We start from the raw sequence: 55,749 nt of genomic DNA, 5'->3' as shown, positions 1-55,749 counted from the left end.
GTCAGCGTCCACCACAAACGGGCGACCGTGCTGCGCGCCTGCCCCCTCCCGTGGCGCATCCACGCAACGGCGTGAACGCGCAGCCGCGACCCCGGTCCCGGGGCTCCGCTCCTCTGCCACGCTGAAACGGACCGGCCGCCGGAACGCCGTGACCGCCGGAATGACGTATCCGTGGGGAGAGCAGGGACAGATGACATTCGAGAATCTGCGGGTCGTCGTGACCGGCGCGTCCCGCTCCTTCGGCCGGGCGCTCGCCGTCGGATTCGCCCATCTCGGCGCCGAGGTCTATGTGTCGGCGCGGACGGTGGAGGCGGCGGAGCGGACCCGGGCCGAGGTGCTGGGCTCGGCCAGGGACCGTATCCACGCCTTCGGCTGCGACCTCAGCCGGCCCGCCGAGATCCGCGAGTTCGCGGCCCGGGTCGGCGAACACACCGACCGGGTCGACCTGTTGGTGAACAACGGCGCCCGCTGGCTCGACGCCATGGACCTGGAGGCGACGAGCGACGCCGAGATCGTGGAGACCATCGAGTCCACGGCCGGCGGCACGGTCCTCATGGTCAAGCACTTCCTGCCGCTGCTGCGGGGCTCACTGCGGCCCGACATCGTGAACATGGTGGCCGTGCGGGACGCCGAGGGCGCCTCCGCGACCGCCGCCGGCGGGGCGCACGAGGCCTTCTGGGCGGCGAAGAGCGCGCAGGCCGGGTTCGCGGACATCCTGGCCCGCCGGCTCCGGCCGTCCGGGGTGCGGGTCTTCTCCCTCTTCCCGCCCGACTTCTCGACCGCCGACCCGCGCTTCACGGAGTGGGACGGCATCGACCCGACCGGGGCCGCCGCCGACGAGAAGCTCACCACCCAGGCCCTCTTCGAGTGCATCGTCTACGCGGTGGAGCAGCCCCGCGACTGCTTCATCCGCTCCTTCCACTTCGAGCCCCGCTGAACGCACCCGCGCACCCGCGCGCCCCGACCCCGCGCACCCGCGTGCCCCGACCCCGCGCACCCGCGCATCCCGGCCCCGCGCACCCGCGCGCCCCGAGCCGCCGCCCCTCCGAACCACCCCTTCGTGCCTACGCTCAGGAGGCTTCCATGAGCACCCCCGTCTGGATCACCGCGACCCCGCCCGCCACCCACGGCGAGCTCCACATCGGCCACCTCGCGGGCCCGTACGTGGCCGCCGACGTCCTGACCAGATACCTGCGGGCCGAGGGCGAGCCCGTCCGCTTCACCACCGGCACCGCCGACCACGCGAGCTCCGTCGAGGTGCGGGCGCGGCAGCTCGGCCGCAAGCCCGAGGAGGTGGCGGAGGGGTACCGGGCCGCGATCACCGCCGACTGGCTGCGCTCGGGCGTCGAGTTCGACCACATCGTCCGGCCCCGCCGCGACCGGGGGTACGGGCGCTGGGTGCGGGAACTCTTCGCGAAGCTGTACGCGGACGGCGTGATCGCCCCGCGGACCCGCCTCCTGCCGTACTGCGAGCCGTGCGAGCGGTGGCTGTACGGGGCGCACGCCACGGGTTCCTGCCCGCACTGCGGGGCGGCGAGCGACGGCGGCATGTGCCACGAGTGCGCCCGGCCCAACGACGGCGGCGACCTCATCGGCGCCCGCTGCGCGGTCTGCGCCACCCCGGCGGTGGCCCGCCGCTGCCGGCGCCTGTACATCCCGCTGGAGCCCTTCAGGGAGACCCTCGCCGACTACTGGGCGGCCGCCGGGCTGCCGCCGAGGCTCGCGGCCCTGTGCGAGTCGCTGGTGGAGGACGGCCTGCCGGACATCGCGGTCGGGCACCCGGCGGAGTGGGGGCTCGACGTGCCGGTGGAGGGCTTCCCCGAGCACCGCATCGACGGCTGCTTCGAGGCGGCGGCGATGCACCTGTTCGGCCACGACGCCAAGGGGCCGCTGCCGGCCCGCGCGATCCACTTCTGCGGCTTCGGGCACTCCTTCTGCCACGCGGTGCTGCTGCCGGTGCTCCTCCTCGCGCAGGGCGTGAAGCTGCCGCAGGACTTCAACGTGAACGAGTCCTTCGTGATCGAGGAGGGGGTGCGGGAGGGGAACGTGTGGGCGCTCGACCTGCTCACCGAGTACGGCTCCGACACGCTGCGCCGGCACGTCCTCCAGGCCCGTCCGCTGGGACGCAGGACCGTCTTCCGCCGGGACCGGCTGGCGGCGGCCCGCCGGGAGCTGGACGAGAACTGGAACAGCTGGCTGTCCCGGCTCTTCACGGCGGTCCGCGAGGAGTGCGACGGGCTCGCCCCGCAGGCGCTGCCGGGCGGCACCGGCTGGGAGGTCCTGGAGCGGCGGCTGCACCGGGCGGTCGACGACCTGCGGGAGGCGTACGGCCCCGACGCCTTCGACCCGCGCCGGGCGGTCGCCGTCCTGGACGAGATGGTCCGCTCGGCGGCGGACTTCGGGCACGTCAACGCGCACGAACGGTGCCGGCCCACCACGGCCTGCCGTCATCTGCCCGCCCTGGCAGCGCAGTTGGCGGTGGCGTCGGCCCTGACGGCGTGGGCGCGGCCGGTGATGCCGGAGGGCGCGGACCGGCTGGCGGCGGCGCTGCGGGTGGAGACCGGGCGGGCGGTGGACTGGCACGCGCTGATCCCGCCGCTGCCGGGCACCCGGCTCGCCCCGCCCTCGGGCCCGGTCTTCGGCTTCTGAGCCCTCGCACCGCACCCGGACCCGTACTTCTCAGCAACTAAGAACTCGGACAGATCCCCGAACCACCCCCCTCCCGCCGCGTGCTCCCGGCGCGCCACGCGCGGGGGCACGCGGCTCCCCCACCTCCCAGGAGCCCCTCGTGTCCCTGCGCGTCGCCATGCTCAGCGTCCACACCTCCCCGCTCCACCAGCCCGGGACGGGGGACGCCGGAGGCATGAACGTCTACATGGCCGAACTCTCCCGCGCCCTCGCCGAACAGGGCGTGGAAGTCGACCTGTTCACCCGCTGCGAGGGCGGCGACGAGCCCCGGACCACCGGTCTCGCGCCCGGGGTGCGGGTCCGGCGGGTGGTGGCGGGCCCGCGCCGGGCGGTGGCGAAGGAGGCGGTCCCCGATCTGGTGCTGCCCTTCGCGCTCGGCCTGCTCCGGGCGGAGCGGGGGTACGACGTGGTCCACTCGCACTACTGGCTGTCCGGGCAGGCCGGCCGGATCGCGGCCTTCGGCTGGGGCGCCCCGCTGGTGCACACCGCGCACACCCTGGCGCTGGTGAAGAACGCCCACCTGGGCGAGGGCGACACCCCCGAGCCGCCGGCCCGGATCCTCGGCGAGCGACGGCTCGCGGCGGAGGCCGAGCGGCTGATCGCCAACACGGCGGACGAGGCCGCGGCGCTGCGCGGCCTGTACGGGGCGGACCCGGCCCGCACCGACATCGTCCGCCCCGGGGTGGACCTGCGGACCTTCGCCCCGGGGCCGGGTCACGACGCGGGGCGGGCGGCGGCGCGGGCCCGGCTCGGGCTGCCGGCGGACGCGTTCGTGCCGCTGTACGCGGGACGGATACAGCCGCTGAAGGGGCCGGACGTGCTGGTGCGGGCGGTGGCGGAGCTGCTGCGGATGGCGCCGGGGCTGCGGGAGCGGCTGCTCGTGCCGGTGATCGGCGGGCACTCGGGCGCGGGGGAGCAGGGGGCGGTGGGGCGGCTGGCGGCGGAGCTGGGCGTGGCGGACGTGCTGCGGCCCGGGCCTCCGGTGCCGCAGGAGCGGCTCGCGGAGTGGTTCCGGGCGGCGGACGTGGTGGTGGTGCCGTCCCGGAGCGAGTCCTTCGGGCTGGTGGCGGTGGAGGCGCAGGCGTGCGGGACGCCGGTGCTGGCCTCGGCGGTGGGCGGGCTGCCGACGGCGGTGTGGGAGGGGGTGACGGGGCTCCTGGTGCGGGGGCACGACCCGGTGGAGTACGCCCGCCGGCTGCTGTGGCTCGCGGCCGAACCGCGGGCACTGGCCACGATGGGGGTGGCGGCGGCCGGACACGCGCGCGGGATGAGCTGGCGGGGGTCGGCGGCGCGCACGATCGAGGTGTACGAGCGGGCGCTGGCGGTGCGGGAGCCGGCCGGGCCGCGGCGGGCGGAGGGGGCACGGGTGGGGCAAGGGCGGCGGCACGCCCCTGCCCCGGCGGCCCCTCTCTCCTGGAGGAACGAGAAGGCCGTAGCACGAGTTTAGCATCTCTTTTGGTTCGACCAAAGATTAGGAACGCTACGGACCGGCCAATTCCGTTGAATCGGCGGCCGATTGACGCACTCGCGCCATGGCGGGTCCACGCACGGGAGAACGGTGGATTCGCCAACGGGCCCCGGACAGAATGGAGTTGTTCTCAGGGAAGGCCCGGCGGCACGGGCCCCCGGAGACGGAATCAGCACCTTCGCGCTGTGACGAATCCTGGAGGAATCATGTCCGTCGAGCAGAACTCCGGAATACGGAAGACCGTCCGTCAGCTCCTGGTCGCCCTCACGGCCTGTCTCGCCGTCGCCGGCGGCGCGGCCTACGCGGTCTCCCCCGACGCCGCCCCGGAAAGCCCGGTCCAGCACGCCGGCGTCACCGTCGACTGGCCGCACAGCACGGCCACCGCGACCCCCGCCCCGCCGGTGAACTGAACCACCGGTACGGAATTCCGGAAGCCCCGTGATCGCCCTGCCACGATCACGGGGCTTTCGCGTGTCCGGAGAAATGCGGAAGGGAATCAGTCGAGCCAGCCGAGCCGCACCGCGCGCACTCCCGCCTCGAATCGACTCGACGCCCCCAATTCCTGCATGAGTTCGGAGAGCATGCGGCTCACCGTGCGCAGCGACACCCCGAGATTCCGGGCGATCTTCTCGTCCTTCATGCCGTCCGCGAGCATCTGGAGCGCCGCCCGCTGCTGCTCCGAGAGGCCGTCGCCGCCCCGCTCGGGCGCCACGTCGTCGCCGTACGGGGTGGCCGTGTGCCAGCAGTGCTCGTACAGGCTCAGGCAGGAGCCGACGAGGAGCGGGCCGCGGGCCAGGATCGCGCCCCGGCCGGGCTCCTCCGGGTGCAGCGGCACCATCGCGTACTGCTGGTCCACCAGCACCATGGTCATGGGGAGTTCGGGGGCGATCCGTACCTCGACGCCGAGCTCGGCGCGGCGCTTGAGCACGGCCGCGGCCTCCGGCCGGACGGCGTCCTGGGTGCGGTAGATCGCGCGGATCCGGACGCCCTGTGCGAGCTTGCGCGCGTCCCGCTCGAAGATCCGCTCGGGGACCTGGCGGGCCGGTCCCGTGGGGTACATCGAGCAGGACGCCTCCTGGGTGACGTCGACGATGTCCTCCAGGGCCTGCTGGATCCGCCGGTAGTCGGTGATGGCCTCGACGGCGATCTCGGAGCCGGCCAGGGTGCCGGGCCGCAGGAAGGTTCCGGCCAGCGTCTCCAGCGTGCCGTACGCGAGGTCCGCCTCGGCGAGGTGTTCGCGGAGCCGGGCCCGCTCCCGGTCCAGGATGCGCAGCAGGGCGATCTCCGGGTCCACCGAGGCGACCGCGTCCTCCTCGGGGCGCCAGTCGGCGTCGCGCAGGTCGGCGGCGGTGGCGTGCCGGCTGGTGGTGGGGACGATCAGGCCGAGGGAGAGCAGTTCGGCCCGACATCGCTCGTACTCGGCGGGCGCGAGACCTAAGCCGGCGGCGACCTCCGTGTAGTTCGACACCCCGCGACGGCGCAGCTCCTGATAGAGCGTCACCAGCAGCCCGGTCCCGCCGTCCCCCGTGCCGCCGTCCGTCGTGACCATGGCGGACCACCCCCTCGTCGTCGCGAAATCGACCGTCCCGGACCGTCAGGCTACGCGCTGCGCCCCGCCCCTCCGAGGTCGTCGGGACCGTTCTCACCGTCCAGCAGACCGAGCCGGGCGGCCTTCACGCCCGCCTCGAAGCGGCTGGCCGCGCCGAGTTCGTGCATGACCTCGGAGATGAGCCGGCTGACCGTGCGCAGCGACACCCCGAGGTTCCGGGCCACCTGCTCGTCCTTGATGCCCGAGGCGAGCATCCGCAGCGCGGCCCGCTGCTGTTCGGTCAGTCCGTCGCCGCCGTGGGTGTCGGGCTCCTGGTGGCCGTAAGGGGTGGCGGCACGCCAGCAGTACGCGTACAGGGCGCGGTAGGCGCGGACGAGGCCGGGGCCGCGGGCGAGGATCGCGGGGGAGGCGGGGTCGCGGGGGTCGGTCGGGAGGAGGGCGAAGTGCTCGTCGGCGAGGACCATGTTCATGGGGACGACGGGAGAGAGCCGGATCTCGGTGCCGAGCGCGGTGCGGGCGGCGAGGTGCTGGTCCATCTCCGGGACCTGGCCGACCCGGTGGCTGTACATGGCCTGGACGCGGACCCCGCGCGCGGCCCGTTCCCGGTCGCGGTCGAGCTCCAGGGCCATCTCCTCGCGGCGGACCGAGCCGGTGGCCATGGTGTGGACGGAGCCGCGGGCGGTCTTCGTCAGGTCGGCGAGCTCGCGGGCGATCCGTGCCGGATCGTCGACGATCTCCACCTCGACCTCGGAGCCGGGCTCGGTCCGGGCCCGCAGGAACGGTCCGGCGAGGGTCTCCAGGGCGGTGTGCGCGCGGCTGGTCTCGGCGAGCCGGCTCTCCAGCCGGTCCCGCTCGTGCCGCAGCAGTCCGAGCAGGGCGACGTCCGGGGCGATGACCTGGGGCGCGGGCGAGACGGCGTCGACTAGTCCGAGCTCGGTCAACTCGGCGCGGGCGCGCTCCCGTTCGGCGTCGGTGAGCTGGAGCTCGCGGGCCGCGTCGGCGAGCGGGGTGCCCGGGGCGGCGCGGAGCGCCTGGTAGAGGGCGAGTGCCTGCTCGCCTCCTGTACGTACTCCGGCGGCGTTCTTGGACACGGCGGCAGCAGACTCCCCTCGGATCGCGCGGATCCCGTTGAAAAACGCCCCGGCAGACCCTGCCACACATTCGAACGTTCCGCACGAGGTTCAGGGGCGGAGCGACCCGGGCGTGATCAGGCGGATTCTTCCGCTTCCTCCGCGCAGTCGGGGCACAGCCCCTTGAAGACCAGCTCGGTCTCCGCGGTCCGCCACCCGGGCAGGCTGCCGCGCGGCGGCGCGGGCGCGGGCGCCGCCACGTTCTCCACCCGTCCGCAGCGCACGCACAGGGCGTGCTGGTGGCGGGGGCCGGAGATCTCGAAGACGGCCGGCAGGCCGGGCCGGTCGAACTTGCCGACCAGGCCGGTCTCCTGGAAGTGCCGCAGCATCTCGTAGACCGCCTGGCTGGTGAGCGTGCCCAGCCGCTCGCGGGCGGTCGCGGTGATCGCCTCGACGTCGAGGTGACCGCCGGCGGCGAGCACCGAGAGGACCTCCAGGCGCGGTCCGGTGACCCGCAGGCCCACGTCCCGCAGGCGCTGGATCACCGCCTCGCGACCGGTCAGCTCTTCCACGACCGCCCTCTCGCCCATCTGGTCCGCTCAAACGTTTGTGGGCATCGTACCTCTTGCCCGTCCGCCCCGACAGGCGGCCGACCGGCCGCAGGGGCCGGGGCCGGCCGCCGGGGACGGCCGGTGGGCGGTCCGGTGGGCCGCCCGGTCGAGGTCAGTCGTCGGGGCGGCACACCAGCAGCACGGATTCCGTGCGGTCGTCGATACGCTGCCGCCGCCGGCCCTCGATGTGCAGCCCCGCCGCGTGCAGTTCGGTCGCCAGCCGGTCCTGGTCCACGATCCACTTGTCGGTGGTCAGCACCGCCCGCTCCGCGGAGAGCTTCCCGGTCCTGGTCGTGCAGTAGGTGACCCGCTCGCTCATCGACCCCAGGTCGAAGTCCTGCCGGGCCACCACCCACTCGTCGATCCCGTCGAACCGCGGCACCTGGAACGCCCAGGTCCTGCGCGGCTCCGCCACCAGACCGGGCCACAGATGCGCGGTGTAGTCCAGGGCCAGAGCCCCGCCCGTCTCCAGATGGTCCGCGACCTCCCGCAGCAGCCCCGGGCGCCGGGCCGGCGGGAGCGCCGACACCATCGCGCCCGCGAGCAGCGCCAGCCGGTAACTCCCGCGCAGCCGCAGCTCGGTGAGGTCCGCGCGGTGCGTCGCCACCAGGCCGGCCACCTGCGGGCCGATCCGGCGGGCCCAGGCGTCGAGGCGCTCCAGTGCGGAGGCGTCCCGGTCCACGGCCTCCACGGCGAAGCCGTGCCGGGCGAAGGGGACGGTGAGCCGCCCCGCGCCGGAGCCGAGGTCCAGGACGGGTCCGCCGGTGGAGCGGGCGAGGCCGAGGTACCGGACGATGTCCGCGCTGTGCGGGCCGAGCAGGGCGTCGTGCAGCCAGACGGACCCCTCGTCCATCGCGGCGACGGACTCCAGGCCGGGCAGGGCGTCGGAGGCGATCCGCACCCCCGCCCCGGCGGCGGGTGTCCGCTCCCGCTCGTATCGGGACGGCAGGACCGGCGCGAGCGCTGCGGGCACGGCGGGCAGGGAAGTGCCGCTCGGGGTGTGCATCGCTCCTCCAGGGGCTCGCTCGGTCCATGCCGTCCTGGGCGAGGCGCCCGTGCCGCCGGGACCGCGCCGCTGCGACCATCGTGACCTGCGGGGGAGCCCCGATCCACCGGATCGGGCTGCGTGAACACGCGATGGCGTGGATCTGCCACGGCCTCCAGGGGGAGGGGCGTCGGGGCCGTGGGTCCGCCACGGCCTCCAGGGGGAGGGGCGTCGGGGCCGTGGGTCCGCCACGGCCTCCAGGGGGAGGGCCGCCGGAGCGCCGTCGGCCCCCCACGACCTCCCGGGGGTGGCCTCAGAGCGCGCGGCCCCAGCGCGTCGGGCCGAGCGAGGCGAAGCCCCGCTCCCGGTAGAACGGCAGCGCCGGGTCCGCCTCCACCGGCAGCTGCACCCGCTGTTCCCGCGCCTCGTAGTCGCGCGTCCGGTCGGTGGCCGCCGCCAGCAGGGCCGTACCGATCCCTCGGCGGCGCGCGCCCTCCTCGACGGCCAGCGCGTACAGCTCGCCCTCGCCCGGCACCGGGACCCCGCACGCGGCGGCGCCGACGAGCCGGCCCTCGCCGTTCTCCGCGACCAGCCAGCCGAGCCAGCCGGGCGCGCCTCCCGGAATTTCTATTTCCGCGCGTATCCGCGGCAGCGCGCATTGTGTCGAGATCAGCCGGCGTAGCGGGATTTCCTCCAGCATTCCGGCGTAGCTGCTCCGGATCGCGTCGGCGAGCAGCCTGGATATCGTCGTCGCGTCGCCGGCGGCTGCCGTACGGACGCCAGCGAGCTGCATTGGATCTGTACCCTTCGCCGTGCCGAGCGCCGTGGTGAGCCGGAGCTCCAACGTACCCACAATAGCGAGCGGTTCCGGGGCGCGTGACCGATGCGAAATCTACGAATTCGCTTAGTAAATAACGGAGTTGGTCCGGACATTAGACCGGGAAGGAACAACAGGCGACGACGAGCGGAGCCATCGCGAGAGCGGCCGCGCCGATCGTCAGGAGCGCGCGCAGCACGGGGTGTCCCGCGCTGTACGGGGTGAGGATCCGGCGCATCCGGAGGGCGGCCGAGGGTCCGCCGGCGGCGAAGGCGGCGCGCGGCGCGCGGCCCGCCGCGAGGGCGTAGAGCGCGGTGGCGAGCGCGTCGCGGGTGCAGCGGCGCAGCGCCCGGTCGTCGGCGGTCATCTCCAGGAGCAGCGGGACCGCCGTGGAGCCGTGCCGGGCGAGCGGCAGTCGCCGGAAGACCGCGCCGAAGGCCTCGGCGGCGGCGACCAGCAGGTGGTGCCGGCCCGCGATGTGGGCCCGTTCGTGGGCGAGGGCGGCGGCGAGCTGCGCGGGGGTGAGCGTGGCGACGGCCCCGGAGGAGACGACGACCCGCCGGCTGCGGCCGGGCAGGCAGTAGACGGCGGGTCGTTCGTGGTCGAGGACGGTGGCGCGCAGCTCGGGGTCGTACCGGCCGATCAGCCGCAGGACGTCCCCGTGCGCCCGGCGGGCCCTGCGGGCCCTCAGCAGTCCGCGGGCGAAGGCGGCCGTCGGTACGGCGAGGACGGCGGCGGCCACGAGGAGTGCGGCGGCCTCCCGGCCGCGCAGGGCGAGCAGGGTGCCGGGGGCCGGGAGGTGGAGCGTCAGGACCATGTCGGTGAGGCGGTGGCTGGACGCGTTCGGCAGCAGCAGCTGCGCCGGGAGGAGGGCGCTCGCCACCGCGAAGACGGCGCCGCAGGCGGCCCAGACGGTGACCGCGAGCCGGGGCACCTGCTGGGCCCAGCGGGCCCGGACGAGCAGCCAGGGCACGCCCGCTCCGGAGAGCAGCGCGAGCCCGAGGGGCACGAGGGCGTGGTGGTTCACGGGTGGCCTCCCGGTGCGGTCCCGGTCCCGGCGTCGAGGTCGCCGCGGGCGGTGCGGAGGGCGGCGTCGAGGGCTTCGACGTCCTCGTCGGAGATGGCCTCGACGAAGCGGAGGAGGGCGGCGGGGCGGTCCAGGCTGTCGCCGAGGGCGTCGCTCATGAGCCCGGCGGTGTACTCCTCGCGGCTGCGGACCGGTTCGTAGAGCCAGGCCCGGCCGGCCTTCTCGCGGCGGAGCCAGCCCTTGCGGTGCAGGATGTCGGCCACCGTCATGACGGTGGTGTAGGCGACCCGGCGGCCGCGGTTGATGTCGTCGACGATCTCGCGGACGGTGGCGGGCCGCTGCCAGGCCCACAGCCGGTCCATGATCTCGGCCTCCAGCTCTCCCAGCCGGCGCACGTGCATCCCCTCCCCTCGCGGGCGGCTGTCATCGTACGGGTCGCACACCCGCCCGAGGTATACCCCCCAGGGGTAAGATGGCGGGTTCGTGACGGCCCCGGACACGGCCACCGCCCCCGTGCGGCGGCCCGCGGTCGCGGGCCCCTCGCGCGGGGGCGGTGGTGGACTCCGTCAGGTCCGGATCAGCCGGGCGATCGCCTTGGACGCCTCGCCGACCTTGACCTTCGCCTGGTCCCCGCCGGCCGCGATGGCCTCGGTGACGCAGCAGCTCAGGTGCTCGTCGAGGAGGGCGACCGCGCAGGACTGGAGGGCCGCGTTGATCGCCGAGACCTGGGTCAGGACGTCGATGCAGTAGACGTCCTCGTCGACCATCCGCTGCACCCCCCGGACCTGCCCCTCGATCCGCCGGAGCCTTCTGATGATGTCTTCCTTGTGCTGCACGTAACCGGCCACGGCGGGCTCCCGTCAGGTCAGGGTTTCCGGGTCACTTGTCCGCGGCCTGGAAGCCGCGCAGCCGCAGGCTGTTGCCGACCACGAAGACCGAGGAGAAGGCCATCGCGGCGCCGGCGATCATCGGGTTGAGCAGACCGGCGGCGGCGAGCGGCAGGGCGGCCACGTTGTAGGCGAAGGCCCAGAAGAGGTTGGACCGGATGGTGCCGAGCGTCTTGCGGGAGAGCCGGATGGCGTCCGCCGCGGCCCGCAGGTCCCCCCGTACGAGGGTGAGGTCGCCGGCCTCGATGGCGGCGTCCGTGCCGGTGCCCATCGCCAGACCGAGGTCGGCCTGGGCGAGCGCGGCGGCGTCGTTGACGCCGTCGCCGACCATGGCGACCGAACGGCCCTCGGCCTGGAGCTTCTTGACGACGTCGACCTTGTCCTGCGGCATGACCTCGGCGATGACCTCGCCGATGCCGACCTCGGCGGCGACGGCCTCCGCGACCGCCTTGTTGTCGCCGGTCAGCAGGATCGGGGTGAGGCCGAGGCCCCGGAGCCGGCGGATCGCCTCCGCGCTGGTCTCCTTGATCGCGTCGGCGACCTCCAGGACCGCGCGGGCCTCTCCGTCCCAGGCGACCGCGATGGCCGTCTTCCCGGCCTTCTCCGCCGCGTCCTTCGCGGCCTTGAGGCTCGCGGGCAGGGACATCGCCCACTCCTCCAGGAGCTTCTCCCTGCCGACCAGGACGGCGTGCCCGTCGACGACGCCCTGGACGCCGAGACCGGGGATGTTGGCGAAGTCCTCGGGGGTGGGCAGGGTGCCGACCTTCGCGGCGGCGCCGGTGGCGACGGCCTGGGCGATCGGGTGCTCGGAGGAGTGCTCCAGGGCGCCCGCCAGACGCAGCACGTCGGTCTCGTCCGTACCGGCGGCGGTGTGGACCTTCAGGAGCGTCATCCGGCCGGTGGTGACGGTGCCGGTCTTGTCCAGGACGATGGTGTCGACCTTGCGGGTGGTCTCCAGGACCTCGGGGCCCTTGATCAGGATGCCGAGCTGCGCGCCGCGGCCGGTGCCGACCATGAGGGCGGTCGGGGTGGCCAGGCCCAGGGCGCACGGGCAGGCGATGATCAGGACGGCGACGGCGGCGGTGAAGGCGGCGGTCAGGCCCTGGCCGGTGCCGAGCCAGAAGCCGAGGGTGCCGAGCGCGAGCGCGATGACGATCGGGACGAAGACGGCGGAGATCCGGTCGGCGAGCCGCTGGGCGGCGGCCTTGCCGTTCTGCGCGTCCTCGACGAGCTTCGCCATCCGGGCGAGCTGGGTGTCGGCGCCGACGCGGGTGGCCTCGACGACGAGCCGGCCGCCGGCGTTCAGGGTGGCGCCGGTGACGGAGTCGCCGGCGGAGACCTCGACCGGCACGGACTCGCCGGTGAGCATGGAGGCGTCGACGGCGGACGAGCCCTCGACGACGGTGCCGTCGGTGGCGATCTTCTCGCCCGGGCGGACCAGGAAGCGGTCCCCGACCTGGAGTTCGGCGGTGGGCACGGTGATCTCGCGCCCGTTCCTGATCACCGTGACTTCCTTGGCGCCCAGCTGCATCAGCGCCTTGAGCGCGGCTCCGGCCTTCCGCTTCGAGCGGGCCTCGAAGTAGCGGCCGGCCAGGATGAAGGCGGTGACGCCGGCGGCGGCCTCCAGGTAGATGTTCCCGGCGCCGTCGGTGCGGGCGATGGTGAACTCGAAGGGGTGCGTCATCCCCGGCGTACCGGCGGTGCCGAAGAACAGCGCCCACAGCGACCAGGCGAAGGCGGCGATCGTGCCGACCGAGATCAGCGTGTCCATGGTGGCCGCGCCGTGCCTGGCGTTGGTCCAGGCGGCCTTGTGGAAGGGCCAGGCGGCGTAGACGACGACCGGCGCGGCGAGCGTGAGGCTCAGCCACTGCCAGTACTCGATCTGGAGCGCCGGGATCATCGCCATCGCGATGACGGGGACGGCGAGCGAGACCGCGGTGATCAGCCGCTGCTTCAGCGGGCGCAGCTCCTCGTCGGCCTTCTCCTCGTCGGAGGGGCCGCCGTCGCCGGGGCCGGCGTCGGACTTCGGCGGCGCGGGCTCCTCGGCGGTGTAGCCGGTCGCCTCGACGGTGGCGATCAGCTCGGCGACCGGGATGTCGGCGGCGAAGGTGACCTTCGCCTTCTCGGTCGCGTAGTTGACGGTGGCCTCGACCCCGTCCATGCGGTTGAGCTTCTTCTCGATCCGGGCCGCGCACGAGGCGCAGGTCATGCCGCCGATGGCGAGCTCGACCTGGGCGGTGCCGGGGGTCGTCGTGGTCATGAAACTGCTCCCTCATTCTTCCTGTGCGCGGGGGCCGGGGCCCGGGCGGGGGTACGGGGCGGGCCCCGGCGGCCGGATCGGTCAGGTGCCGCCGGTCAGGCGCGGCCGGTCAGCTCGTAGCCCGCGTCGTCCACCGCCGCGGCGATGGCGGCGTCGTCGGGCGCGCCGTCCGTGGTGACGGTCACCCGGCCGCCGTCGACGTCGACGTCCACGGAGAGGACGCCCTCCAGCGCGCTCACGGAGGTGGTGATCGCGGTCCTGCAGTGGCCGCAGGTCATGCCGGAGACGGCGTAGACGGTGCTGGTGGCGTCGGCGACGGCGACCGCGGTGGTGGTGCCGGTCGAGCAGCTGTTGTCGGGGGTGCAGCAGGAACCCATGTCGTCCTCCATCGTGTGGCGGGTGGACCGGATACCCTCGGGGGGTATCGGCGGTGTGGGTTCATGTATACCCCCCAGTGGTATCCGGCGCAAGTGTCGGACCGGCTTGACTTGATACCCCCCAGGGGTATGGTGAAGTGCAGAGCAAGAGGAACGCCGAGCATGGGAGACAGCCATGAACACCGGAGTGAAGATCACCGCCTTCGCCGCCGCGCTCGCCGCGACCTTCGGCACCGCCTACGGCGTCGGGAAGGGCGTCGGACCGGTGGACGAACCGAAGAGGGCCGACCACGGCGAGCACGCCGCCGCGACCCCCGCGCCCAGTGCCTCCGCCGACGGCCACGAGGGCCACGACGAGGCTCCCGCGCCCAGCGCCTCCGCCGGTGAGCACGCCACCGCCACCCCCGCCCCCACGGCCGGCGGCCACGAGGGCCACGACGAGGCTCCCGCCCGGGCCGGCGCCGCGCTCCCCGGCGGCCTCCAGGTCTCCGACGGCGGCTACACCCTCGCCCTGGAGACCCCCACCCCGCCCGCGGGCCGCAGCACCCTGAAGTTCTCCGTCAAGGACGCCGCAGGGAAGAAGGTCACCGCCTTCACCACCGAGCACGGCAAGGAGCTCCACTTCATCGTCGCCTCGCGCGACCTGACGGTCTTCCGCCACCTCCACCCCGAGAAGGCGCCCGACGGCACCTGGACCGTCGAGGCCGACCTCCCCGCCGCCGGCGCCTACAAGGCCTTCGCCGACTTCAAGCCCGCGGCGGAGGGGGCGAAGGCCCTCACCCTCGGCGTCGACCTCGGCGTCCCCGGCGCCTACGCCCCGAAGCCGCTCCCCGCCGCCGCGCCCACCGCCGCCGTCGACGGCTACCAGGTCCGCCTCGGCGGCACGCTCGACCCCGGCAAGGCCGGTGAGCTGCGCCTCACCGTCACCAAGGACGGCAAGCCGGTCACCGACCTGGAGCCCTACCTCGGCGCGTACGGCCACCTGGTCGCCCTCCGCCAGGGCGACCTCGCCTACCTCCACGTCCACCCCAACGAGGGCGGCCCCGGCCCCGACGTCTCCTTCACCGCGACCGCCCCGAGCACCGGCACGTACCGCCTCTTCCTCGACTTCCAGCACGAGGGCAAGGTCCGCACGGCCGCCTTCACGGTGAAGGCCGGGGCGCCGGGCACCGCCCCCGCGCCCGCGGCGACGCCGTCAGGCACCGCCTCGAAGACGGCCGAGCACGATGCGGGAGGTCACTCGCACGGCTAGTCTGGTCATTGGACTAGACCTGTAGTCGTCATTCATGGAGGAATGGGCGCAATGAGCAACCGTGCTGTCCTGGAGGTGATCGCCCTCGACGAGCAGGACGCGGTCGCCGCCCAGACCGGGGGCGCCGACCGCCTCGAACTCGTCACCGACATGGCGGCGGACGGCCTCACTCCGTCGACGGCCACCTTCACCGCCATCCGCCGCGCCGTCGACATCCCGCTCCGCGTGATGCTCCGCCTCACCGACGGCTTCTCGGCCGGAGGCCCCGAGGCGATCGACGCCCTGGCCCACCGGGCGGCGGAGCTGCGGGCGGCCGGCGCGGACGAGTTCGTCCTCGGCTTCCTCACCCCCGACGGCGAGCCCGACCTCGTCGCCGTCGAACGGCTCATCGCGGTCCTCGACGGCGCCCGCTGGACCTTCCACCGCGCCATCGACCGGGCCGCCGACCGCGACGGCCTCCGCAAGCGCCTCGCCGACCTCCCCGGCCTCGACACCTACCTCACCGCGGGCTCCGCCGAGGGCGTGGACGCCGGCCTCCCGGTCCTCGAGACCGAGGCCACCCGCACCGGCGAGCCCGGCTACGAACCCCAGATCCTGGTCGGCGGCGGCCTCCGCCTCGACCACCTCCCGCGCCTGCGCGCCGCCGGCCTCACCGCCTTCCACATCGGCGGCGCCGCCCGCCCCCAGGGCTGGACGGCCCCCGTCTCCCCGGACGCCGTCCGCACCTGGCGGGAGGCGGTCGACGCGTAGCCGCCCCCGGGCCGCCCACCTGCACCGGGCGGCCGCTCGCCCTCCCCGCACGGCGGACGTGATCGACGCGGCACCCGTACGGCGGCCGATCGCCACCCGGCTCCCCCGGTGGGCCGGGCTCGACGTGCCGGAGGTGGCCCCGGCCGGGACCGACGACACGGTGTCCCGGCTCGGGGCGACCCCGTCGCCCGGCCGCCGACGGCGGAGTGGGCCGGCGGGCGGGCCGACAGCGAGCGGTGGTGGCCGCCCCGGCTCCCGCCCGCGCTCCCGCTGCCCCTGCCCCGCGAGGGCTGTCGTAGCGCCGTGATACCCCTGTCCCCATGACCCGGTTCCACGACTTCAACCTCAAGCTGCTCGTCATCGAGGAGCTCATGTACACGGCGGGGACGCTGCTCCCGGTGTACGACGTGCACGCGCGGCTGGCCGAGAAGGGCATCGGCGACGCCGCCTCCCACGTCCTGGAGAACGGCCTCGACGAGGAGGTGCTGCCGGAGTCCCGGGAGTACTTCGAGGCGCTGGAGATCCCGGCCGAGCTGCTCGCCACCGTCGAGGAGCTGTGCTTCGACGCCGGGACGGACGTCTTCCACCACTGCGCCCCGGCGTGGGACGGCGAGGACGACCTCTTCGACGTGCGGTCGCTCGACGACCTCGACCTGCTGCCCAACCTCCGCGAGGTCACCTTCGTGGAGGACGGCGTGCTCGCGGTGCCCGGCGCGGCGGAGATCTTCGCCGCGCGGGGCATCGCCACCGACTGAGCCACCGACTGAGCCACCGACTGCGTCGCCGGCCGGAGCGGGGCAGGTGTCAGGCGGGTGCCGTCGCCAACTGCGCGGGCAGCGGGGCCGCGTGGACGACGGTGAGGCCGGAGACGGCTCGGGTGAGGGCCACGTACAGGCGGCGCAGGCCGGTGCGCTCGTCCGGTTCGCCGTCGACGACCGCGGCCGGCTCGTCGAGGACCACGTAGTCGTACTCCAGGCCTTTCGCCAGGGACGCCGGCACGAGCGTGAGGCGCGACTCCGCGGTCGTCTCCTCGCCGGGGGAGAGGTACGGCATCCCCGCCGCCTCCAGCGCCTCCGCCAGCGGCGCGATCCGCGCGTCGGCGGCGATCAGGCCGATCGAGCCCTCGTGCCGGAGCGCGTCCGCGCAGGCGGCCACCACCGCGGCCTCGGAGGGTCCGGCCGCCTCCCGGATCTCGAAGGCGCCCGGGTTCTCCCGGACCGACTCCACCGGCGCGAGCCCCGGCGCCATGTGCGGCAGCAGCCGGGACGCGTACGCGATGACCTCGCTCGGCACGCGGAAACCGGCGGTCAGCTCCTCCACCCGTGCCTCGGGCTTGCCGAGGTGCGCGAGCGCGCTCTCCCAGCTCCGGGTGGCCCACGGCGTGGTGCCCTGCGCCAGGTCGCCGAGGACCGTCGCCGAACCGGTCGTGCACCGGCGGCCCACCGCCCGGTACTGCATGGGGGAGAGGTCCTGCGCCTCGTCGAGGACGACGTGGCCGAGCGAGTGGGTGCGCTCCACCAGGTCCGTCGCCTCGTCGATCAGCACCGCGTCCGCCGCCGACCACTTCGCGGTCTTCACGCTCCGCGCCGGCTTCGCCCACAGCAGCAGCTTCTGCTCCTCGTCGCTCAGTACGCCGTCGGCGTGCTCCGCCAGGAACTCCGGGTCGCTCAGCAGCCGCAGCACCAGCTTCGGCGGATCGATCTGCGGCCAGCACTCCTTCACGACCGCCTTCACCGCCGTGTTCCGGGCCACCGCGTCCTGCACCCGGTCGTCGGGTGCCTCGCCCGCCTGCTCCATCCGCACCAGGACGGCGTGCGCGATCCGCTGCGGCAGCGCCTCGCGGGCCGCCCCGTACCGGATGTCACGTGCCGTCAGTTCGCGGACGATCTCCTCCAGTTCGTACGCGGGGACCCGCCAGCGCCGGGAGCCGCGGACCACCATCAGCGGCTCCGTCGGCAGCTTCACGTGCGAGCGGACGGCCCGCCGCAGCACCTCCGCCATCCGGGCGTCGCCCTTCACGACCGCCGTCGGCGCCCCGTCCGCCCCGCGCACCTCCACGTGCGCCACGAGGTCGTCGACGGTCGCCTGCTTCACCTCCAGCTCGCCGAGGGCGGGCAGCACCTGCTCGATGTAGTGGAGGAAGGACCGGTTCGGGCCGATCACGAGCGTCCCGGTCCGGGCCAGCCGCTCCCGGTGGGCGTACAGCAGGTAGGCGACACGGTGCAGGCCGACGGCGGTCTTTCCGGTGCCCGGGCCGCCCTGCACGCACACCGTGCCGGAGAGGCCGGCGCGGACGATCTCGTCCTGCTCGGGCTGGATCGTCGCCACGATGTCCCGCATGGGGCCCACGCGCGGCCGCTCGATCTCGGTCTGGAGCAGCTTGCTGGTCCGCGACCCCTCGGCGGAGCCGGAAAATGTCTCAGCGGACGGGTCGGACAGGTGCTCGTCCTCGTACGCGGTGAGCTCGCCGCCCGTGTAGCCGAAGCGGCGGCGCAGTCCCACGTCCCGCGGGTCCTTCTTCGACGCCTGGTAGTACGGCTGCGAGACCGGCGCGCGCCAGTCGATGACCATGGGGTCGCCGTGCGCGTCGTGGACGTGCCGGCGGCCGATGTAGAAGCGCTGCCCCTGCTGGGTGGGCGGCAGGTAGTCGAGCCGGCCGAAGAAGAGCGGGGTGTGCGCGAGGTCCGCGAGCGCCTTGACGCGGTCCTCGATCTGGCGCTCCAGGACGATCGAGTTGACCCAGTTCGCCGTGACGTCCTTGATGTCCAGGGCTTCCACCTCCTCGCGCATCGCGCGCAGGGCGGCACGGGAGGCGGAGAGGTGGGACCGTTCGCGTACGAGCGGGTCGTCGGTGGGCACAGCTGCGGACACGGTGAAGCCTCCGGTCGGGCATGCGGACGGACACACGGGCAGGGCGATGTGGCCGCCGGTTTCCGACCGGACGGCGGCGCGCTCCTCGTGCGCGCGGGCGCGTCCGGGAGGCGGGGAAGCCGGTGATTGTAGCTCCGGCCCGTGGGCGGGTGCGAATCGTTTTCCCGTAGGGGGAGGGATCCGCCGTAAGGGGGACGCGGGTTCCATCCCCAGGCCGATGTGTTCGGAATGTCCGGATTCCAGAATGGAACCATGACCGCGACGACCTTCACCCTCGTGACCACCGTCCCCCGCCCCCGTCCCCGCCACCTCATGGCAGCCCTGCGGGCCTTCGGCTCGGCAGCCGTCGAGGTCGCCCTGCTGGGCCACTACGGCGACGCCCCCGGCCCCGGCCCCGGCGGCGCGACCGCCGCCGGCGCGGGCGTCAGGAACCCCCGCCCGTCCCACGTCCCCGCCCCGCCTCCGCCCCCGTCCTGCGCCCGCGCCTCGAACCCGGCCCCCACCACCACCCCCGCCCCGCCCCCGGACTGAGTACCCGCCCGCCGCCCGACTGAGTACGCGCACCCCTGACGGCGCCCCCGGCGCGCTGCTGGGATGGGGGCATGACGACGCCCCCGCACCCCGCCCCCGCACCCGACCCCTACGGGCCGGGCCCCCTCGCGCTCCGTGCCTTCGCGGGCTTCGGTCTGCTGCTCGTCGCGGTGTGTGTGATGGCCACCATGGCGGTCACCCTGACCGACGCGATCTCCGGGGACGGCGTCGGACGGGGCTTCGTCACGGCCGCGTTCTGGGCGGAGGGCCTCGCCGCCCTGGCGGGCGCGGCGGCCCTCGCCGTACCCCGCCGCGCCCTCGTCGTCGCCCAGTACTCCCTGGCGCTCGCGGGCCCGCTCCTGGCCCTGATGGACTGAGCCCCGCCACCGCCTACCCCGCCACCCCCTACCCCGCCGCCCCTAAGGCGCCAGGAGCTCGTCCGCGTCGACGATGCGGTACGCGTACCCCTGCTCGGCGAGGAAGCGCTGCCGGTGGGCGGCGAAGTCCTGGTCGATGGTGTCGCGGGCCACGACCGAGTAGAAGTGCGCCTGGTGGCCGTCGGCCTTCGGGCGCAGCACGCGGCCGAGGCGCTGGGCCTCCTCCTGGCGGGAGCCGAAGGTGCCGGAGACCTGGATGGCGACGGTCGCCTCCGGCAGGTCGATGGAGAAGTTGGCGACCTTGGAGACGACGAGGACGTTGATCTCGCCGTTGCGGAACGCGTCGAAGAGCCGCTCCCGCTCCTTGTTCGACGTCTCGCCCTTGATGACCGGCGCGTCGAGGTGCGCGCCCAGTTCGTCGAGCTGGTCGATGTACTGGCCGATGACGAGGATCTGCTGCCCGGCGAACCGCCGCACCAGCGCCTCGGTCACCCGCCGCTTCGTCGCCGTCGTCGCGCAGAAGCGGTACTTCTCCTCCGCCTCGGCCGTCGCGTAGGCGAGCCGCTCCGACTCGGTGAGGTTCACCCGCACCTCGACGCAGTCGGCGGGCGCGATGTACCCCTGCGCCTCGATCTCCTTCCACGGCGCGTCGAACCGCTTGGGCCCGATCAGCGAGAAGACGTCCGCCTCCTTGCCGTCCTCGCGCACCAGCGTCGCGGTCAGACCGAGCCGGCGGCGGGCCTGGAGGTCGGCGGTGAACTTGAAGACCGGCGCGGGCAGCAGGTGCACCTCGTCGTAGACGATCAGGCCCCAGTCGCGGGAGTCGAAGAGCTCCAGGTGCGGGTAGACGCCCTTCCGCTTGGTGGTGAGGACCTGGTACGTGGCGATGGTGACGGGCCGGATCTCCTTCTTCGTCCCGCTGTACTCGCCGATCTCGTCCTCCGTCAGCGAGGTCCGTCTGACCAGCTCGTTCTTCCACTGCCGGGCGGAGACGGTGTTGGTGACGAGGATCAGCGTCGTCGCCTTCGCCTTGGCCATCGCCCCCGCGCCGACCAGTGTCTTCCCCGCGCCGCAGGGCAGCACGACGACTCCGGAGCCGCCGTGCCAGAACCCCTCCACGGCGTGCTGCTGGTACGGCCGCAGGCTCCAGCCGTCCTCCGCGAGCTCGATCGCGTGCGCCTCGCCGTCGACGTACCCGGCGAGGTCCTCGGCGGGCCAGCCCAGCTTCAGCAGCGTCTGCTTGATCTGCCCCCGCTCGGACGGGTGCACGGCCACCGTGTCGGGGTCGATCCGCGCCCCTACCAGCGGCTGCACCCGCTTCGACCGCAGGATCTCCTCCAGCACCGGCCGGTCCGTGGTCGTCAGCACGAGACCGTGGGCGGGGTGCTTGGAGAGCGTCAGCCGCCCGTACCGGCCCATCGTCTCGGCGATGTCCACGAGCAGCGCGTGCGGCACCGGGTACCGCGAGTACTCCACCAGCGCGTCCACGACCTGCTCGGCGTCGTGCCCGGCCGCCCGCGCGTTCCACAGCCCGAGCGGCGTCACCCGGTACGTGTGGATGTGCTCCGGCGCCCGCTCCAGCTCGGCGAAGGGCGCGATGGCCCGCCGGCACGCCTCGGCGAGCTCGTGGTCGACCTCCAGGAGCAGCGTCTTGTCGCTCTGGACGATGAGTGGACCGTTCACGTCTGTGGGTTCCCTTCCGCGCGGCCAAACATCCAGTCTGCACGACGCCCGACGGATGTCGGTGGGGACCGCCACACCGAAATCGACCGGTTCCGCACGAGGGAGGTGGCGGGATGAGCGTCGCGCACGATCCGCACCACGGGCCCTGGACCATGGAGGAAGTCCGGGAGGCCGGGCTGCCCGGCGGACCGGGGCCGGGCCGGATCCGGAGCTTCTAGGCCTCCTCGTCCGCCAGTTCCGCCACGCCCGTGATGCGGTGCAGCGGATAGGTGCGGACCTCGTCGGCGGTGTGGTCGTAGCCGGTGACGAAGCCGCCCTCGACGCGGACGGGGGCGATGACCCGCTGGCTGGCGGCGCCCTCGGCGGTGACGTAGCCGATCCAGACGGCCGTGCCCGTCATCGCCGCCGCCTGGACCGTCGCCAGGGTCTCGGCGGCCGAGGTGCGGGGGAGACCCCCCGCCGTGACCGGGGCCGCGGGCTCCTTGCGTACCGCCGTGGCCGCGCGGTCGCCCGCCCGGATGGCGCGGACCGCCGCCGTCAGCAGCGTGGCGTCCGGGGCCGGCGGGCCGTCCGGGACGGGCGCGGGGGCCGTGCGGGGCGGCGTGCGGTGGGCGTCGGCGCGGGTGATCAGGACGTCGCCCGCCGCCGACTCGGCGGCCGGCGCGTATCCCATCGACCGCAGCCCTTCCAGGAGCGACGCCGGGTCCGTCTGCGCGGCGAGGACCGTCGGCGCGAGGCGGCGCAGCCGCAGCCCGGCGGAGCGGCGGTCGGCCAGGATCTCGCCGAGCAGCGCGTCGTCGTCGCAGCGGACGTACGCGGACGCCGCCCCGATCCGCAGATGCCCGTGCTTCCGCGCCACGTCGTCGATGAGGTACGCGAGCGGCTGCGGCACCGGCGTGCGGGAGTGCGCGGCGAGGAAGGCGTGCAGATCGGAGGCGGAGCGGCCGGTGTCGAGCGCGCGCCGCACCGAACCGGGCGTGAACCGGTACACGGTCGCGCCACCCTTCGACTCCACGTCCGCCAGGACCGAGAGCGCGTCGGCCAGCGGGCGCAGCAGCGGGCCGGGGGCCACGGCGGTCAGGTCGGCCTGGAGGAGGACATGGTCGACGGCCTGCGGGAGCAGCGGTTCGAGGAGCTCCGCGGCGCGCTCGACGGCGACCTCGGGCTCCACCCCGCCGCCCTCGGCGGCCGGTGCCGCGGCCTTCGCGAGCGGCAGGTTGAGCAGTGCCCGGGCGGCCGTGGAGAGCGCGCCGCGGCCGGTGATCCCGAGGAGTTCGGCGTCGTCGAGGACCCAGCGGGCGAGGCGTTCGCGCAGGTCGGCGGGGTGACGGCCGGGCGTCGGGTGCGCGGGCGCGGCCGGCCGGGCCTCCGAGGCCCACGTCCCGGCGGCACCGGGTTCCGCGGCGGGGGCGGGCGCGGGCGCCTGCGCCCCCGGCGAGCGGGACGCCGATCCGGCGGTGCCCCGCGTCGGGCGCTCCCAGCGCAGCCGGGCCAGCAGGCTCTCCGGCACGGCCGCGACCCCGGGCTCCAGCGTCGCCAGCAGGCCGAGGACCCGGTGGCGCACCTCGGGCGCCGCCGCCCGGTCCAGGTCGGGCCCCAGCGCGGACAGCGTCCGCCCCTTCGCGTCCTGTCCGCCGACGAGCCCCGGCGTGCGGGTCGCCGCCAGCCAGGCCGTGACCAGCCGGGCCCAGCGTTCGGCCGGCGGCTGGTCGAGCCAGTCGTCGTACGCGGGCGTCGGCGCGTACCGCTCGTCCGCCTCGCCGTCCGAGGCCAGCAGCCCCGCCCCGTACGCCAGCTCCAGCCAGAACGCCGCCACCGGCTCCGGCACGTCGAGCGCCACCGCCGTCCGCTTCAGGTCCCGCACCGCCAGGCCGCCGGCCCGCAGCACCGCGGGGCCGCCGTGGTCCCAGGACTTCAGCAGCTCCTCGACGGTCGCCAGCGCCGCGTACGCCTGCCCGGCGGCGGCGCCGTCCACCGCCTGGGGACCGTACTCCCGCGCCACCGCGAGTTCCGGCGCGCGCGGCTCCGGCGCCCGGTGCGCCCGCCCGCCCCGCAGGTGCAGCGCCACCTCGCGCGGCAGCACCACCGTCCGCGGCGACACCGGCAGCAGCAGCCCCCGGTCGCGCAGCCACCCCACCGGCGGGGTCGGCTTCGCCGTCACCTCGCCGTACGGCGGACCCCACACCAGCCGGTCGAGCACGGCCAGCGCCTCCGGCGGGGCCGTGTCCAGCAGGGCGCCCATCCGCTCCCGGTCGGTGAAGAGCGCCGTCAGCGCGGAGACCGCCGACACCGGGTCGTGCGTGGACGGCAGCCCGGCCGTCGCCACGATCTCCTGGAGCCGCCCCGGCGACATTCCCGCCGTCGCCTCGGCGACGGTCGGCCCGAGCCCGGTGGGGGAGGGGTGCTGCGGCGACGGCGACAGCAGTTCGCGCGCGGTCCGCACCAGCCGCAGCCGGTCGTCCTCGCCCCACACCAGCGCCTGCTCGCGCAGGAGCGCCACCGCGCGGGGCAGCGCCGCCCCGATCTCCGGTACGTCCCCGCCGCCCAGCAGATCGCGCACGACCGGGTAGGGAGCCGGGTCCGGAGCCACCGCCAGTGTCTCCGCCACCTGCAGCGAGAACCGGTCGAGCCGTTCGAGCGCCCGCACCACGGACGCCCGGGTCCCGGCCCGGGTCGCCAGCTGCGTCAGATCGTTCGGCACCGGCCCCAGCAGGTCGGGGCGGGCCCGCAGCAGCGCCGCGAGACCGTCGTCCCCGCGCGCCCGCAGCGCCTCGGCCAGCGTGCGCGGGCCAGCCGCGGTCCCACTCGGACGTCCCTCGGGCACGTGCGCCTCCCGGTCCAGCTCGCCGATCCCCATCCGCACCACGTTATCCGCTGGACAGGCGCTACCGTCAGGACCGGGACGGCGTTCGGCCGGACGGTGGAGGGGCGGCGTGGGCATCGAGAGCGACCGGATGGTCTTCGACTACCTGAGCGAGGTCGGCGACCTCGCCCAGCAGCGGCACCTCCCGCCCGGCGAGCGCAGCGCCCTCGTGGCGGGCCTGCGCGACGAGATCGACCGCCGCCGCACCACGCACGGCGAGGAGTCGGCGGGGGCCGTCCGGGGCATCCTGGGCGACCTGGGCACACCGGACGAGGTGGTGAAGCGGGCGGCGCCGTGGTGGTCGGCCGAGGCCCCGACGGCCGACGAACCCTCCGCGGGCCCCTCCGCCGAGGCCGCCGCCGTGCCGCGCCCGCGCGGCGTGTGGCACGGCGGCGCGGACGACGCGGAATCGCCGGCGCCCGGCTTCATCGGCGGGATCGAGGCGCCGGAGCTCTTCCGCCCGCCGGACCCGGACCCCCCGGAGCCCGAGGCCCCGGAGCTCGACGGCCCCCCGGCCTCCCGCCGCCGCCTGGCCCGCCTTCTGCGCCGCCGCCCCCCGCGGACACCGGACGCGGACCCGATCCCCGACGCGGCGCCCGAGCCCCGGGTGCGCGGCCTCGCCCACCCCTTCCTCCTGCTCGCCGCCCTGTCGCTGATCGCCGGCGCGGCCTTCGGCTGGCTGCTCGCGCTGGCCCTCGGCTGGCTCGTCGCGTACGGCTCCCGCCGCCTGACCCCCGGCCAGATCAAGACGGCCGTCTTCGTCCTCCCCGGCGTCGCCGCGGCGGGCGGCGCCGCGTGGCTCTGGGGCCGTACGCAAGGCCGCTGGGGCGCGCCGATCGCCCCCGACGCCCTGGGCGCGGCCCTCGCCGAGACCTGGCCCTGGACGCTCCGCGCCGCCGCCGTCCTCTCCGCCCTCTACCTCCTCCACCACGCCCGCCGACGCTGACACCCCGCGCCCGGGGGCCGCTGACACGCACCCCCCGGGGGCCGCTGACACCGCACCCCGGAGCCGCGTTCGAACACACGGGCACAATGTCCCCCATGACGACGAACGCGCAGTCCACCCCGCCCACGGGCCCGCTCACGGTCGGATTCGACCTCGACCTGACGCTGCTCGACACCCGCCCCGGCATCAGGAAGACCTGGCAGGCGTTCGCGGAGCGGTACGGCGTCGAGGTCGACACCGACGTCGTCATCAGCCGCCTCGGCCCGCCGCTGGAGCAGGAGATGGCCCACTGGGTGCCCGCCGCGCAGGTCCCCGAGATGGTCGCCGCCTACCGAGCCCTGTACGGCGTCCACGCCTTCGCCCCGACCGTCCCGATGCCCGGAGCCCGCGACGCCCTCGACGCGGTGCGGGAGGCGGGCGGCCGGACGATCGTCGTCTCGGCCAAGAACGGCCCGCACGCCGAGCAGCACTTCGTCCACCTCGGGATCGAGCCGGACGCGGTCGTCGGCGGCCTGTTCGCCGAGGGCAAGGCGGAGGCGCTGCGCGCCCACGGCGCCTCGGTGTACGTCGGCGACCACGTCGGCGATGTGCGGGGAGCGGCCGCTGCCGGAGCGTTCTCGGTCGGTGTCGCCACCGGCCCGTGCGACCCCGGGGAACTGCGCGCGGCCGGCGCCGACGTGGTCCTGGAGGACCTGACGGACTTCCGCGCCTGGTGGGAGTCGTACCTCTCCTGACCGTCTAGGAGACGCCGCTCCGGGCCTGCCGGCGCTGCGCCGCGACCGAGCGGAGCACGCCGGCGGCGGCGAGGGCGAAACCGACGCCCATCAGCATCGACACCAGATAGGCGACGGTCGGGAAGGGGTCGGTCCCGAGGAAGAGCGGAGCCACCGTGACCAGCGTCGCGAGCGCGCCGATCGCGAAGACGACGACGCCTGCCTTGACGAGTCCGTCGCCCGGGGCGGAGTCGTCCACGGAATCGCTCACCGCTCCTGCGGGGGTTTCACTGCGCATGCGGCCAGGGTAGTTCCCAGGCCGGAGGAACACTTCGGCGGCGTCTTGTCACCCGCCCCCAGCCCATTAGCCTTGGTGACGGCGGGTCGTCACGACCCGCTCTTTCTGCTACCCCGACGAGTCGACGAGGACGAGGACAGACGTGCCTACCGGCAAGGTCAAATGGTTCAACAGCGAGAAGGGCTTCGGCTTTCTCTCCCGCGACGACGGCGGTGACGTCTTCGTGCACTCGTCGGTGCTCCCCGCCGGAGTCGACGCGCTGAAGCCGGGACAGCGGGTGGAGTTCGGTGTCGTCGCGGGTCAGCGGGGTGACCAGGCGCTCTCGGTCACGATTCTCGACCCGACGCCGTCGGTGGCGGCGGCGCAGCGCCGCAAGCCCGACGAGCTGGCGTCGATCGTGCAGGACCTGACGACGCTCCTGGAGAACATCACGCCGATGCTGGAGCGCGGCCGGTACCCCGACAAGGCGGCCGGCGGGAAGATCGCGGGCCTGCTGCGCGCGGTCGCGGACCAGCTCGACGTGTAGGACCCGTCAGGGGAAGGACAGCGCTTCCGGGCCGAGGGGCGGCACCAGTCCCTCGGCCGCGGCGCGGGTGAGCAGCCCCCGCACCGCCGCGTAGCCGGCCTCGCCGAGGTCGGCGGTGAACTCGTTGACGTACAGCCCGATGTGCTGGTCGGCGACCTTCGGGTCCATCTCCTGCGCGTGTTCCATGACATACGGCCGTGAGGCGGCCGGGTCGTCCCACGCCATCCGCACCGAGCGCCGGGCGGAGTCGGCGAGCAGTCGCAGGGTCTCGGCGCCGAGGGAGCGGCGGGCGACGATCGCGCCGAGCGGGATCGGCAGCCCGGTGGTGGACTCCCAGTGCTCGCCCATGTCGGCGAGGCGGTGCAGCCCGTACGAGGCGTAGGTGAAGCGGGCCTCGTGGATGACGAGTCCGGCGTCGACCTTCCCGTCCCGGACGGCGGGCATGATCTCGTGGAACGGCATCACGACGACCTCGCCGACGCCGCCGGGCACGGTCTCGGCCGCCCACAGGCGGAAGAGGAGGTACGCGGTCGAGCGTTCGCTCGGCACCGCGACGGTCCTGCCCCGCAGGTCGAGGCCGGGCTCGCGGGTGAGGACGAGGGGGCCGCAGCCCCGGCCGAGCGCCCCGCCGCAGGGCAGCAGCGCGTACTCGTCGAGGATCCACGGCAGGACGGCGTACGACACCTTCAGGACGTCGTGGGTGTCGGTGCCGCTCTCGGCCCAGCCGTTGGTGACGTCGATGTCGGCGAAGGTGACGTCGAGGCGCGGGGCGCCGGGGACGCGGCCGTGGGCCCAGGCGTCGAAGACGAAGGTGTCGTTCGGGCAGGGCGAGTAGGCGATCTTCAGCTGCACGGCCGTGCCTCCGGGAAGGTGGTGTCGAGGGCGGTGGCGGCCCGCCGGAGCGCGGCCAGGGCGTCGCCGATGCGCCAGGCGGCGCGGTCGCGGGGCCCGACGGCGTTCGACACGGCCCGCAGTTCCAGGACGGCCGCGCCGTGCGCGGCGGCGGCCTCGGCGACCCCGAAGCCCTCCATCGCCTCGGCGGCGGCCCCCGGGTGGCGGGTGGCGAGCTCGGCGGCGCGGGCCGCACTGCCGGTCACCGTGGAGACGGTCAGCACGGCGCCGGTGGTGTGCGGGAGTCCGGCCGCGCCGAGGGCGGCGGCGACGGGCCCGGTGAGGGCGGGGGGCACGCGGTGGACGGAGCGGCCGAAGCCCAGCTCCTCGACGGGCAGGTATCCGTCGGGGGTGTCGGCGCCCAGGTCGGCGGCGACGATCGTGTCGGAGACGACGAGCGAGCCGAGCGGGGCGCGGCCCGGGAACCCGCCGGCGATCCCGGCGGAGACGACGAGCGTGTACGGCTCGCCGGCGAGGGCGGCGCGGGTCAGCGCGGTCCCGGTCGCGGCGGCGACGGCCGCGGGCCCGACCCCGCCGACGAGGACGTCGGCGGTGCGGTGCTCCGTCGCGTACCGGCGCAGCACGAGGCCGCCCGGGACGGGGAGCTCCCCGCCGGGGCGGGCGGGTGTCGTGAGACCGCCGGCGACGGAGTCGGCCTCCGCCGCCACGGCCGTCACGATCAGGATCCGGCGGTGCACCGGAGGATCAGGATTCCTTCTTCAGCTTGAAGTGCCAGATGCCGGTGAGCGTCTTGCCGGTGTTCTCGACGATCGTCACCTGCGTCTCGTCGGGCGTCTCGCCGGTCTGGCCGGCGGTGAAGAAGGCGCTGGCCGGAATGGTCCGGTAGGTCTTCTTGTACGGCTCCGGCTCGGCCTGCTGGCCGCCGAGGAAGATGGTCCAGCCGTTGTCGGCGATCGACGGGTCGACACCGAAGCGGACCTTGTCGTCCATCGCGACGGTGATCGACTTCTCGGCCTTCTTGTTGAGGCACTTCTGGACGTCGGACTCCTTGATGGGGTCGCCGTCGTTGTAGCAGGCGGCCTCGGAGTTGATCGACTCGCTCCCGACCGTGACGGTCGCGATCGGGGTCGGCTTTTCGCAGGCGGTCAGGACGAGGAGCCCGGCGGAGACGGCCCCGAGGGCGACGGCGGCCCGGCGGCGCGAGCCGGAGAAGAACGCAACGGTCATGAGCCGAAGGCTATCGGGCCGCCGCGCCGCTGCCACGCGGGGGTACGGCGTGCCGCGCGGCGGGGCCCGTACGCCGGCCGGCGCGGCTCGGGTCAGGCGACCTTCGCGCGCTGGGGGCGGTCGGAGGCGCCCGGGCCGCGGGACGACAGCAGGCCGCGGACGGCGAGGAGCGCGCCGATCGCCAGGAAGCCGGCCGCCGCCGCCATCCCCACCGTCCCGTTCAGCGGCATCGCGATGCCGAGGCCCCCGCCGACCACCCACGCCATCTGGAGGGCCGTCTCGGAGCGGGCGAAGGCGGAGGTCCGTACGACCTCCGGCACGTCCCGCTGGATCAGCGCGTCCAGCGACAGCTTCGACAGCGCCTGCGTCAGCCCCGCGACCGCGCCCAGCACCGCGACCATCACCCCGCCGAAGAAGACGGCGGCGCAGATCGCCGCCGCGAGGACGGTCGAGATCATCGTGGCGATGATCACCTCGGGCCGGTGTCCCCGGTCCCGCAGCAGGGAGCCGGCCGCCGTGCCGCAGGCGTTCCCGACCCCCGCCGCCACGCCCACGATCCCCAGGGAGACCGCCGCCGACTGCCCCGACAGCGGATGCTCGCGCAGCAGGAACGCCAGGAAGAAGATCAGGAACCCGGAGAGCATCCGCTGCGCCGCGTTCGCCTGGAGGCCGTGCAGCACGGCCGGCCCGACCGTCCGCAGGCTCGGCTTCTTCTCACCGTGCGTCAGGAGGTGTGCCCGGCGCTCGCCCTTCGCCGAGTCCACCTTGTGCGGCATCCGCACCGCCCAGTACGCGCCGAGCAGGAACAGCGCGCACGCCCCGTACAGCGGCCACCGGGGCCCGAGCAGCTGGAGTCCCGCCCCGATCGGCGCGGCGACGCCGGTGGCGAGCAGCCCGGCGAGCGTCACCCGCGAGTTCGCCTTCACCAGCGAGAAGCCCGGTGGCAGCAGTCGGGGCACCACGGCGCTGCGCACCACCCCGTAGGCCTTCGACGCGACCAGTACGCCGAGTGCCGCCGGGTACAGCTCGATGCCGCCCGACACGACCAGTCCCGACATCACCACGGCCAGCACCGCCCGGGCGCCCATCGCCGCCGCCATCGCCGCCCGGCGGCCGTGCGGCAGCCGGTCGAGCAGCGGTCCGATGACGGGCGCGAGGAGGGTGAAGGGGGCCATGGTGATGGCGAGGTAGAGGGCGACGCGCCCGCGGGCCTCGTCGGTCGGCACGGAGAAGAAGACGGTCGACGCGAGCGCCACGGTGATCATCACGTCGCCGGCGCCGTTCACCGCGTGCAGCTCGATCAGTTTCCCGAGGCCCGATTCGCCCGCGCCGTGCGCGTGAGTCGCCCGCCGGATGCCCCGCGCCGTCCCCGTGAACGGCAGATGCAGAGCACGCCCCACCGCCCGGCCCGCTCGACGGAGCGGCCCGGGGCGATCAAGGGATCGACCGGAGGACCGTGCGGCTGCCACCACCTCATAGTGCCCCACCGGCGCCCCGCCCGAACCGAGTCGGCGGGCCCCGGGGTGTCGGAACGCCGCCGCGGGCGGCCTCGGGGAGGCCCGGGACACGGGCGGGGACAGAGGCGGGGACACGCCGGGAAGGGGCGGTTCCGTCGGGCGCTCCGGGGCCCGATCCGGGTCACTTGGGGCGCGCAGGTGGGCCCAGGCCCGCGAACGGGGTAGCGTGCGTAGCGCGCCACCGGCGGTTCCTTTCGGCCGCGCGCCCCTTCGGCATCCCGCAGAATGGATGACGATAGGTGCGCCCGAGACGTGTGAGACCGGTCGGGTGCGGACGTCGATGCGGCCCCCAGGTCCGCTCCGCCCGCCCCGCCCCCGGAGCCTCGCTCCCGAACCTCGGCCGGCGCACCCGTGAGACGGCGTAGGAGAGAAGCGAGACCTGTGAGTGCTGCGACGACGCGAGACCGTACCCCGCGTACCCCGCGAGCCACGCGTACCCCGGCCCCCGACCGCCTCTGCGCCGAGGCCGTAGACCTCGCCCGGGAGGCCGCCGAGGAGGCGGCCGCCCCCGGCGTCGTCGGCGAGCACTCCGGCGTCGTCGCGGAGGGCGACCGGGTCGTCACGCACTTCTTCGAGTGCAAGGAGCCCGGCTACCGCGGCTGGCGCTGGGCGGTCACCGTCACCCGCGCCTCCCGGGCCAAGAACGTCACGCTTGACGAAACCGTCCTGCTGCCCGGCTCCGACGCCCTCCTCGCGCCCGAATGGGTGCCGTGGAGCGAGCGGCTGCGGCCCGGCGACCTCGGCCCCGGCGACCTCCTGCCCACCGAGCAGGACGACCCGCGCCTGGAGCCCGGCTACACCGGCGAGGACGCGCCGCCGCCGAACTCCGCGCTCTCCTCCGACCTGGAGGACCAGCTCGACGCGGAGGACGCCGAGATCACCGACCGCGCGCCGACGCGCGGCGCGATCGCGTCGGTCGCGGACGAGCTCGGCATGGGCCGGGCCCGGGTCCTCTCCCGGTACGGCCTCCGGATCGCCGCCGACCGCTGGGACGAGTCCTTCGGCCCCCGCACCCCCATGGCCCTGGCGGCCCCCGCCACCTGCCAGTCCTGCGCCTTCCTGGTGCCCCTGGCCGGCTCCCTCGGCCAGTCCTTCGGCCTCTGCGCCAACGAACTGTCCCCGGCGGACGGGCGCGTGGTCTCCCTCGCGTACGGCTGCGGCGGCCACTCGGAGGCGGCCGTCATGCCGACCCCGCCCCGCCCCGCGGAGCCGGTCCTCGACTCGACGGCCGTCGACCCCTTCCCCCTCCGCCCGCCGACGGACTCCGGCTCGGTGACGGAGCCCGACGCGGCCTCGGAGGACCTGGGCCACTCCTAGGGTCTGCGGGCCCCACAGGGCCCGCAGGGCGCTCAGGGGGGCGTGGGCGGCGCGGCCGGGTGCGGGCGTGGGCTCCTTCCTGGGTGCGGGTCGGGGCGGAGCCCCGGCGGCGCGGTAACTTCGGCGCGGTACCGAAGGAACGGCCCAGCAGAGTGGAGTCTCACGTGAGCGTCACCGTCCGGACGACGACCGACGGCAGCGACCCCTTCGGCACCGCGCGGCTCCGCAGAGGCGTGCTGGACTCCTGGGCCGCCTCCCCCGCCCGCTTCCGCGAGGACGCGAACGCCGAGGAGGACCTGGCGCTCGGCGGCTACCGCGACCGCCTCGTCGTCGAGCTGGCGCAGAACGCCGCCGACGCCGCCGCCCGCGCCGGCGCCACCGGCCGGCTGCGCCTCACCCTGCACCCCGCGGACGCGGACAGCCCCGCCGTGCTGGCCGCCGCCAACACCGGTGCCCCGCTGGACGCGACGGGCGTCGAGTCGCTGTCCACGCTGCGCGCCTCCGCCAAGCGGACCGAGCAGGACACCACGACGTCCGTGGGCCGGTTCGGCGTCGGTTTCGCCGCCGTCCTCGCCGTCTCCGACGAGCCCGCCGTCCTCGGCCGGCACGGCGGTGTCCGCTGGTCCCTCGCGGAGGCCCGCGAACTCGCCGCGGACGTGGCCCGGCACAGCCCGGGCCTCGGCGACGAACTGCGCCGCAGGGACGGCCACGTACCCCTCCTGAGGCTGCCGCTGCCCGCCGAGGGCACCGCGCCCGACGGCTACGACACGGTCGTCGTCCTCCCGCTCCGCGACGCGGCCGCGCACGGCCTCGCCGAGCGGCTCCTCGCCTCCGTCGACGACGCGTTGCTGCTCACCCTTCCGGGTCTCGCCGAGATCGTCGTGGAGACGCCGGAGGGGGTCCGCACCCTGACCCGTTCCGAGGCGGACGGGTACGTCCACGTCGCGGACTCCGCCGCCGAGGCGCCGAACCGCTGGCGGACCGTCACCCGTACGGGTCCTCTCGAAGCGGACCTGCTCGCGGACCGCCCGGTCGAGGAGCGGCTGCGCCCGCACTGGTCGGTCACCTGGGCCGTGCCCGTGGACGGCACCGGCGCCCCCCGCTACCCGCGCACCGCGCCGGTCGTGCACGCGCCGACGCCCACCGACGAACCGCTCGGCATCCCCGCCCTGCTGATCGCCTCCCTGCCGCTGGACCCGACCCGCCGGCACCCGGCGCCGGGTCCGCTGACGGACTTCCTGGTGCAGCGGGCGGCCGAGGCCTACACCGAACTCCTCGCCGACTGGCGGCCGGTGACGAGCGGCGCGCTCGACCTCGTACCGGGTCCGCTCGGCAAGGGGCCGCTCGACGGGGCGCTGCGCGAGGCGATCCTCGACCGGCTGCCGCGGGTCGCGTTCCTCGCCCCGGCGGTCGCCTCGGAGGACGTGCCGGCGCTCCGCCCGATCGAGGCCGAGGTCGTCGAGGGCGCGGGCGCGGAGACGGTCGCGGTCCTCGCCGAGGTGTTCCCCGGCCTGCTCCCGGCGGGTCTTGAGCGCCGCCCCGAGCTGCGGACGCTGGGCGTGGGCCGGGTGCCGCTGACGGAGGCGGTGGACCGGCTGGCGGGCGTGGAGCGGGCGCCGGGCTGGTGGCGGCGGCTGTACGACTCCCTCGCCGGGGTGGACCCGGACCGGCTCACCGGCCTGCCGGTGCCGCTGGACTCGGGGCGGACGGCGATCGGCCCCCGGCAGGTCCTCCTGCCGCAGGACGGCACCCCGGCGGAGCTGTCCCGCCTGGGGCTGAAGGTGGCGCATCCGGAGGCGGCGCACCCGCTCCTGGAGAAGCTGGGCGCGCTCCCGGCCACGCCCCGGGCCGTCCTGACGACCCCGCAGATCCGGGGGGCGGTCGCGGCCTCCCTCGACGCGGACGAGTTCTGGAGCCTGGACGAGGAGGCACCGGCGCCGGACGACCTCGTGGAGACGGTGCTCGGACTCGTGCGGGACGCGGGCCTGGAGCCCGGTGACGAGCCGTGGCTCGCCGCGCTGGCCCTCCCCGACGAGGACGGCGAGCTCGCCCCGGCGGGGGAGCTCGTGCTGCCGGGCTCGGCCTTCGACGCGGTGATGCGGGAGGGCGAACTGGCCCACGTGGACGCCGAACTGGCCGACCGCTGGGGCGAGGCCCCGCTCGCGGCCTGCGGCGTCCTGGCGAACTTCGCGCTGGTCCGCGCCGCCGATCTGGTGCTCGACCCGGACGACCTGGAGCCCCGTGAGGGCGACTACCCGGAGCCGGACGACGCGGGGCTGCTGGACGCGGTCGACGTGTGGTGCGAGGACGTCCTGGACCGGCTGCCGGAGGCCGTGGTGCCGCCGGTGGCGACCGAGATCGTGGCGGTGCGGGACCTGGACCTGGTCGACGACGACGCCTGGCCGCGGGCGCTGGCGCTGCTGGCGCTGCCGCCGCTCCGGGACGCCCTGACCCAGCCCGTACGGGTCCTCCTCCCGGACGGCACGACCGAGACGGTCCGTTCCTACACGGCGTGGTGGCTGCGCGACCACCCGGTCATCGGCGGCCGCCGTCCCGCCGGTCTCCGCGCGGCCGGCGGGGACCCGCTCCTCGTGGGCCTGTACGACCCCGCCGACGCGACCGGCTTCGAGGACGAGCAGGTCCTGCGCGCCCTCGGCGTCCGTACGTCGGTCGCGGCGCTCCTCGACGAGCCGGGCGGCGCGGCGGAGCTCCTGACCCGCCTCGCGGACCCGGACCGGCCGGTGACCGGCGCCCAGCTGCACGCCCTCTACACGGCCCTGGCGGACCTCGACCCGGATCAGGTGACCCTCCCGGACGAGCTGCGCGCGGTGGTCGACGGCGAGCTGGTGGTGGTCGACGCGGCGGAGGCGCTGGTGGCCGACGCCCCGGACCTCCTCCCGCTCACGGCGGGCGTCCCGCTCCTCCCGGTCTCCCCGTCCCGGGCGGCCGACCTGGCGGACCTCCTCCAGGTCCGCCGCCTGAGCGAGGCAGTGGAGGCGGAGGTCACCTCGGACGGCGAGGAGCACGAGGTCCCCGCCGCCGTCCACGCCCTCCTCGGCCCGTCCACCCCGGCCACCTACCTCGAACACGAGGAGCTCCGCGCGGGCGGCACCGAGCTGGACTGGCGCCGCGCCCCCGACGGCACCCTCCACGCCGCCACCCTGGAGGGCGTGGCCGCCGCCCTCGCCTGGGCCACCGCCCAGTGGCCCCGCCGCTTCGAGGTGGCCGCCCTCCTGGAGGACCCCACCCGTACCGCCGAACTGGCCCGCGACCGCTGGTTCGACTGACGCGGCCCGCGGGCGGCGTCACGCCGGGAAGCGGCGGTCCACCCAGCGCCAGCTGACCTCCAGGACCGCCGCGCCCGCCGCCGCGACGGCGACGGCGGCCCACGGCATCGTGGTGCCGACGAGCTTGAGGGCGAAGAAGTCCTGGAGCCAGGGGACGACGAGGACCAGGAGGAAGGCGCCTCCCATGGCGGCGACCAGGGCGAGGCGCCACAGCGTGTAGGGGCGGGCGATGATCGCGAGGACCCACATGGAGACGAGGAAGAGGGTGAGGGTCGCGGCGCTGGTCTCGGCGCCGAGGGCGTCCGCGCCGGTGTAGTGGTGGCGGGCGAGGAGGTACGTGGTGAAGGTGGCCGCGGCGGCGACGACGCCGCCGGGGATCGCGTACCGCATGACCCGCCGGACGAAGTGCGGCTTGGCGCGTTCCTTGTTGGGGGCGAGCGCGAGGAAGAAGGCCGGGACGCCGATCGTCAGGGTGGAGAGCAGGGTCAGGTGCCTCGGGAGGAAGGGGTACTCGATCTGGGAGACCACCACGAGGATCGCCAGCAGGACCGAGTAGACCGTCTTCGTGAGGAAGAGGGTCGCCACCCGGGTGATGTTGCCGATGACCCGGCGGCCCTCGGCGACCACCGACGGCAGGGTCGCGAAGGAGTTGTTGAGGAGGACGATCTGGGCGACGGCCCGGGTCGCCTCCGATCCCGATCCCATGGAGACGCCGATGTCGGCGTCCTTGAGCGCGAGGACGTCGTTGACGCCGTCGCCGGTCATGGCGACCGTGTGCCCGTGGGACTGGAGCGCCGCGACCATGTCCCGCTTCTGCTGCGGGGTGACCCGGCCGAAGACGGCGTTCTCGTCGAGGACCTTCGCCATCTCCTCCGTGTCGGACGGCAGCGTCCGGGCGTCGACGGTGTTCGCGGCGCCGGGCAGGCCGAGCTTGCCGGCGACCGCGCCGACGGAGACGGCGTTGTCGCCGGAGATGACCTTGGCGGCGACGTCCTGGTCGGCGAAGTAGGCGAGGGTGTCGGCGGCGTCGGGCCGCAGCCGCTGTTCGAGGACGACGAGCGCGGTGGGCCGGGCGTCCTTCGCCACGTCGGGGGAGTCGAGCTCGCGGGCGGTGCGGGCGAGCAGGAGGACCCGCAGGCCCTGCTCGTTGAGGTGGTCGACCTCGGCGAGGGACGGGTCGCCCGCCGGGAGGAGGACGTCGGGGGCGCCGAGCAGCCAGGTGGAGTCCTCGCCGTCGCCCTCGCTGAACGCGGCGCCGCTGTACTTGCGGGCGGAGGAGAAGGGAAGGGACTCGGTGCAGCGCCACTCCTCGGCGTCGGGGTAGGCGGCGATGATGGCCTGGAGGGAGGCGTTGGGGCGCGGGTCGGACTCGCCGAGGGCGCCGAGCACCTTGTGCACGTACGCCTCGTCCGAGCCGTTCAGGAGGCGGACCTCGGTGACGTCCATGCCGCCCTCGGTGAGGGTGCCGGTCTTGTCGAGGCAGACGACGTCGACCCGGGCCAGGCCCTCGATCGCGGGCAGCTCCTGCACGAGGCACTGTTTCCGGCCGAGACGGATGACGCCGATCGCGAAGGCGACCGAGGTGAGCAGGACGAGGCCCTCGGGGATCATCGGGACGATGCCGCCGACGGTCCGGGCGATGGAGTTCTTGAGGTCGTTGTCCTTGACGACGAGCTGGCTGATGATCAGGCCGATCGCGGTCGGGACCATCATCCACGTCACGTACTTGAGGATCGTGGAGATGCCGGAGCGCAGCTCGGAGTGGACGAGCGTGAAGCGGGACGCCTCCTCGGCGAGCTGCGCCGCGTACGCCTCCCGGCCGACCTTGGTGGCGGTGAAGGCGCCGCCGCCGGCGACGACGAAGGAGCCGGACATGACGGGGTCGCCGGGGCGTTTGACGACGGGGTCGGCCTCGCCGGTGAGGAGCGACTCGTCGATCTCCATGCTGTCGGCCTCGGCGACGACGCCGTCGACGACGACCTTGTCGCCGGGGCCGAGTTCGATGAGGTCGCCGAGGACGATCTCGGAGGTGGAGATCTCGGCGGCGCGCCCGTTGCGGCGGACGGTGGGTTTCGCCTCGCCGATGACGGCGAGGCCGTCGAGGGTCTTCTTGGCGCGGAGTTCCTGGATGATGCCGATGCCGGTGTTGGCGACGATCACGAAGCCGAAGAGGCTGTCCTGGATCGGGGCGACGATCAGCATGATGATCCAGAGGACGCCGATGATCGCGTTGAAGCGGGTGAAGACGTTGGCCCGGACGATGTCGGTGGTGGAGCGGGAGCTGCGGACGGGGACGTCGTTGACCTCGCCGCGGGCGACGCGTTCGGCGACCTCGGCGGCGGTGAGCCCGGCGGGCCGGTGGACGACGGGAGGTTCGGCGGCCTCCGCCGGGGTGTCCCGGTTGCCGCCGCCGCCCGTGTCGATCTTCGCCCGCTGAGTCATGGTTCCGACGGTACGACCGGAATCGACCGTTCACCTGCCGAGAAGCGGCAAGATCCGACCGCGGGAGGAGCGGAATCGTCCTGTGGTGCTACGCGGCGGGTGCCCCGTCCGTCTCCCGCGCCGCGAGGTGCCGCTTGATCGCCGCGTCGCGCTTGCGCACGTACCAGATGCCGATCAGGCCGAGGCCGCCGCCGGCCAGGCAGGTCCACACCCACCAGGTGAGGTCCCGGTCGTCGAACCAGCCGTAGAAGGGGAGCTGGACGAGGAAGAGGGCGAACCAGAGGATCGTTCCGCCGGTGATCGTGCCGACGACAGGCCCCTCCAGGGGCTCCGGTGCCTCGTGCTTCGGTGTCCACTTCGCCATGGGCCCAGTCTAGGCGTCCGGTGCGGGCGCCTCCCAAGGACGGCCGTACAGGGATCTACGCGCGGAGATGGACTCGCCCTCGTTCATGTGTTCATACTGAAACGGTTTGCCTATGGCGGGTTTCCTTCGTATGAACCGCCAAAAAGGACTTCAGGACTTTCCCGAAGAGGAACCCACTCCATGAGCAGCACGGCCGCCGCCAAGGCCCCCTCCCCCGAGCCGAAGGAGCCTCAGGCAACCGGTTCGGCCCTCGACCGCTACTTCCGGATCTCCGAGCGCGGTTCCACCGTCGCCCGCGAGGTCCGCGGCGGTTTCGCCACCTTCTTCGCGATGGCCTACATCATCGTGCTGAACCCGATCATCCTCGGCAGCGCCAAGGACATGTACGGGCACCAGCTCGACGGCGGCCAGCTCGTCACCGCCACCGTCCTGACGGCGGCCTTCTCGACCCTCCTCATGGGCGTCATCGGCAACGTGCCGATCGCGCTCGCCGCCGGCCTCGGCGTGAACACGGTCGTCGCCCTCCAGCTCGCGCCGAGGATGTCCTGGCCGGACGCCATGGGCATGGTCGTCCTCGCCGGCATCGTCGTCATGCTGCTGGTCGCGACCGGCCTGCGCGAGCGGGTCATGAACGCCGTCCCGGTCGGCCTGCGCAAGGGCATCGCGATCGGCATCGGCCTCTTCATCATGCTGATCGGCCTCGTCGACTCGGGCTTCGTCTCCCGCATCCCCGACGCCGCCCACACCACCGTCCCGCTCCAGCTCGGCTCCGACGGGCACCTCAACGGCTGGCCGGTGCTCGTCTTCATCCTGGGCACCCTGCTCACCCTCGCCCTGATCATCCGCAAGGTGCCGGGCGCGATCCTCATCTCGATCGTCGTCATGACCATCGTCGCCATGGTGATCAACGCGGTCGCCACCGTCCCGTCCTGGGGCCTCACCACCCCGGAGTGGCCCGGCAACCCGGTCGCCTCGCCCGACTTCGGCCTGGTCGGCGAGGTCAGCCTCCTCGGCGGCTTCGAGAAGGTCGGCTACCTGACCGGCGTCCTCTTCGTCTTCACCGTCCTGCTGTCCTGCTTCTTCGACGCCATGGGCACGATCCTGGGCGTCGGCGACGAGGCCAAGCTGATCGACAAGGACGGCAACTTCCCGGGCATCAACAAGGTCCTGCTCGTCGACGGCCTCGCCGTCGCCTCCGGCGGCGCGACCTCCTCGTCGGCCACCACCTGCTTCGTGGAATCCACGGCGGGCGTCGGCGAGGGCGCCCGTACCGGCCTCGCCTCGGTCGTCACCGGCGGTCTGTTCTCGGTGGCGCTCTTCCTGACGCCGCTCGCGACCATGGTGCCGTCGCAGGCGGCCACCCCCGCGCTGCTCGCGGTGGGCTTCCTGATCCTGGCCGGGTCGATCAAGGACATCGACTGGAGCGACTACACCATCGCGGTGCCGGCCTTCCTGGCCATGCTGATGATGCCGTTCACGTACTCCATCACGAACGGCATCGGCATCGGCTTCATCAGCTTCAGCGTGCTGCGTCTGGCGGCCGGCCGGGGCCGCGAGGTCCCGGTGGCCATGTACGTCGTGTCGGCGATCTTCGTCTTCTACTACGCGATGCCGGCGCTCGGCCTGACCTGATCGAGCGGGGCGGCGCCGGTGCCGGGAGGCTCCGGCTCCGCCCCGTAGAACTTCTCCGTCTCCTCGACGGCGGTCGTGAACCGCTCGTCGAAGTCCTCCCGAACGAGCGTCCGGACGACATAGTCCTGGACGCTCATTCCTCTTTTGGCGGCGTGACCCTTGAGCCGGTCGAGCAGCTCACTGTCGATGCGCAGGCTGAGCACTGTCGATCCCATGCCGTTCAGGGTCGGGGTCGGCCGGGCCTCTTTGCGTCACTTTCCGGATCCGACTCACTCATTTGGGTGATACATGGATGCCGAGCCGTGACCTGGCGATGTCGAGCCGTGACCTTGCGGTGCCGAGCCGTGACCTTGCGGTGCTGTGCCGTGGCCCCCGGAGGCGCGGGTCCGCGCCCGGGGGTGGCGTGATCCGTGCGACACACGGGAAACCAGTTGGTCTTTAGAGAGAGTAATGAGTTAGGCTAACTACATGCCTGACCTGTCCCACGGCACCGCCGACGACGCCGCGGCCGTGAACGCGATCCGCTCGTCCGTCATGCGGCTGAGCCGGCGCCTCAAGCACCAGCGCGTCGACGAGTCGCTGAGCCCGACCGAGATGTCGGTGCTCGGCACCCTGGCCCTCTGCGGCTCCGCCACCCCCGGTGAGCTGGCCCGCAAGGAGCACGTCCAGCCGCCGTCGATGACCCGCATCGTCGCCCTGCTCGAAGCCAAGGGACTGGTCCGGCTGGAGCCGCACCCCGACGACCGCCGGCAGAAGGTGGTCAGCCAGACCGAGCGGGCCGAGGTCATGCTCGAGGACGCCCGCCGCAAGCGGAACGCCTGGCTGGCCTCCCTCGCCGAGGGCCTGGACGAGGACGAGTGGGCTGTACTGCGCGCGGCCGCTCCCGTCCTGGAGAAGCTCGCCCATCTGTGAACCGAGCGCCAAGGAGGCGACGCACCTGTGAGCACGGGACCCGGAGCAGACTCCGCACCCGTCCATGAACCCACCCTCAAGACCCGTGGACGGGGGGAAACCTTCTCCTCGCTCTCGATCCGCAACTACCGGCTGTTCTTCACCGGAGCCATCGTCTCCAACACCGGTACGTGGATGGCCCGGATCACCCAGGACTGGCTGGTCCTGAGCCTCACCGGCTCGGCCGCGGCCGTCGGCATCACGACGGCCCTGCAGTTCCTGCCGATGCTGCTCTTCGGCCTGTACGGCGGAGTGATCGCCGACCGCTACCCGAAACGCAACCTGCTCCTCGTCAGCCAGGCCGCGCTCGGCCTGTGCGGACTCGCTCTCGCCGCGCTCACCCTCTCCGGGCACGTGCAGGTCTGGCACGTGTACCTGATCGCCTTCCTCCTCGGCATGGTGACGGTCGTCGACAACCCGGCCCGGCAGTCCTTCGTCTCCGAGCTGGTCGGCCCCGACCGGCTCCGCAACGCCGTCTCGCTGAACTCGGCCAACTTCCAGTCCGCCCGGCTCGTCGGCCCCGCCGTCGCCGGCGTGCTGATCGCCGGGGTCGGCAGCGGCTGGGCCTTCCTCATCAACGGCCTGTCCTTCCTCGCCCCGCTGACCGCCCTCTGGCTGATGCGCACGAGCGAGCTCCACAAGGTGGAGCGCGCCCCGCGCGGCAAGGGCCAGCTCCGGGAGGGCCTGCGGTACGTGGCGGGGCGGCCGGACCTGATCTGGCCGATCGCCCTGGTCGGCTTCATCGGCACCTTCGGGTTCAACTTCCCGATCTGGCTGACCGCCTTCTCCGAGGAGGTCTTCCACGTCGGCGCCGGCACCTACGGCTTCCTCAACACGCTGATGGCGGCCGGCTCCCTCGCGGGAGCCCTGCTCGCGGCCCGCCGCGGCTCGACCCGGCTGCGGATGCTGGTGATCGCCGCGGGCGTCTTCGGCGTCCTGGAGATCGCGGCGGCCCTCTCGCCGTCGTTCTGGCTGTTCGCGCTGCTGCTCGTGCCGATCGGCATGATCGGCCTCACGGTGAACATCACCGCCAACTCGGCCGTCCAGATGGCGACCGACCCGATCATGCGGGGGCGCGTGATGAGCCTGTACATGATGGTCTTCGCCGGCGGCACGCCGATCGGCGCGCCACTGCTCGGCTGGGTCACCGACACGTACGGGGCCCGCGTCGGCTTCGCGACCGGCGGGCTCGTCTCGCTCGCCGCGGCGGCCGTGATCGGCCTCGTCCTGGCCAGGATCGGCAACCTGAAGCTCGCGATGGGCTGGCGCCACGGGCACCCGAGCCTGCGGTTCGTCCCGCGCGTCGCGCCGGAGCGGCTGGTCGCGGCGGCCTGACGGGGAAGCGTTCCGCCGGAGGGCGGGCGGGAGCCGACGGTTCCCGCCCGCCCTCCGGCGCGTCCGCCCCCGCTCCGGGCCGGGGTCCCGCGCGCGGTGGATCCCTCGACTCGTCCGCCGGCGCGTCCGGAAATGAACGTTGTGTCACCGAGATGTGGCGATCCTGTGTATGTTGAGCCGTCAATCACAGGCACCACCAGGGGGGTTCCCTTTGCGTACCCGCTCCATCCGCCCCGCCATAGCCGCGGCCCTCGCCGCCGGCGCGCTGACCGGCGCCCTCGTCGCCACCCCGGCCCAGGCCGCCGAGTACTCCTCGGCCCTGAAGATCGCCGGCGTCCAGTACGACGCCCCGGGCCGCGACAGCAACAGCTGCACCAGCGGCAACACCAAGGCCGAGTACCTGACGATCAAGAACTTCGCCCGCTCCGGCCGGGTGAACCTCAAGGGGTACGTCGTCAAGGACGCGGTCGGCAACAGCTACACCTTCCGCGCCAACCACTACCTGGAGCCCGGCGACCACGTGAAGCTGCGCGGCGGCAGGGGCACAGAGTCCGACGGCGGCAACGTCGCCTACCGCAACAACTGCAACTTCATCTGGAACAACGACAAGGACACGATCAAGCTGATCAAGCCGGGCGGTGCCGCCGCGGACACGCACAGCTACACCAAGCGCGCGAACGACCGCGACGGCAACGGCTACATCACCTTCCACTGAGCCGCTGTCGGGTTCCATCGAGCCGCTGTCGAGCCTCCAGGGCGCTCACACCCGCATCTCCAGGACCTGTCCCGGCCACGCCTCGACCGTGAACGGATCGGTGCGGGTGAACCCCTGCCGCTCGTAGTACGCCACGAGCCGCCCCTCGCTGCCCGCGAAGCAGTCCACGCGGAGCAGCGAGACGCCCTCGCGGCGGGTCTCCTCCGCCGCGTGGGCGAGCAGCGCCGCCCCGACCCCCAGCCCGTGGAACCGTCCGTCGGTGGCGAGGTAGCGCACGTACCGCTCCGGCTCACCGGCCGGCGGGACGTACGCCCCGGGGTGCGGGGTCAGGGTGAGGGTCCCGGCGGGGACGCCGTCCACCTCGGCGATCCACGGGGTGCCCTCGCCCATGACCCGCCCGACGTGCTCCACCGTCTTCGGGCGGCTGGTGAAGGGCTCGCTGCCCCACTGGGCGGTGATCCCCTTTCCGTTGAGCCAGACGACGGCGCTGTCGAGTATCGCGAGGACGGCGGGCAGGTCCGCCGGACCCCCGCGCCTGATCGTGATCGGTTCGGAGTTCATCCGGCCGAGGCTATCCGGTGCCAGACTGGCGCTCATGAGGCTTTTCGCCGCCGTCCTGCCGCCCGCCGGGGCGCTCGCCGAGCTGGGCGCCGTCGTCGACGGGCTGCACGCCCTGCCGGGGGCCGGGGAGCTGCGCTGGACCTCCCGCCCGGGGTGGCACTTCACCCTCGCCTTCATGGGCGAGGTCGACGACACCCTGCTGCCCGAGCTCCGGACCCGGCTGGCCCGGGCCGCCCACCGCACCCCGCCGTTCGGTCTCCGGCTGCACGGCGGCGGGCACTTCGGCCGCAGGTCCCTGTGGACCGGCGCCGCCGGGGACCTGGACGCGATGCGGCTGCTCGCCGAGCGCGCCGACGCGGCGGCCCGCAGGACCGGGATCCCGATGGAGGAGCACCGCCGCTACCAGGCCCACCTCACCCTCGCCCGGAGCCGTGACGGAGGCGTCCCGCTCACCCCGTTCCTGGACGCCCTCGGCGGCTTCGAGGGCGCCCGCCGGCAGGTCGGCGAGCTGGCCCTGGTCCGCTCGAACCTGCCGGTGGCCGGGGTGCCGGGCGAGCGGCCCCGGTACGAGACGGTGGACGCCTGGCCCCTGGAGGGGGGAGGAGGCGCGGCGGAGGCCACGGGTTAACCTCGTGGGGTGGACCCGAAGACTCGTAACCGGATCATGGCCGGTGTACTCGTGCTGATGTTCGCGATCATCGCGCTGGCCTCCGTGGCGGGCCTGTGAGCGCGCGGTAGCCCCTTGCTTCGAGCGCGCTCCAAGGAGTTGGCTGGTGGCCCATGGAGTACACGCAGCTCGGACGCACCGGACTCAAGGTCAGCCGCCTCGTCCTCGGCACGATGAACTTCGGCCCGCAGACCGACGAGGCCACCAGTCACGCGATCATGGACTCGGCGCTCGACGCCGGTCTGAACTTCTTCGACACGGCCAACGTCTACGGCTGGGGTGAGAACAAGGGCCGCACCGAGGAGATCGTCGGCTCCTGGTTCGCGAAGGGCGACGGCCGTCGCGACCGGACCGTCCTGGCCACCAAGGTGTACGGGAACATGGGGGCCGACGGAGAGGCGTGGCCGAACCACGACAAGATCTCCGCCCTCAACATCCGCCGCGCCGTCGACGCCAGCCTGAAGCGGCTCGGCACCGACTACATCGACGTCTACCAGTTCCACCACGTCGACCGCGCCACCCCCTTCGACGAGGTGTGGCAGGCCATCGACGTCCTGATCGGACAGGGCAAGATCCTCTACGCCGGCTCGTCCAACTTCCCCGGCTACAAGATCGCCCAGGCCAACGAGGCCGCGGCCCGCCGGGGCATGGTCGGCCTGGTCAGCGAGCAGTGCCTCTACAACCTCTACGAGCGCCGTGCCGAGATGGAGGTCATCCCGGCCGCGCGGGAGTACGGCCTGGGGGTCATCCCCTGGTCGCCGCTGCACGGCGGTCTGCTCGGCGGCGTCCTGAGGAAGGCGACCGAGGGCGGGCGGCGCACCTCGGGGCGCGCGGCGGAGACGCTCGCGGACCCGGCGAACCGGGCGCGGTTCCAGGCGTACGAGGACCTGCTCGACAAGCACGGACTCGCCCCCGGTGAGGTGGGTCTCGCCTGGCTGCTCACCCGTCCGGGCGTGACCGGTCCGATCGTCGGCCCGCGCACTCCGGAGCAGCTGGAGGGCGCCCTGCGCGCCCTGGAGCTGGAGCTGTCGGACGAGCTCCTGGCGGAGCTGGACGCGATCTTCCCGGGCCCGGGCCCCTCGCCGGAGGCCTTCGCCTGGTAGGTCCGGCGGGGATCGGGCGGCCGTGCCCGGGCACGGCCGTCCTAGGGCCGGTACGGGCCGCCGATTCCCCAGGCCTGGTGCATCGCGTCGGCGAAGGCGGCGGCCAGTTTGTGCTCGCCGGTCGGGCCCGGGTGGGTCCCGTCGTAGGTGTCCTCCCGGAGGTCGTACGACTCCGGGACGGTCGCGAGCAGGAGGGGTGAGTCCGGTGCGTCGAGGTCGGCGACGGCCTTCGCGAGGAGTTCGTTGAAGCGGGCGCACTCGGCGGCGAAGGCGGCGTCGTAGCCGGCGCGGATGTTGGGGATGACCGGCAGCAGCACCGCCCGGACGCCCGGCCGGGCGGCCCGGGCGGCGGTCAGGAACGCCCGGACGTTCACCTCGGTCTGGTCGCTGTCGGTGTAGAAGCCGAGGTCGATCAGGCCGAGCGAGACCAGCAGCACGTCGGCGCGGGTGGCGGCGACGGTCTCCCCGACGGCCGGCGCCATGTGCAGCCATCCCTCGCCCCATCCCGCGAGGTGTCGCCGCGCGTCGGCGGGGAAGCCGGGGTCGGCGTACGCCTGCGGATCGGCGCGCGTCGCCGGATCGTCCGGGTCGCCCTCGGGCACGTACAGGCCGTCGCGGGGGCCGACGATCTCGTACCCGCCGGGCAGCACCCGCTCCAGGTGCCGCCACATGCGGTAGCGCCAGGTCCAGTCGCCGGCGCGTCCGATGGTCATGCTGTCGCCGACGAACAGAAAACGCATGGTCACATCATTCCGGACGCCCGCGCGCCCCGGCGACGTGACCCCGGCCACCCACCGGCGGCCGGCCCTCGGCGCAGGAGGTCCGCGACCGTCGCGGCGGAGCGCCGGAGCCGGACGGGCGGGAGGCGAGCGGGGTGCCGTCGGGGGCGCGGAAGGAGGGCGCGGGCGGGATCACGGCAGCGGTCTTCGCGCAGGTCAAGCGGGTTCCCCCGGTGCCGTGGCAGGCTTGGTCCCATGCGATCTGCTCTGTGCGCCCTCGGCGCGGCCGCCGCCCTGGCGCTGCTCCCGGCCGGCCCTGCCTTCGCCGAAGGGCAGGAACCGGACCGGGACTTCACGATCGAGGACGCCCGGATCACCGAGTCCAGCGGCCTCGCCGCCAGTCGCGCCCACCCCGGGATCTACTGGACGCACAACGACCAGGACGAGCCCCGCGTCTTCGGCGTCGACTCCCGCACCGGGAAGACGGTCGCGACCCTGACCCTGACCGGCGTCGGCACCCCCCGTGACATGGAGGCGATCTCGGTCGGCCCGGACGGCGACATCTACGTCGGCGACATCGGCGACAATCTCGACGGCTCCTGGGACCACGTCTGGATCTACCGCTTCCCCGAGCCCAAGACCCTGAAGGACCAGACGGTCCGGGCGCGGCAGTACGTGGTGAAGTACGCCGACGGCCCGCGCAACGCCGAGGCGCTGATGGTCCATCCGAAGACCGGCCGGGTCTACATCGCCAGCAAGAACGAGGACGGGGGCGGTCTCTACGCCGGCCCCGAACGCCTCTCGGCCTCCGGCACCAACACCTTCCGGCGCGTCGGTGAGGTGCCCTGGGTGACCGACGGCGCCTTCTCGCCCGACGGCGGGAAGCTCCTGCTGCGGAGCTATTTCAGTGCCCGCGAGTACGACTGGAGGGACGGCCGGATCGAGGGCGACGGCAGTTCGCCGGGTGCTCCCTTCCAGGGGCAGGCGGAGTCGGTCACGTACACCCTCGACGGCTCGGGTCTCATGTTCGGTTCCGAGGGGCAGGGGAGCCGGGTGGTGCGGGTGGACCGCCCAGACGCGCCCCGCGCCGAGGGGCCGGATCCGGCCACCCCCGGTCCCGGTTCCGGCACCGCCGCGCCGAGCCCCGCGCCCGCCGACGGCGAGCCCCGGGGCAGTGCGACCACGGGGTTCCTCGTGCTGGCCGGCGGCACCGTCCTCGTCCTCGGGATCAAGCGCCTGCTGCGGCGCGGCTGACCAGCACCTCGAAGCCGTCCAGGATCCGCTCCAGACCGAAGGCGAACTGGTCGATCTCGCGGGTGAAGGTGTCGTCGGCGAGGCCGGCGACGACCGGGTAGTCGCCGCTGGCCATGGCCCGTTCCAGGTAGGGCGTCTGGGCGCGCCAGAACTCGTCGTCGCTGACGCCGGTCTCCTTCGCCGCCTCCGTGGTCTGGAGCTCCATCCGCGCGATGCCGGCGACGAAGCTCTGCACGGTGACGATGGCGGACACCGTCTCGGGGTCGCTCAGTCCCATGCCGTGCGGTCCGGTGAGCCCGGCCAGGCAGAGGTCGAAGCTGCGCAGGGTGTTCGGGCCGAGCAGGGAGCGGGCCTCGTTGACCTTGAGCAGCCAGGGGTGCGCCCGGTAGAGGGAGAGGTGGCCGCGGGCCAGCGCCTCGACGGCCTCGCGCCAGTGCGCGGGCGGTTCCACGGGCCCGTCCGGCAGCTCCTCGCCCCGCACCCGGTCGAGCATCAGGTCGAGCAGTTCGTTCTTGCCGGGGACGTACCGGTACAGCGACATCGTCCCCACGCCGAGCTCGGCCGAGACCCTCCGCATCGACACGGCGTCCAGCCCCTCCGCGTCCGCGAGCGCGACCGCCGTCCCGACGATCCGGTCGAGGTCGAGGCCCCGTTTGGGGCCCCGGCTGGGGCGTCCGCCCGTGCCCCACAGGAGTTCGAGGCTGCTGCTCGTCTGGTCCGTCATACCCTCACTTTAAAACTGAGTACACCGTACCCGTAATGGGGTACGGTGTACTCAGTTCGCTTTCCGGTGCCGGGACAGGTGCCGGTGCGGGGCCTGTCCGGCGCCGCCGGGCGAGCCGTCCAGCGCGTGCGAGTGGAGGCAGTCATGTACGAACACCCGGTCCTCGCCGAGGGCCTGCGCAAGCGGTACAAGGCCAAGGGCGCCGGCTCCCGCAAGGGATCCGCCGCCCCGGAGCCGTACGCGCTCGACGGCTTCGACCTCACCGTCCGCCGCGGCACCGTCCACGGCCTCCTCGGACCCAACGGCGCCGGCAAGACCACCGCCGTCCGCATCCTCGCCACCCTCCTCAAGGCCGACGGCGGCCGCGCCGAGGTCGCCGGGCTCGACGTGGCTCGCGACGCCCGCGCCGTCCGCGCCCGGATCGGCCTGGCCGGCCAGTACGCCGCCGTCGACGAGAACCTCACCGGCCGCCAGAACCTCGAACTCTTCGGCCGGCTCTTCCACCTCGACCCCCGCCGCGCCCGCAGCCGCGCCGGCGAACTCCTCGACCGCTTCGGCCTCGCCGACGCCGCCGACAAGGGCGCCGGCCAGTACAGCGGAGGCATGCGCCGCCGCCTCGACCTGGCGGCCTCCCTGATCCTCGCCCCCGAGGTCCTCTTCCTCGACGAGCCCACCACCGGGCTCGACCCGCGCAGCCGGGGCGAGGTCTGGGACGCCGTGCGGGCCCTCGTCGCGGAGGGCACCACCGTCCTCCTCACCACCCAGTACCTGGAGGAGGCGGACCGGCTCGCCGCCCGCATCACCGTCATGGACCGGGGCCGCGCCATCGCCGACGACACCCCCGACGGCCTCAAGAACCGCGTCGGCGGCGACCGCGTCGAGGTCGTCGTCGCCGAACCCGCCGACCTCGACGCCGCCCGCAAGATCCTCGCCCGGGTGTCCTCCGCCGAACCGACCGCCGACGAGGCCGGACGGCGTGTCCACGCCCCCGTCAGCGACCGCGTCGCCGCCCTCACCGAGACCGCCCGCGCCCTCCAGGACGAGCGGATCCCCGTCGAGGACATCGGCCTGCGCCGCCCCAGCCTCGACGACGTCTTCCTGACCCTGACCGGTCACACCGGCAAGGACGCCGACCGGAGCGAACAGAGCGACCACAGCACCGAAGGAGCCGTCGCCGCATGACCACCGCGACCCCCGGCCTCACGTCCCCGTCCCGCGGCCGCGCCCACTGGGCGGTCACCGACTGCCTCACCCTCGTCCGCCGCACCCTGCTCAACTACCGCAGCCAGCCCGTCGCCATCCTCTGGCAGCTCGGCTTCCCCATCGTCTCCGTCCTGCTCTACGGCTTCGTCTTCGGCAGCGCCATGCGCGTCCCCGGCGGCGGGGACTACAAGGACTTCCTCATGCCCGGCATGTTCGCCATGACGATGACCTTCGGCCTCATGAACACCGCCACCGCCGTCGTCAACGACTCCGCCAAGGGCGTCATGGACCGGTTCCGCTCCATGCCGATGGCCCCCTCGGCCGTCACCACCGGCCGCGGCCTCTCCGACCTGATCGTCGCCTCCGCCGAACTCGCCATCCTCACCGCCACCGCCCTCGCCATCGGCTGGAGCTCCGACGGAGGCGTCGCCGGCACCCTCTTCGGCTTCGGCCTCCTCCTGCTCCTGCGCTTCAGCCTCATCTGGGTCGGCGTGTGGTGCGGACTCGTCGTCCCCAACGCCGAGTCGGCCGGCGCGCTCTACGCGGTGATCTTCCCCGTCACCATGATCTCCAGCGTGTACGTGGCGCCCTCGCTCATGCCGGACTGGCTGGCACCCGTGGCCGCGTGGAACCCCATCTCCTCCACGGTCGCCGCCACCCGCGAACTCTTCGGCAACCCCGGCGCCGGCGGCGCCACCTGGGTCGAGCAGAACGCCGTGCTCATGGCCGTCGTCTGGCCGCTGGTGCTCACCGCGGTCTTCCTGCCGCTCGCGGTCCGCCGCTTCCAGCGCCTCAGCCGCTGACACCCCGCACACGCGGAAGGGCCCGCACCGGTCACGACCGGTGCGGGCCCTTCCGTACACCCGAAGGCGCGCCCTGGGGTCAGAGCTTCTCGATCACGTGGTCGATGCAGGCCGTCAGCGCCCGCACGTCCGTCGGGTCGACCGCCGGGAACATCGCGATCCGCAGCTGGTTGCGGCCCAGCTTGCGGTACGGCTCCGTGTCCACGATCCCGTTCGCGCGCAGCACCTTCGCCACCGCCGCCGCGTCGATCTCGTCCGCGAAGTCGATCGTGCCGATGACCTGCGAGCGCTTCGCCGCGTCCGCCACGAACGGCGTCGCGTACTTGGACTCCTCGGCCCACGTGTACAGCGCGTCCGAGGACTCCTTCGTCCGGGCCACGGCCCAGTCCAGACCGCCCTGGCCGTTGATCCACTTCAGCTGCTCGTTCAGCAGGAAGAGGGTCGACAGCGCCGGGGTGTTGTACGTCTGGTTCTTCAGCGAGTTGTCGATCGCCGTCGGCAGCGAGAAGAACTCCGGGACGTGGCGCCCGGACGCGTGCACGCGCGCGGCCCGCTCCAGCGCCGCCGGCGAGAACGCCGCCAGCCACAGGCCGCCGTCGGCCGCGAAGGACTTCTGCGGAGCGAAGTAGTAGACGTCCGTCTCGGTGATGTCCACCGGCAGACCGCCCGCGCCCGAAGTCGCGTCGACCAGGACGAGCGCACCCTCGTCGGCGCCCGCGACCCGCTTCAGCGGGGCGGCGACACCGGTCGAGGTCTCGTTGTGCGTGTAGGCGTAGACGTCCACGCCCGCCTCGGCCACCGGCTCCGGGTGGGTGCCCGGGTCGGAGGAGATCACGGTCGGCTCGGCCAGCCAGGGGGCCAGCTTCGAGGCCTTCGCGAACTTGGAGGAGAACTCGCCGAAGGAGAGGTGCTGGGACTTGTTCTCGATCAGACCGTGGGTCGCGACGTCCCAGAAGGCGGTCGAACCGCCGTTGCCCAGGATCACCTCGTAGCCCTCGGGCAGCGAGAAGAGGTCGGAGATGCCGGCACGGACCTCGCCGACCAGGTTCTTGACCGGAGCCTGGCGGTGGGAGGTGCCCAGGAGAGAGGTGCCGGTGGCGGCCAGGGCGTCCAGCGCCTCCGTCCGCACCTTGGAGGGGCCCGCGCCGAAACGGCCGTCTGCGGGCTTGATGTCAGCGGGAATCTGGATATCGGCCACGAGCCGGAGAGTATCGGTTCGGGAAGGCGCCGGTCGCCGGATGTCCGCCCGATGAGACGAACGACGAGACATGCTTGCGTGGTGGGAACAGACGAAGGACTCGCCGCCGACCTGCGTGCCGCCGTCGCCGGGGAGGTCGACTTCACCGCCGCCGCCCGGGCGCTCGTCACCATGGACGCCTCCAACTACCGCCGCGTACCTGCCGGAACGGTCGCCCCCCGCGACGCCGACGACGTCGCCGCCGCCCTGGCGGTCTGCCGCGCCCGCGGCGTCCCCGTCGTCCCGCGCGGCGCCGGCACCTCCATCGGCGGCCAGGCCACCGGCACCGGCGTCGTGCTCGACCTCACACGCCACCTCCACGGCCTCGTCTCCGTCGACCCGGAGGCCCGCACCGCCGTCGTCCGACCCGGTCTCGTCCTCGGCCGGCTGCGGGAGGCCGTCCGCCCGTACGGCCTCACCTTCGGCCCCGACCCCTCCACCCACAGCCGCTGCACCCTCGGCGGCATGATCGGCAACAACGCCTGCGGCGCCCACTCGGTCGCCTGGGGCACGACCGCCGACAACGTGCTCTCCCTGGATGTGGTGACCTACCGGGGCGAGCGGTTGACGCTCGGGAGCGACGGGCGGGGAGCCCCCGCGGGACTCCTCGACCTCGTCGGCCGCCACCTCGCCCTCCTCCGCACCGGCTACCCCGCCGGCCTGCCCCGCCGCATCTCCGGCTACGCCCTCGACGCCCTGCTCCCCGAGCGGGGCACGGACGTCGTCCGCTCCTTCGTCGGCGCCGAGGGCACGCTGGGCGTCGTCACGGAGGCGACCGTACGGCTCGTCCCGCTGCCCGCCGCGCCGGTGCTCGTCGTCCTCGGGTACGCCGACGAGACCGCCGCCGCCGACGCGGCGGCCGGACTCCTCCCGCTCGGACCGCTCACCGTCGAGGGCATGGCGGCGGACCTCGTCGGCGGGGCCACCGGCCTGCCCCGGGGCGGGGCGTGGCTCTTCTGCGAGGTCGACGGGGAGGCGGCGGCCCGCGCGCTCGTACGGGCGGCCGACGCCGTCGACGCCGCCGTCGTCCGCGACCCGGCCGGGCAGCGCGCGCTGTGGCGGATCCGGGAGGACGCCGCCGGCACGGCCACCCGGATGCCCGGAGGCGGGGACGCCTGGCCCGGGTGGGAGGACTGCGCGGTGCCGCCGGCCCGGCTCGGCGCGTACCTGCGGGACTTCCGCGCGCTGCTCGCCGAGCACGGGCTGCGGGGGACCCCGTACGGCCACTTCGGCGACGGCTGCGTCCACGTCCGCATCGACTTCGACCTGTGGACGGGGAAGGGCGTCCGCGACTTCCGCCGCTTCTCCGAGGCCGTGGCCGACCTCGTCGTGGCCCACGACGGCTCCCTCTCCGGCGAGCACGGCGACGGACAGGCGCGGGCGGAACTCCTGCCGAGGATGTACGGGGACGAACTGGTCGCCCTCTTCGGCGCCGTGAAGGACCTGTGGGACCCGGACGGCGGACTCAACCCGGGGATCCTCGTCCGGCCGGACCCCCTCGACTCTGGCCTCCGCTTCGAGGGCCTGCCGCTGGTGGGGGTCGGCAGGGAGGCCGCGCGGTGCGTCGGCGTCGCCAAGTGCCGCGTGGCGGGCCCGAGTACGGGCGACTCGGTGATGTGCCCGTCGTTCCGCGCGACGGGCGAGGAGAAGCACTCCACCCGCGGCCGGGCCCGCCTCCTCCACGAGATGGCGCTCGGCGAGATCGTCACCGGCGGCCGGCGCTCCGAGGAGGTCCGCGAGGCGCTCGACCTCTGCCTCTCCTGCAAGGGCTGCCGCAGCGACTGCCCGGTGGGCATCGACATGGCCGCCTACAAGGCGGAGTTCCTCGACCGCCACTACGCCGGCCCCACCGGCCTCCTGCGCCGCCCGCGCGCGCACTGGACGATGGGCGGACTCCCGCGCTGGCTCGACCTCTTCGGCAGCACGCTCAACACGATGACCCGCCTCCCCCTCGCGGCCCGCCTCGCCGGCGTCACGGACACCCGCCCGCTGCCGACGGTGGCCCCCCGCACCTTCGGCGACTGGTTCGCCGACCGCGGATCGGTCCGCCCCCCGGACCTCACGCTGTGGCCCGACACCTTCACGGACCACCTCGCCCCGGAAGCGGGCCGCGCGGCGGTCCGGGTCCTGGAGGCGGCGGGCCTGGGCGTGACCCTGCCACCGGGCAGGGTCTGCTGCGGCCTCACGTACGTGTCGACGGGCCGCCTGGGCGCGGCCCGGCGGGTCATGGCCCGGACGCTGGACGTGATGGGGGAGGGAGCGGGGGAGGAGCCCGGCCCCGTGGTCGTCCTCGAACCCTCCTGCGCGGCGGCGCTCCGCACCGACCTGCCCGAACTGCTCCCCGACGACCCGAGGGCGGCCCGCCTCGCGGCCCGGGTCCTCACCTTCGCCGAGGCGCTGGAGCGGCTGGCCCCCGACTGGGACCCGCCGCGCGTCGACCGCGAGGTGGCGGGCCAGACCCACTGCCACCAGCACGCCGTCCTGGGCGACGCGGCGGACCGCCGCCTCCGCGCCCGGGCCGGCCTGACGGGCGATCTGGCGGGCGGCTGCTGCGGCCTGGCGGGCAACTTCGGCTTCGAACCCGGCCACGAGGAGGTCTCCCTGGCCTGTGCGGAGGACCAGCTCCTCCCGGCCCTCCGCACGGCCGCGCCGCACGCGGAGCTCCTGGCCGACGGCTTCTCCTGCCGCACCCAGATCGCCCACCTGACGGCCCGGAAGGGCCGGCACCTCGCGGAGGTCCTGGCGGAGGCGGTCGAGCGCGGCGCGGGCGCCCCGGGCGCGGGCTGAGGTGCACGGGCGGGGGCTGAGGTGCACGGGCGCGGGCGGGTTCGGGGGACGGGTTCGGGCGCGTGGCAGGTTCGGGGGGAGGGGCTCGGGCGCTACCCGGCCCCACTGACGATCTCGCGGGCCATCGCCACCAGGGCCTCGGTGGCCGGGTGCGGGAACGCGTCGCGCCAGGCGAGGAGGACGGGGAGGGGCGGGGCGTCCGGCAGCGGGCGGTAGGTGACACCCGGGTGGGGGTGGAGCGCGGCCGTCGACGCGGAGGAGACGCCGACACCCCGCGCGGCGGCGATGGCGGTGAGCCAGTCGTCGGTGTTGGCGACGGTGAGCGTGCGGGTGGGGCGGGCGGGCAGCGGCCACAGGGTGAGGGCGGTCGCGCCGGAGACGGTGTTGAGGACGACCGTCTGGTCCGCGAGGTCGAGGAGGGTGAGCTCGCCCGGGCGGTCCGCGAGCGGGCTGTCGGAGGGCAGGGCCGCGACCCTGGGTTCCGTGGTCAGCTCGGCGGTGACCAGACCGGGCGCGTCGACGGCCCCGCGCAGCAGCGCCGCGTCGACCTGACCGCGGGCGAGGCCGGCGGTGCGGTCGTCGACGCGGAGGAGTTCGAGCGGGGTCTCGGGGTGTTCGCGCTGCCAGCGCCGCAGCAGCGGCGTCGTGTACGGGCCGAAGGCGGACCAGGCGTGGCCGAGGCGGAGCGGGCGGCTGCGCAGCCGGGCGGGGTCGACGGCCGCGTCGAAGGCGGCGAGGGCGGCGGCGGCCCGTTCGCGGAAGGCGCGGCCCTCGGCGGTGAGGGCGAGGTGGTGGGTGGAGCGGTCGACCAGGCGTGCGCCGAGGTGCCGTTCGAGGGCGGCGAGGGTGCGGGAGACGGCGGGCTGCGTCAGATGGAGGCGGGCGGCGGCCCGGGTGAGGTTCTTCTCCTCGGCGATGGCGAGGAAGCAGCGCAGGTGACGCAACTCGATGCTCACGGTCATGCCTCTGGAGCATAACCGCAGGCCGATCGGCATTTCCGTCGCCGCGCCCGACTCCGTAGCGTGGAAGCGGAATTCGGTCGTCAGGGTGGCGGGGGAGTGCACTACTCTGGACTGAGAGTTTAATGGAGTGAACTTGCGTGGCCGGTTCCGGTGAGGGCCGGAGAGGAGTGGTGGTGGGCGTGGACAGCCAGGCGGCGGGCGCGGTGACGGCGGTGACCGCGATGACGGTGACGGCTCCGGAGGTGACGGGACCGGCCGCGGCCTCGGCGGGTGCGGCTTCAGGGGGTGCGGTTTCGACCGCCTCGGCCGCTTCCCCCGCCCCGGCCGCCGCCCGCTCCACCCGCTTCGGGCCCGTCGCGCTCGTCGTCGCCGGCGGGCTCTCCGTGCAGTTCGGCTCGGCCATCGCCGTCCTGCTGATGCCCCGGGCCGGCGCGCTCGGCGTCGTCACGCTGCGGCTCGTGCTCGCCGCGCTCGTGCTGCTGCTGGTCTGCCGGCCCAAGGTGCGCGGATACAGCCGCGCCGACTGGGGCACGGTCGTCGCCTTCGGCGTCGCCATGGCGGGCATGAACATGCTCTTCTATCAGTCCGTCGACCGGATCCCGCTCGGTGCCGCCGTCACCCTGGAGGTGCTCGGGCCGCTGATCCTCTCCGTCGTCGCCTCCCGCAGGCTCGTCAACCTCCTCTGGGCCGGCCTCGCGCTCGGCGGCGTCGCCCTGCTCGGCGGCGGGGGCTTCGACCGCCTCGACCCGCTCGGCGCGGGCTTCGCGCTCGCGGCGGGCGCCATGTGGGCGGCGTATATCGTCTTCAGCGCCCGCACCGGCCGCCGCTTCCCGCAGGCCGACGGCCTGGCCCTCGCCATGGCGTTCGGCGCGGTGCTCAGCCTGCCGTTCGGCATCGCGGAGGCGGGCGACGCGCTGCTCGTACCGACGACGATCGCGCTGGGCCTCGGCATCGCCCTGCTCTCCTCGGTGCTGCCGTACACCCTCGAACTGCTCGCCCTGCGCCGGCTGCCCGCCCCGACCTTCGCCGTCCTGATGAGCCTGGAGCCCGCCATCGCGGCCGCCGCGGGCTTCTTCGTCCTGCACCAGGCGCTCGCCCTGACGGACGGCCTCGCGATCGCCCTCGTCATCGCGGCGAGCGTCGGGGCGGTGCGGACGCAGGCGGCGGCCGTCGCGTAACCCCGTCCCGCCTTCCCCCTCGGCCGGCACCCGGATCGCTCCGGGTGCCGGCCGACGTGTTTCTTCGGCCCGGGGGCGGGGGCCGCGGAGCGTTCACTCCCGCCTCATTGCAATGCCCGGGCATATGTCGTTGCGTCAATGTTGATTTCATTGCAATAAAATATGCACTCTGAGCTGCATCAATGCTTTTCCAGTGCAACGAGTGACTTGTCGAGTCTTGGAAAGCAACGTAGCTTTTCTCATGTCGGAAACGCCGACGGAGCAAGAGCGACAACGAGCCCGCAGGAGCAGTCATCATGCAGACCTTCGCCACCGCCGCCCCGATCACCGCCCTCGTGTCCGTCCCCGCCGGGAGCCTCCGCT

Annotated in this window: 52 protein-coding genes (1 of these 52 only partly in view); 26 read left to right on the top strand and 26 right to left on the bottom strand. The window is 74.1% G+C overall.

Features of this window, described 5'->3' with window-relative positions:
* The 5 genes from ACF1BN_RS36195 to ACF1BN_RS36175 form a co-directional block, all read left to right on the top strand.
* On the top strand, nt 1-75 hold the 3' end of the coding sequence (locus ACF1BN_RS36195) for a hypothetical protein (protein WP_392335848.1). 765 nt of this gene lie to the left of the window's left edge; only the last 75 of its 840 coding nucleotides appear in the window; its start codon lies off the left edge, out of view; the stop codon is at nt 73-75.
* Between the two features lie 115 nt (nt 76-190).
* On the top strand, nt 191-937 hold the full coding sequence (locus tag ACF1BN_RS36190; protein ID WP_392335847.1) for an SDR family oxidoreductase: 747 nt from the start codon (nt 191-193) through the stop codon (nt 935-937).
* Between the two features lie 146 nt (nt 938-1,083).
* Nucleotides 1,084-2,649, top strand: a complete 1,566-nt coding sequence (locus ACF1BN_RS36185; protein ID WP_392335846.1) for a class I tRNA ligase family protein — start codon at nt 1,084-1,086, stop codon at nt 2,647-2,649.
* A 157-nt stretch (nt 2,650-2,806) separates the two neighbouring features.
* Entirely contained in the window at nt 2,807-4,135 is a 1,329-nt protein-coding gene (mshA, locus tag ACF1BN_RS36180) for a D-inositol-3-phosphate glycosyltransferase (protein ID WP_392335862.1), read from the top strand.
* 227 nt (nt 4,136-4,362) lie between these two features.
* A complete protein-coding gene (locus ACF1BN_RS36175; RefSeq protein WP_392335845.1) occupies nt 4,363-4,566 on the top strand; it encodes a hypothetical protein in 204 nt (67 codons plus the stop codon).
* A gap of 86 nt (nt 4,567-4,652) precedes the next feature.
* Here ACF1BN_RS36175 and ACF1BN_RS36170 read toward each other — a convergent pair whose 3' ends face one another.
* From ACF1BN_RS36170 to ACF1BN_RS36125, 10 genes are all read right to left on the bottom strand, one after another.
* Complete coding sequence (locus ACF1BN_RS36170; protein ID WP_392335844.1) at nt 4,653-5,705, bottom strand: LuxR C-terminal-related transcriptional regulator; 1,053 nt, start codon at nt 5,703-5,705, stop codon at nt 4,653-4,655.
* Nucleotides 5,706-5,755: 50 nt separating this feature from the next.
* Nucleotides 5,756-6,796, bottom strand: coding sequence for a LuxR C-terminal-related transcriptional regulator (locus tag ACF1BN_RS36165; RefSeq protein WP_392335843.1), 1,041 nt, complete (start codon nt 6,794-6,796; stop codon nt 5,756-5,758).
* 116 nt (nt 6,797-6,912) lie between these two features.
* Nucleotides 6,913-7,347: a Fur family transcriptional regulator gene (locus tag ACF1BN_RS36160; protein ID WP_392335842.1), complete on the bottom strand. Its 435-nt coding sequence runs from the start codon at nt 7,345-7,347 to the stop codon at nt 6,913-6,915.
* A gap of 151 nt (nt 7,348-7,498) precedes the next feature.
* Nucleotides 7,499-8,392: an SAM-dependent methyltransferase gene (locus tag ACF1BN_RS36155; protein WP_392335841.1), complete on the bottom strand. Its 894-nt coding sequence runs from the start codon at nt 8,390-8,392 to the stop codon at nt 7,499-7,501.
* Between the two features lie 292 nt (nt 8,393-8,684).
* Nucleotides 8,685-9,164, bottom strand: a complete 480-nt coding sequence (locus tag ACF1BN_RS36150; protein ID WP_392335840.1) for a GNAT family N-acetyltransferase — start codon at nt 9,162-9,164, stop codon at nt 8,685-8,687.
* Between the two features lie 139 nt (nt 9,165-9,303).
* On the bottom strand, nt 9,304-10,215 hold the full coding sequence (locus ACF1BN_RS36145) for a M56 family metallopeptidase (protein ID WP_392335839.1): 912 nt from the start codon (nt 10,213-10,215) through the stop codon (nt 9,304-9,306).
* Nucleotides 10,212-10,610, bottom strand: coding sequence for a BlaI/MecI/CopY family transcriptional regulator (locus ACF1BN_RS36140; RefSeq protein ID WP_392335838.1), 399 nt, complete (start codon nt 10,608-10,610; stop codon nt 10,212-10,214). The genes ACF1BN_RS36145 and ACF1BN_RS36140 overlap by 4 nt, the downstream gene beginning before the upstream one ends.
* A gap of 171 nt (nt 10,611-10,781) precedes the next feature.
* Entirely contained in the window at nt 10,782-11,063 is a 282-nt protein-coding gene (locus tag ACF1BN_RS36135; RefSeq protein ID WP_031010474.1) for a metal-sensitive transcriptional regulator, read from the bottom strand.
* A gap of 31 nt (nt 11,064-11,094) precedes the next feature.
* Nucleotides 11,095-13,362 carry a heavy metal translocating P-type ATPase gene (locus ACF1BN_RS36130; protein WP_392335837.1) on the bottom strand — a complete coding sequence of 756 codons (2,268 nt, stop codon included), beginning with the start codon at nt 13,360-13,362 and terminating at the stop codon, nt 11,095-11,097.
* A gap of 95 nt (nt 13,363-13,457) precedes the next feature.
* Complete coding sequence (locus ACF1BN_RS36125; protein ID WP_376595756.1) at nt 13,458-13,739, bottom strand: heavy-metal-associated domain-containing protein; 282 nt, start codon at nt 13,737-13,739, stop codon at nt 13,458-13,460.
* Nucleotides 13,740-13,914: 175 nt separating this feature from the next.
* Here ACF1BN_RS36125 and ACF1BN_RS36120 point away from each other — a divergent pair, with 175 nt between their 5' ends.
* The 3 genes from ACF1BN_RS36120 to ACF1BN_RS36110 all read left to right on the top strand — a co-directional run bounded on the left by ACF1BN_RS36120 (nt 13,915) and on the right by ACF1BN_RS36110 (nt 16,496).
* Nucleotides 13,915-14,991, top strand: coding sequence for a hypothetical protein (locus tag ACF1BN_RS36120; protein ID WP_392335836.1), 1,077 nt, complete (start codon nt 13,915-13,917; stop codon nt 14,989-14,991).
* Between the two features lie 51 nt (nt 14,992-15,042).
* A complete protein-coding gene (locus tag ACF1BN_RS36115; protein WP_392335835.1) occupies nt 15,043-15,741 on the top strand; it encodes a copper homeostasis protein CutC in 699 nt (232 codons plus the stop codon).
* A 320-nt stretch (nt 15,742-16,061) separates the two neighbouring features.
* A complete protein-coding gene (locus ACF1BN_RS36110; protein ID WP_392335834.1) occupies nt 16,062-16,496 on the top strand; it encodes a DUF6892 domain-containing protein in 435 nt (144 codons plus the stop codon).
* A 49-nt stretch (nt 16,497-16,545) separates the two neighbouring features.
* Here the strand turns inward: ACF1BN_RS36110 and ACF1BN_RS36105 are convergent, their stop codons facing one another.
* Nucleotides 16,546-18,612: a HelD family protein gene (locus ACF1BN_RS36105; RefSeq protein ID WP_392335833.1), complete on the bottom strand. Its 2,067-nt coding sequence runs from the start codon at nt 18,610-18,612 to the stop codon at nt 16,546-16,548.
* Between the two features lie 252 nt (nt 18,613-18,864).
* Here ACF1BN_RS36105 and ACF1BN_RS36100 point away from each other — a divergent pair, with 252 nt between their 5' ends.
* Together ACF1BN_RS36100 and ACF1BN_RS36095 are read left to right on the top strand one after the other, a co-directional pair.
* Nucleotides 18,865-19,143, top strand: a complete 279-nt coding sequence (locus ACF1BN_RS36100; RefSeq protein WP_392335832.1) for a hypothetical protein — start codon at nt 18,865-18,867, stop codon at nt 19,141-19,143.
* A 71-nt stretch (nt 19,144-19,214) separates the two neighbouring features.
* Complete coding sequence (locus tag ACF1BN_RS36095; RefSeq protein ID WP_392335831.1) at nt 19,215-19,520, top strand: hypothetical protein; 306 nt, start codon at nt 19,215-19,217, stop codon at nt 19,518-19,520.
* A 42-nt stretch (nt 19,521-19,562) separates the two neighbouring features.
* On the opposite strand, the gene ACF1BN_RS36090 is transcribed toward ACF1BN_RS36095, so the two are convergent.
* Together ACF1BN_RS36090 and ACF1BN_RS36085 are read right to left on the bottom strand one after the other, a co-directional pair.
* Complete coding sequence (locus ACF1BN_RS36090; protein ID WP_392335830.1) at nt 19,563-21,203, bottom strand: DNA repair helicase XPB; 1,641 nt, start codon at nt 21,201-21,203, stop codon at nt 19,563-19,565.
* A 214-nt stretch (nt 21,204-21,417) separates the two neighbouring features.
* Nucleotides 21,418-24,060 carry a helicase-associated domain-containing protein gene (locus ACF1BN_RS36085; RefSeq protein WP_392335829.1) on the bottom strand — a complete coding sequence of 881 codons (2,643 nt, stop codon included), beginning with the start codon at nt 24,058-24,060 and terminating at the stop codon, nt 21,418-21,420.
* Nucleotides 24,061-24,136: 76 nt separating this feature from the next.
* On the opposite strand from ACF1BN_RS36085, the gene ACF1BN_RS36080 reads away from it, so the two are divergent.
* Nucleotides 24,137-25,012, top strand: coding sequence for a hypothetical protein (locus ACF1BN_RS36080; protein WP_392335828.1), 876 nt, complete (start codon nt 24,137-24,139; stop codon nt 25,010-25,012).
* Between the two features lie 86 nt (nt 25,013-25,098).
* A complete protein-coding gene (locus tag ACF1BN_RS36075; RefSeq protein WP_392335827.1) occupies nt 25,099-25,746 on the top strand; it encodes an HAD family hydrolase in 648 nt (215 codons plus the stop codon).
* 4 nt (nt 25,747-25,750) lie between these two features.
* Here ACF1BN_RS36075 and ACF1BN_RS36070 read toward each other — a convergent pair whose 3' ends face one another.
* Entirely contained in the window at nt 25,751-26,023 is a 273-nt protein-coding gene (locus tag ACF1BN_RS36070; protein WP_392335826.1) for a hypothetical protein, read from the bottom strand.
* Nucleotides 26,024-26,165: 142 nt separating this feature from the next.
* Here ACF1BN_RS36070 and ACF1BN_RS36065 point away from each other — a divergent pair, with 142 nt between their 5' ends.
* Nucleotides 26,166-26,549 carry a cold-shock protein gene (locus tag ACF1BN_RS36065; RefSeq protein WP_392335825.1) on the top strand — a complete coding sequence of 128 codons (384 nt, stop codon included), beginning with the start codon at nt 26,166-26,168 and terminating at the stop codon, nt 26,547-26,549.
* Nucleotides 26,550-26,555: 6 nt separating this feature from the next.
* On the opposite strand, the gene ACF1BN_RS36060 is transcribed toward ACF1BN_RS36065, so the two are convergent.
* The 4 genes from ACF1BN_RS36060 to ACF1BN_RS36045 form a co-directional block, all read right to left on the bottom strand.
* Nucleotides 26,556-27,401 (bottom strand): 1,4-dihydroxy-6-naphthoate synthase, encoded by an 846-nt coding sequence (locus tag ACF1BN_RS36060; RefSeq protein ID WP_376595779.1) that lies wholly within the window; start codon nt 27,399-27,401, stop codon nt 26,556-26,558.
* Nucleotides 27,392-28,138: a futalosine hydrolase gene (locus ACF1BN_RS36055; RefSeq protein ID WP_392335824.1), complete on the bottom strand. Its 747-nt coding sequence runs from the start codon at nt 28,136-28,138 to the stop codon at nt 27,392-27,394. The genes ACF1BN_RS36060 and ACF1BN_RS36055 overlap by 10 nt, the downstream gene beginning before the upstream one ends.
* Nucleotides 28,139-28,145: 7 nt before the next feature.
* The gene (locus tag ACF1BN_RS36050; protein ID WP_376595781.1) at nt 28,146-28,628 is read right to left on the bottom strand and encodes a DUF2771 domain-containing protein; all 483 of its coding nucleotides are present in this window, start codon (nt 28,626-28,628) and stop codon (nt 28,146-28,148) included.
* 92 nt (nt 28,629-28,720) lie between these two features.
* Entirely contained in the window at nt 28,721-30,097 is a 1,377-nt protein-coding gene (locus tag ACF1BN_RS36045; RefSeq protein ID WP_392335823.1) for an MFS transporter, read from the bottom strand.
* Nucleotides 30,098-30,526: 429 nt separating this feature from the next.
* Here ACF1BN_RS36045 and ACF1BN_RS36040 point away from each other — a divergent pair, with 429 nt between their 5' ends.
* Nucleotides 30,527-31,462, top strand: a complete 936-nt coding sequence (locus tag ACF1BN_RS36040) for a DUF3027 domain-containing protein (protein WP_392335822.1) — start codon at nt 30,527-30,529, stop codon at nt 31,460-31,462.
* A 152-nt stretch (nt 31,463-31,614) separates the two neighbouring features.
* On the top strand, nt 31,615-34,749 hold the full coding sequence (locus ACF1BN_RS36035; RefSeq protein WP_392335821.1) for a sacsin N-terminal ATP-binding-like domain-containing protein: 3,135 nt from the start codon (nt 31,615-31,617) through the stop codon (nt 34,747-34,749).
* Between the two features lie 18 nt (nt 34,750-34,767).
* Here ACF1BN_RS36035 and ACF1BN_RS36030 read toward each other — a convergent pair whose 3' ends face one another.
* The gene (locus ACF1BN_RS36030; RefSeq protein ID WP_392335820.1) at nt 34,768-37,191 is read right to left on the bottom strand and encodes an HAD-IC family P-type ATPase; all 2,424 of its coding nucleotides are present in this window, start codon (nt 37,189-37,191) and stop codon (nt 34,768-34,770) included.
* A gap of 88 nt (nt 37,192-37,279) precedes the next feature.
* Nucleotides 37,280-37,555 (bottom strand): DUF2530 domain-containing protein, encoded by a 276-nt coding sequence (locus ACF1BN_RS36025; protein ID WP_376595786.1) that lies wholly within the window; start codon nt 37,553-37,555, stop codon nt 37,280-37,282.
* A 180-nt stretch (nt 37,556-37,735) separates the two neighbouring features.
* Between ACF1BN_RS36025 and ACF1BN_RS36020 the strand changes: the two genes are divergently transcribed.
* Entirely contained in the window at nt 37,736-39,187 is a 1,452-nt protein-coding gene (locus tag ACF1BN_RS36020) for an NCS2 family permease (protein WP_392335819.1), read from the top strand.
* Here the strand turns inward: ACF1BN_RS36020 and ACF1BN_RS36015 are convergent.
* A complete protein-coding gene (locus ACF1BN_RS36015; protein WP_376595788.1) occupies nt 39,157-39,402 on the bottom strand; it encodes a hypothetical protein in 246 nt (81 codons plus the stop codon). The genes ACF1BN_RS36020 and ACF1BN_RS36015 overlap by 31 nt on opposite strands.
* 253 nt (nt 39,403-39,655) lie before the next feature.
* Here ACF1BN_RS36015 and ACF1BN_RS36010 point away from each other — a divergent pair, with 253 nt between their 5' ends.
* The 3 genes from ACF1BN_RS36010 to ACF1BN_RS36000 all read left to right on the top strand — a co-directional run bounded on the left by ACF1BN_RS36010 (nt 39,656) and on the right by ACF1BN_RS36000 (nt 42,188).
* Nucleotides 39,656-40,099, top strand: a complete 444-nt coding sequence (locus ACF1BN_RS36010; protein WP_189974474.1) for a MarR family winged helix-turn-helix transcriptional regulator — start codon at nt 39,656-39,658, stop codon at nt 40,097-40,099.
* Nucleotides 40,100-40,126: 27 nt separating this feature from the next.
* Complete coding sequence (locus tag ACF1BN_RS36005; RefSeq protein WP_392335818.1) at nt 40,127-41,473, top strand: MFS transporter; 1,347 nt, start codon at nt 40,127-40,129, stop codon at nt 41,471-41,473.
* A gap of 211 nt (nt 41,474-41,684) precedes the next feature.
* Nucleotides 41,685-42,188, top strand: coding sequence for a lamin tail domain-containing protein (locus ACF1BN_RS36000; RefSeq protein WP_392335817.1), 504 nt, complete (start codon nt 41,685-41,687; stop codon nt 42,186-42,188).
* A gap of 45 nt (nt 42,189-42,233) precedes the next feature.
* Here ACF1BN_RS36000 and ACF1BN_RS35995 read toward each other — a convergent pair whose 3' ends face one another.
* Nucleotides 42,234-42,749, bottom strand: coding sequence for a GNAT family N-acetyltransferase (locus tag ACF1BN_RS35995; protein ID WP_392335816.1), 516 nt, complete (start codon nt 42,747-42,749; stop codon nt 42,234-42,236).
* 34 nt (nt 42,750-42,783) lie between these two features.
* Between ACF1BN_RS35995 and thpR the strand changes: the two genes are divergently transcribed.
* Both thpR and ACF1BN_RS35985 read left to right on the top strand, forming a co-directional pair.
* Nucleotides 42,784-43,377, top strand: coding sequence for an RNA 2',3'-cyclic phosphodiesterase (gene thpR / locus ACF1BN_RS35990; protein ID WP_392335815.1), 594 nt, complete (start codon nt 42,784-42,786; stop codon nt 43,375-43,377).
* A 152-nt stretch (nt 43,378-43,529) separates the two neighbouring features.
* Nucleotides 43,530-44,519, top strand: a complete 990-nt coding sequence (locus ACF1BN_RS35985; protein ID WP_392335814.1) for an aldo/keto reductase — start codon at nt 43,530-43,532, stop codon at nt 44,517-44,519.
* Between the two features lie 41 nt (nt 44,520-44,560).
* Here ACF1BN_RS35985 and ACF1BN_RS35980 read toward each other — a convergent pair whose 3' ends face one another.
* A complete protein-coding gene (locus tag ACF1BN_RS35980; RefSeq protein WP_392335813.1) occupies nt 44,561-45,259 on the bottom strand; it encodes a GDSL-type esterase/lipase family protein in 699 nt (232 codons plus the stop codon).
* 234 nt (nt 45,260-45,493) lie between these two features.
* Here ACF1BN_RS35980 and ACF1BN_RS35975 point away from each other — a divergent pair, with 234 nt between their 5' ends.
* A complete protein-coding gene (locus tag ACF1BN_RS35975) occupies nt 45,494-46,492 on the top strand; it encodes a WD40 repeat domain-containing protein (protein ID WP_392335812.1) in 999 nt (332 codons plus the stop codon).
* On the opposite strand, the gene ACF1BN_RS35970 is transcribed toward ACF1BN_RS35975, so the two are convergent.
* Nucleotides 46,467-47,216: a TetR/AcrR family transcriptional regulator gene (locus ACF1BN_RS35970; protein WP_392335811.1), complete on the bottom strand. Its 750-nt coding sequence runs from the start codon at nt 47,214-47,216 to the stop codon at nt 46,467-46,469. The genes ACF1BN_RS35975 and ACF1BN_RS35970 overlap by 26 nt on opposite strands.
* Nucleotides 47,217-47,360: 144 nt before the next feature.
* On the opposite strand from ACF1BN_RS35970, the gene ACF1BN_RS35965 reads away from it, so the two are divergent.
* Entirely contained in the window at nt 47,361-48,398 is a 1,038-nt protein-coding gene (locus ACF1BN_RS35965) for an ATP-binding cassette domain-containing protein (protein ID WP_392335810.1), read from the top strand.
* Complete coding sequence (locus tag ACF1BN_RS35960) at nt 48,395-49,222, top strand: ABC transporter permease (protein WP_392335809.1); 828 nt, start codon at nt 48,395-48,397, stop codon at nt 49,220-49,222. Before ACF1BN_RS35965 ends, ACF1BN_RS35960 begins: the two co-directional genes overlap by 4 nt.
* Before the next feature lie 79 nt (nt 49,223-49,301).
* Here the strand turns inward: ACF1BN_RS35960 and serC are convergent, their stop codons facing one another.
* Entirely contained in the window at nt 49,302-50,420 is a 1,119-nt protein-coding gene (gene serC / locus ACF1BN_RS35955; RefSeq protein WP_392335808.1) for a phosphoserine transaminase, read from the bottom strand.
* Nucleotides 50,421-50,471: 51 nt separating this feature from the next.
* On the opposite strand from serC, the gene ACF1BN_RS35950 reads away from it, so the two are divergent.
* Nucleotides 50,472-53,246: an FAD-binding and (Fe-S)-binding domain-containing protein gene (locus ACF1BN_RS35950; RefSeq protein ID WP_392335807.1), complete on the top strand. Its 2,775-nt coding sequence runs from the start codon at nt 50,472-50,474 to the stop codon at nt 53,244-53,246.
* A gap of 92 nt (nt 53,247-53,338) precedes the next feature.
* Here ACF1BN_RS35950 and ACF1BN_RS35945 read toward each other — a convergent pair whose 3' ends face one another.
* Nucleotides 53,339-54,241 carry a LysR family transcriptional regulator gene (locus ACF1BN_RS35945; protein WP_392335861.1) on the bottom strand — a complete coding sequence of 301 codons (903 nt, stop codon included), beginning with the start codon at nt 54,239-54,241 and terminating at the stop codon, nt 53,339-53,341.
* Between the two features lie 188 nt (nt 54,242-54,429).
* Here ACF1BN_RS35945 and ACF1BN_RS35940 point away from each other — a divergent pair, with 188 nt between their 5' ends.
* On the top strand, nt 54,430-55,386 hold the full coding sequence (locus tag ACF1BN_RS35940) for a DMT family transporter (protein WP_392335860.1): 957 nt from the start codon (nt 54,430-54,432) through the stop codon (nt 55,384-55,386).
* Nucleotides 55,387-55,749: the final 363 nt, after the last annotated feature.

Origin of the sequence: Streptomyces sp. NPDC014861, from assembly GCF_043081625.1 — a bacterium.
GTDB lineage: Bacteria > Actinomycetota > Actinomycetes > Streptomycetales > Streptomycetaceae > Streptomyces.
This window is presented reverse-complemented; position numbering and strand designations above follow the sequence as displayed.

What these genes read in the sequence shown, in the direction of transcription:
- ACF1BN_RS36095 (WP_392335831.1), top strand. Translation starts at nt 19,215, where the DNA reads ATGACGACGCCCCCGCACCCCGCCCCCGCACCCGACCCCTACGGGCCG.
- ACF1BN_RS36150 (WP_392335840.1), bottom strand. Translation starts at nt 9,164, where the DNA reads ATGCAGCTCGCTGGCGTCCGTACGGCAGCCGCCGGCGACGCGACGACG.
- ACF1BN_RS35985 (WP_392335814.1), top strand. Translation starts at nt 43,530, where the DNA reads ATGGAGTACACGCAGCTCGGACGCACCGGACTCAAGGTCAGCCGCCTC.
- ACF1BN_RS35950 (WP_392335807.1), top strand. Translation starts at nt 50,472, where the DNA reads ATGAGACGAACGACGAGACATGCTTGCGTGGTGGGAACAGACGAAGGA.
- ACF1BN_RS36120 (WP_392335836.1), top strand. Translation starts at nt 13,915, where the DNA reads ATGAACACCGGAGTGAAGATCACCGCCTTCGCCGCCGCGCTCGCCGCG.
- ACF1BN_RS35960 (WP_392335809.1), top strand. Translation starts at nt 48,395, where the DNA reads ATGACCACCGCGACCCCCGGCCTCACGTCCCCGTCCCGCGGCCGCGCC.
- ACF1BN_RS36125 (WP_376595756.1), bottom strand. Translation starts at nt 13,739, where the DNA reads ATGGGTTCCTGCTGCACCCCCGACAACAGCTGCTCGACCGGCACCACC.
- ACF1BN_RS36190 (WP_392335847.1), top strand. Translation starts at nt 191, where the DNA reads ATGACATTCGAGAATCTGCGGGTCGTCGTGACCGGCGCGTCCCGCTCC.
- ACF1BN_RS35970 (WP_392335811.1), bottom strand. Translation starts at nt 47,216, where the DNA reads ATGACGGACCAGACGAGCAGCAGCCTCGAACTCCTGTGGGGCACGGGC.
- ACF1BN_RS36050 (WP_376595781.1), bottom strand. Translation starts at nt 28,628, where the DNA reads ATGACCGTTGCGTTCTTCTCCGGCTCGCGCCGCCGGGCCGCCGTCGCC.
- ACF1BN_RS36185 (WP_392335846.1), top strand. Translation starts at nt 1,084, where the DNA reads ATGAGCACCCCCGTCTGGATCACCGCGACCCCGCCCGCCACCCACGGC.
- ACF1BN_RS36020 (WP_392335819.1), top strand. Translation starts at nt 37,736, where the DNA reads ATGAGCAGCACGGCCGCCGCCAAGGCCCCCTCCCCCGAGCCGAAGGAG.
- ACF1BN_RS36175 (WP_392335845.1), top strand. Translation starts at nt 4,363, where the DNA reads ATGTCCGTCGAGCAGAACTCCGGAATACGGAAGACCGTCCGTCAGCTC.
- mshA (WP_392335862.1), top strand. Translation starts at nt 2,807, where the DNA reads ATGCTCAGCGTCCACACCTCCCCGCTCCACCAGCCCGGGACGGGGGAC.
- ACF1BN_RS35965 (WP_392335810.1), top strand. Translation starts at nt 47,361, where the DNA reads ATGTACGAACACCCGGTCCTCGCCGAGGGCCTGCGCAAGCGGTACAAG.
- ACF1BN_RS35980 (WP_392335813.1), bottom strand. Translation starts at nt 45,259, where the DNA reads ATGCGTTTTCTGTTCGTCGGCGACAGCATGACCATCGGACGCGCCGGC.
- ACF1BN_RS36010 (WP_189974474.1), top strand. Translation starts at nt 39,656, where the DNA reads ATGCCTGACCTGTCCCACGGCACCGCCGACGACGCCGCGGCCGTGAAC.
- ACF1BN_RS36085 (WP_392335829.1), bottom strand. Translation starts at nt 24,060, where the DNA reads ATGGGGATCGGCGAGCTGGACCGGGAGGCGCACGTGCCCGAGGGACGT.
- ACF1BN_RS35975 (WP_392335812.1), top strand. Translation starts at nt 45,494, where the DNA reads ATGCGATCTGCTCTGTGCGCCCTCGGCGCGGCCGCCGCCCTGGCGCTG.
- ACF1BN_RS36130 (WP_392335837.1), bottom strand. Translation starts at nt 13,362, where the DNA reads ATGACCACGACGACCCCCGGCACCGCCCAGGTCGAGCTCGCCATCGGC.
- ACF1BN_RS36070 (WP_392335826.1), bottom strand. Translation starts at nt 26,023, where the DNA reads ATGCGCAGTGAAACCCCCGCAGGAGCGGTGAGCGATTCCGTGGACGAC.
- ACF1BN_RS35995 (WP_392335816.1), bottom strand. Translation starts at nt 42,749, where the DNA reads ATGAACTCCGAACCGATCACGATCAGGCGCGGGGGTCCGGCGGACCTG.
- ACF1BN_RS36025 (WP_376595786.1), bottom strand. Translation starts at nt 37,555, where the DNA reads ATGGCGAAGTGGACACCGAAGCACGAGGCACCGGAGCCCCTGGAGGGG.
- ACF1BN_RS35945 (WP_392335861.1), bottom strand. Translation starts at nt 54,241, where the DNA reads ATGCCGATCGGCCTGCGGTTATGCTCCAGAGGCATGACCGTGAGCATC.
- ACF1BN_RS36015 (WP_376595788.1), bottom strand. Translation starts at nt 39,402, where the DNA reads ATGGGATCGACAGTGCTCAGCCTGCGCATCGACAGTGAGCTGCTCGAC.
- ACF1BN_RS35940 (WP_392335860.1), top strand. Translation starts at nt 54,430, where the DNA reads ATGACGGTGACGGCTCCGGAGGTGACGGGACCGGCCGCGGCCTCGGCG.
- ACF1BN_RS36075 (WP_392335827.1), top strand. Translation starts at nt 25,099, where the DNA reads ATGTCCCCCATGACGACGAACGCGCAGTCCACCCCGCCCACGGGCCCG.
- ACF1BN_RS36115 (WP_392335835.1), top strand. Translation starts at nt 15,043, where the DNA reads ATGAGCAACCGTGCTGTCCTGGAGGTGATCGCCCTCGACGAGCAGGAC.
- ACF1BN_RS36110 (WP_392335834.1), top strand. Translation starts at nt 16,062, where the DNA reads ATGACCCGGTTCCACGACTTCAACCTCAAGCTGCTCGTCATCGAGGAG.
- ACF1BN_RS36100 (WP_392335832.1), top strand. Translation starts at nt 18,865, where the DNA reads ATGACCGCGACGACCTTCACCCTCGTGACCACCGTCCCCCGCCCCCGT.
- thpR (WP_392335815.1), top strand. Translation starts at nt 42,784, where the DNA reads ATGAGGCTTTTCGCCGCCGTCCTGCCGCCCGCCGGGGCGCTCGCCGAG.
- ACF1BN_RS36170 (WP_392335844.1), bottom strand. Translation starts at nt 5,705, where the DNA reads ATGGTCACGACGGACGGCGGCACGGGGGACGGCGGGACCGGGCTGCTG.
- ACF1BN_RS36030 (WP_392335820.1), bottom strand. Translation starts at nt 37,191, where the DNA reads ATGACTCAGCGGGCGAAGATCGACACGGGCGGCGGCGGCAACCGGGAC.
- ACF1BN_RS36155 (WP_392335841.1), bottom strand. Translation starts at nt 8,392, where the DNA reads ATGCACACCCCGAGCGGCACTTCCCTGCCCGCCGTGCCCGCAGCGCTC.